The sequence below is a fragment of the Oribacterium sp. oral taxon 108 str. F0425 genome (assembly GCF_000214455.1).
GTDB lineage: Bacteria > Bacillota > Clostridia > Lachnospirales > Lachnospiraceae > Oribacterium > Oribacterium asaccharolyticum.
Genome location: NZ_AFIH01000001.1, coordinates 161846 through 219250 on the forward strand (window position 1 = coordinate 161846; position 57405 = coordinate 219250).

The 57405-nt window shown below is 43.0% G+C and carries 54 protein-coding genes and 3 pseudogenes (2 of these 57 only partly in view); 49 read left to right on the forward strand and 8 right to left on the reverse strand.

The genetic code is table 11. The annotated features are described in order from the left end of the window. The 11 genes and pseudogenes from HMPREF9124_RS00775 to HMPREF9124_RS00820 form a co-directional block, all read left to right on the forward strand. A protein-coding gene (locus HMPREF9124_RS00775) for a TIM-barrel domain-containing protein (protein WP_009428103.1) crosses the window boundary here: on the forward strand, positions 1–442 show its 3' end. It extends 2981 nt beyond the left edge of the window; 442 of the gene's 3423 nt are visible here — the last part of the coding sequence; the start codon falls outside the window, past its left edge; it ends in the stop codon at positions 440–442. Between the two features lie 187 nt (positions 443–629). Continuing rightward, positions 630–3218 carry an ATP-dependent chaperone ClpB gene (clpB, locus tag HMPREF9124_RS00780; protein WP_009429811.1) on the forward strand — a complete coding sequence of 863 codons (2589 nt, stop codon included), beginning with the start codon at positions 630–632 and terminating at the stop codon, positions 3216–3218. 123 nt (positions 3219–3341) lie between these two features. Beyond that, positions 3342–5834 (forward strand): Cna B-type domain-containing protein, encoded by a 2493-nt coding sequence (locus HMPREF9124_RS00785; RefSeq protein ID WP_009429183.1) that lies wholly within the window; start codon positions 3342–3344, stop codon positions 5832–5834. Between the two features lie 459 nt (positions 5835–6293). After that, a complete protein-coding gene (locus HMPREF9124_RS00790; RefSeq protein ID WP_009428496.1) occupies positions 6294–6851 on the forward strand; it encodes a C-GCAxxG-C-C family protein in 558 nt (185 codons plus the stop codon). Positions 6852–6866: 15 nt separating this feature from the next. Then, a complete protein-coding gene (locus HMPREF9124_RS00795; protein ID WP_009427810.1) occupies positions 6867–7778 on the forward strand; it encodes a TDT family transporter in 912 nt (303 codons plus the stop codon). 284 nt (positions 7779–8062) lie between these two features. Next, positions 8063–8929, forward strand: a complete 867-nt coding sequence (locus tag HMPREF9124_RS00800) for a carbohydrate ABC transporter permease (RefSeq protein ID WP_009428764.1) — start codon at positions 8063–8065, stop codon at positions 8927–8929. Beyond that, on the forward strand, positions 8929–9753 hold the full coding sequence (locus tag HMPREF9124_RS00805; protein ID WP_009428121.1) for a carbohydrate ABC transporter permease: 825 nt from the start codon (positions 8929–8931) through the stop codon (positions 9751–9753). The genes HMPREF9124_RS00800 and HMPREF9124_RS00805 overlap by 1 nt, the downstream gene beginning before the upstream one ends. A 134-nt stretch (positions 9754–9887) precedes the next feature. Continuing rightward, positions 9888–11201, forward strand: a complete 1314-nt coding sequence (locus HMPREF9124_RS00810) for an ABC transporter substrate-binding protein (RefSeq protein ID WP_009429126.1) — start codon at positions 9888–9890, stop codon at positions 11199–11201. 86 nt (positions 11202–11287) lie between these two features. Then, a pseudogene (locus HMPREF9124_RS12075) lies at positions 11288–12117 on the forward strand (glycoside hydrolase family 32 protein); the annotation flags it as partial. 129 nt (positions 12118–12246) lie between these two features. Then, positions 12247–12681, forward strand: coding sequence for a GH32 C-terminal domain-containing protein (locus HMPREF9124_RS12080; protein WP_242821596.1), 435 nt, complete (start codon positions 12247–12249; stop codon positions 12679–12681). 58 nt (positions 12682–12739) lie between these two features. After that, on the forward strand, positions 12740–13741 hold the full coding sequence (locus HMPREF9124_RS00820; RefSeq protein ID WP_009427887.1) for a LacI family DNA-binding transcriptional regulator: 1002 nt from the start codon (positions 12740–12742) through the stop codon (positions 13739–13741). A gap of 102 nt (positions 13742–13843) precedes the next feature. On the opposite strand, the gene HMPREF9124_RS00825 is transcribed toward HMPREF9124_RS00820, so the two are convergent. Continuing rightward, positions 13844–14737, reverse strand: a complete 894-nt coding sequence (locus HMPREF9124_RS00825; protein ID WP_036597505.1) for a CAP domain-containing protein — start codon at positions 14735–14737, stop codon at positions 13844–13846. 234 nt (positions 14738–14971) lie between these two features. Here HMPREF9124_RS00825 and HMPREF9124_RS00830 point away from each other — a divergent pair, with 234 nt between their 5' ends. The 3 genes from HMPREF9124_RS00830 to HMPREF9124_RS00840 all read left to right on the forward strand — a co-directional run bounded on the left by HMPREF9124_RS00830 (position 14972) and on the right by HMPREF9124_RS00840 (position 17681). Then, positions 14972–15358: a VOC family protein gene (locus tag HMPREF9124_RS00830; RefSeq protein WP_009429151.1), complete on the forward strand. Its 387-nt coding sequence runs from the start codon at positions 14972–14974 to the stop codon at positions 15356–15358. Positions 15359–15472: 114 nt separating this feature from the next. Next, entirely contained in the window at positions 15473–16744 is a 1272-nt protein-coding gene (locus HMPREF9124_RS00835) for a replication-associated recombination protein A (RefSeq protein ID WP_009428757.1), read from the forward strand. Positions 16745–16817: 73 nt separating this feature from the next. After that, the gene (locus tag HMPREF9124_RS00840; protein ID WP_009428142.1) at positions 16818–17681 is read left to right on the forward strand and encodes a hypothetical protein; all 864 of its coding nucleotides are present in this window, start codon (positions 16818–16820) and stop codon (positions 17679–17681) included. 142 nt (positions 17682–17823) lie between these two features. Here HMPREF9124_RS00840 and dtd read toward each other — a convergent pair whose 3' ends face one another. From dtd to HMPREF9124_RS00850, 3 genes are read right to left on the reverse strand one after another with little or no spacing between them, the layout of a single operon-like run. Then, positions 17824–18270: a D-aminoacyl-tRNA deacylase gene (gene dtd / locus HMPREF9124_RS00845; protein ID WP_009429532.1), complete on the reverse strand. Its 447-nt coding sequence runs from the start codon at positions 18268–18270 to the stop codon at positions 17824–17826. 10 nt (positions 18271–18280) lie between these two features. After that, a complete protein-coding gene (locus HMPREF9124_RS11545; protein ID WP_009428887.1) occupies positions 18281–18457 on the reverse strand; it encodes a DUF4250 domain-containing protein in 177 nt (58 codons plus the stop codon). Between the two features lie 55 nt (positions 18458–18512). Next, positions 18513–19079, reverse strand: coding sequence for a DUF1836 domain-containing protein (locus HMPREF9124_RS00850; RefSeq protein ID WP_009429486.1), 567 nt, complete (start codon positions 19077–19079; stop codon positions 18513–18515). Between the two features lie 321 nt (positions 19080–19400). Between HMPREF9124_RS00850 and HMPREF9124_RS00855 the strand changes: the two genes are divergently transcribed. Next, a complete protein-coding gene (locus HMPREF9124_RS00855; RefSeq protein ID WP_036597882.1) occupies positions 19401–21719 on the forward strand; it encodes an ATP-dependent helicase in 2319 nt (772 codons plus the stop codon). Positions 21720–21929: 210 nt separating this feature from the next. Here the strand turns inward: HMPREF9124_RS00855 and HMPREF9124_RS00860 are convergent, their stop codons facing one another. Further along, the gene (locus tag HMPREF9124_RS00860; RefSeq protein WP_009428485.1) at positions 21930–22436 is read right to left on the reverse strand and encodes a GNAT family N-acetyltransferase; all 507 of its coding nucleotides are present in this window, start codon (positions 22434–22436) and stop codon (positions 21930–21932) included. 297 nt (positions 22437–22733) lie between these two features. Between HMPREF9124_RS00860 and HMPREF9124_RS00865 the strand changes: the two genes are divergently transcribed. The 5 genes from HMPREF9124_RS00865 (at position 22734) to HMPREF9124_RS00885 (ending at position 28357) form a co-directional block, all read left to right on the forward strand. Continuing rightward, the gene (locus HMPREF9124_RS00865) at positions 22734–23228 is read left to right on the forward strand and encodes a QueT transporter family protein (protein ID WP_009428361.1); all 495 of its coding nucleotides are present in this window, start codon (positions 22734–22736) and stop codon (positions 23226–23228) included. A gap of 110 nt (positions 23229–23338) precedes the next feature. Then, positions 23339–24751 carry a UDP-N-acetylmuramate--L-alanine ligase gene (gene murC, locus HMPREF9124_RS00870; protein WP_009427774.1) on the forward strand — a complete coding sequence of 471 codons (1413 nt, stop codon included), beginning with the start codon at positions 23339–23341 and terminating at the stop codon, positions 24749–24751. Between the two features lie 22 nt (positions 24752–24773). Continuing rightward, on the forward strand, positions 24774–25661 hold the full coding sequence (locus tag HMPREF9124_RS00875) for a YitT family protein (protein ID WP_009429684.1): 888 nt from the start codon (positions 24774–24776) through the stop codon (positions 25659–25661). A 173-nt stretch (positions 25662–25834) separates the two neighbouring features. Further along, positions 25835–26839 carry a helix-turn-helix domain-containing protein gene (locus tag HMPREF9124_RS00880; RefSeq protein WP_242821531.1) on the forward strand — a complete coding sequence of 335 codons (1005 nt, stop codon included), beginning with the start codon at positions 25835–25837 and terminating at the stop codon, positions 26837–26839. Positions 26840–27058: 219 nt separating this feature from the next. Then, complete coding sequence (locus HMPREF9124_RS00885; protein WP_009427986.1) at positions 27059–28357, forward strand: UDP-N-acetylglucosamine 1-carboxyvinyltransferase; 1299 nt, start codon at positions 27059–27061, stop codon at positions 28355–28357. A 3-nt stretch (positions 28358–28360) separates the two neighbouring features. Here the strand turns inward: HMPREF9124_RS00885 and HMPREF9124_RS00890 are convergent, their stop codons facing one another. The 3 genes from HMPREF9124_RS00890 to xth are packed head-to-tail and all read right to left on the reverse strand — an operon-like array spanning position 28361 to position 31136. Then, positions 28361–29545 (reverse strand): M20 metallopeptidase family protein, encoded by a 1185-nt coding sequence (locus HMPREF9124_RS00890; RefSeq protein ID WP_009429999.1) that lies wholly within the window; start codon positions 29543–29545, stop codon positions 28361–28363. A gap of 24 nt (positions 29546–29569) precedes the next feature. After that, on the reverse strand, positions 29570–30364 hold the full coding sequence (locus tag HMPREF9124_RS00895; protein ID WP_009429540.1) for a phosphatase: 795 nt from the start codon (positions 30362–30364) through the stop codon (positions 29570–29572). A gap of 16 nt (positions 30365–30380) precedes the next feature. Beyond that, on the reverse strand, positions 30381–31136 hold the full coding sequence (gene xth / locus HMPREF9124_RS00900; RefSeq protein WP_009428675.1) for an exodeoxyribonuclease III: 756 nt from the start codon (positions 31134–31136) through the stop codon (positions 30381–30383). Between the two features lie 253 nt (positions 31137–31389). On the opposite strand from xth, the gene HMPREF9124_RS00905 reads away from it, so the two are divergent. The 29 genes and pseudogenes from HMPREF9124_RS00905 to mobQ all read left to right on the forward strand — a co-directional run. Continuing rightward, positions 31390–31644 (forward strand): hypothetical protein, encoded by a 255-nt coding sequence (locus HMPREF9124_RS00905; RefSeq protein WP_036597884.1) that lies wholly within the window; start codon positions 31390–31392, stop codon positions 31642–31644. Beyond that, a complete protein-coding gene (gene lepB, locus HMPREF9124_RS00910) occupies positions 31637–32203 on the forward strand; it encodes a signal peptidase I (RefSeq protein ID WP_009428512.1) in 567 nt (188 codons plus the stop codon). Before HMPREF9124_RS00905 ends, lepB begins: the two co-directional genes overlap by 8 nt. A 311-nt stretch (positions 32204–32514) precedes the next feature. After that, a complete protein-coding gene (locus tag HMPREF9124_RS00915; RefSeq protein WP_009428860.1) occupies positions 32515–32700 on the forward strand; it encodes a hypothetical protein in 186 nt (61 codons plus the stop codon). 119 nt (positions 32701–32819) lie between these two features. Further along, complete coding sequence (locus HMPREF9124_RS00920; RefSeq protein ID WP_009427966.1) at positions 32820–33953, forward strand: SH3 domain-containing protein; 1134 nt, start codon at positions 32820–32822, stop codon at positions 33951–33953. 202 nt (positions 33954–34155) lie between these two features. Beyond that, positions 34156–34842, forward strand: coding sequence for a F0F1 ATP synthase subunit A (locus HMPREF9124_RS00925; RefSeq protein WP_009427848.1), 687 nt, complete (start codon positions 34156–34158; stop codon positions 34840–34842). A 165-nt stretch (positions 34843–35007) separates the two neighbouring features. Next, positions 35008–35223: an ATP synthase F0 subunit C gene (gene atpE / locus HMPREF9124_RS00930; protein WP_009429336.1), complete on the forward strand. Its 216-nt coding sequence runs from the start codon at positions 35008–35010 to the stop codon at positions 35221–35223. Between the two features lie 36 nt (positions 35224–35259). After that, complete coding sequence (locus HMPREF9124_RS12085; protein ID WP_009429985.1) at positions 35260–35451, forward strand: ATP synthase F0 subunit B; 192 nt, start codon at positions 35260–35262, stop codon at positions 35449–35451. A 6-nt stretch (positions 35452–35457) separates the two neighbouring features. Next, positions 35458–35748: a hypothetical protein gene (locus HMPREF9124_RS12090; protein WP_009427708.1), complete on the forward strand. Its 291-nt coding sequence runs from the start codon at positions 35458–35460 to the stop codon at positions 35746–35748. A gap of 6 nt (positions 35749–35754) precedes the next feature. Next, the gene (gene atpA / locus HMPREF9124_RS00940) at positions 35755–37776 is read left to right on the forward strand and encodes a F0F1 ATP synthase subunit alpha (RefSeq protein WP_009427840.1); all 2022 of its coding nucleotides are present in this window, start codon (positions 35755–35757) and stop codon (positions 37774–37776) included. Positions 37777–37788: 12 nt separating this feature from the next. After that, positions 37789–38694 (forward strand): ATP synthase F1 subunit gamma, encoded by a 906-nt coding sequence (atpG, locus tag HMPREF9124_RS00945; protein WP_009429840.1) that lies wholly within the window; start codon positions 37789–37791, stop codon positions 38692–38694. 19 nt (positions 38695–38713) lie between these two features. Continuing rightward, entirely contained in the window at positions 38714–40105 is a 1392-nt protein-coding gene (gene atpD / locus HMPREF9124_RS00950) for a F0F1 ATP synthase subunit beta (RefSeq protein WP_009429180.1), read from the forward strand. An 11-nt stretch (positions 40106–40116) separates the two neighbouring features. Further along, positions 40117–40542: an ATP synthase F1 subunit epsilon gene (gene atpC, locus HMPREF9124_RS00955; RefSeq protein ID WP_009428699.1), complete on the forward strand. Its 426-nt coding sequence runs from the start codon at positions 40117–40119 to the stop codon at positions 40540–40542. 205 nt (positions 40543–40747) lie between these two features. After that, positions 40748–41458, forward strand: coding sequence for a hypothetical protein (locus HMPREF9124_RS00960; protein WP_009428903.1), 711 nt, complete (start codon positions 40748–40750; stop codon positions 41456–41458). 193 nt (positions 41459–41651) lie between these two features. After that, a complete protein-coding gene (locus HMPREF9124_RS00965; RefSeq protein ID WP_009537715.1) occupies positions 41652–42134 on the forward strand; it encodes an Lrp/AsnC family transcriptional regulator in 483 nt (160 codons plus the stop codon). After that, positions 42131–43300, forward strand: coding sequence for an aminotransferase class I/II-fold pyridoxal phosphate-dependent enzyme (locus HMPREF9124_RS00970; protein ID WP_009427891.1), 1170 nt, complete (start codon positions 42131–42133; stop codon positions 43298–43300). The genes HMPREF9124_RS00965 and HMPREF9124_RS00970 overlap by 4 nt, the downstream gene beginning before the upstream one ends. A gap of 16 nt (positions 43301–43316) precedes the next feature. Beyond that, positions 43317–44624 (forward strand): alpha-amylase family glycosyl hydrolase, encoded by a 1308-nt coding sequence (locus tag HMPREF9124_RS00975; protein WP_009429841.1) that lies wholly within the window; start codon positions 43317–43319, stop codon positions 44622–44624. A gap of 155 nt (positions 44625–44779) precedes the next feature. Beyond that, positions 44780–46908, forward strand: a pseudogene (glgB, locus tag HMPREF9124_RS00980) (1,4-alpha-glucan branching protein GlgB). Beyond that, entirely contained in the window at positions 46847–47890 is a 1044-nt protein-coding gene (locus tag HMPREF9124_RS00985) for a DUF1304 family protein (protein ID WP_036597510.1), read from the forward strand. Before glgB ends, HMPREF9124_RS00985 begins: the two are co-directional and overlap by 62 nt. A 111-nt stretch (positions 47891–48001) precedes the next feature. Beyond that, the gene (rlmD, locus tag HMPREF9124_RS00990; RefSeq protein ID WP_009428875.1) at positions 48002–49564 is read left to right on the forward strand and encodes a 23S rRNA (uracil(1939)-C(5))-methyltransferase RlmD; all 1563 of its coding nucleotides are present in this window, start codon (positions 48002–48004) and stop codon (positions 49562–49564) included. Positions 49565–49722: 158 nt separating this feature from the next. Beyond that, on the forward strand, positions 49723–50007 hold the full coding sequence (locus tag HMPREF9124_RS00995; RefSeq protein WP_036597513.1) for a CD1845 family protein: 285 nt from the start codon (positions 49723–49725) through the stop codon (positions 50005–50007). Positions 50008–50094: 87 nt separating this feature from the next. After that, the gene (locus HMPREF9124_RS01000; protein ID WP_036597886.1) at positions 50095–50871 is read left to right on the forward strand and encodes a replication initiator protein A; all 777 of its coding nucleotides are present in this window, start codon (positions 50095–50097) and stop codon (positions 50869–50871) included. Beyond that, positions 50871–51719: an ATP-binding protein gene (locus HMPREF9124_RS01005; protein WP_009429299.1), complete on the forward strand. Its 849-nt coding sequence runs from the start codon at positions 50871–50873 to the stop codon at positions 51717–51719. The genes HMPREF9124_RS01000 and HMPREF9124_RS01005 overlap by 1 nt, the downstream gene beginning before the upstream one ends. Beyond that, positions 51716–52201: a PcfB family protein gene (locus tag HMPREF9124_RS01010; RefSeq protein ID WP_009427731.1), complete on the forward strand. Its 486-nt coding sequence runs from the start codon at positions 51716–51718 to the stop codon at positions 52199–52201. Before HMPREF9124_RS01005 ends, HMPREF9124_RS01010 begins: the two co-directional genes overlap by 4 nt. Further along, positions 52198–52527 (forward strand): annotated as a pseudogene (locus HMPREF9124_RS01015) (VirD4-like conjugal transfer protein, CD1115 family); the annotation flags it as partial. The gene HMPREF9124_RS01010 and the pseudogene HMPREF9124_RS01015, both read left to right, overlap by 4 nt. A 59-nt stretch (positions 52528–52586) precedes the next feature. Continuing rightward, entirely contained in the window at positions 52587–54425 is a 1839-nt protein-coding gene (locus tag HMPREF9124_RS01020) for a recombinase family protein (protein WP_009427735.1), read from the forward strand. A gap of 80 nt (positions 54426–54505) precedes the next feature. After that, positions 54506–54688 (forward strand): transposase, encoded by a 183-nt coding sequence (locus tag HMPREF9124_RS01025; RefSeq protein WP_009428460.1) that lies wholly within the window; start codon positions 54506–54508, stop codon positions 54686–54688. A gap of 169 nt (positions 54689–54857) precedes the next feature. After that, positions 54858–55475, forward strand: a complete 618-nt coding sequence (locus HMPREF9124_RS01030; RefSeq protein ID WP_009429000.1) for a DNA alkylation repair protein — start codon at positions 54858–54860, stop codon at positions 55473–55475. 128 nt (positions 55476–55603) lie between these two features. After that, positions 55604–55924 (forward strand): DUF3847 domain-containing protein, encoded by a 321-nt coding sequence (locus HMPREF9124_RS01035; RefSeq protein WP_009429568.1) that lies wholly within the window; start codon positions 55604–55606, stop codon positions 55922–55924. A 243-nt stretch (positions 55925–56167) separates the two neighbouring features. Beyond that, on the forward strand, positions 56168–57405 hold the 5' portion of the coding sequence (gene mobQ, locus HMPREF9124_RS01040) for a MobQ family relaxase (RefSeq protein WP_009428357.1). It continues 223 nt past the right edge of the window; only the first 1238 of its 1461 coding nucleotides appear in the window; it begins with the start codon at positions 56168–56170; the stop codon falls past the right edge of the window.

Sequence of the window (57405 nt, forward strand, 5' to 3'; positions counted from 1 at the left end):
AGTGCCTATTGAGAAGATTCCGGTATATATTAAGGAAGGCTCTTTCATTCCCTTAGAGCTAAACGGAGACTTGAATCTTGGAGAAAGTATGAGTGCCGAAAGGAAAAAAGTACTCCTTGTAGCCCTTCCTGAAGCGGAGAGTCATACAAGCGAGGAGGATTCCGCTTTGCCTTATTTCTTCCGGAAAAAAGAGGGAGATTGGGAGATTGTTATGCATAAAATGAAAGAGTTTTCTTATCTCCTTCTTCCCGGTTTGGCCGATTTCTTGAAAGAGAAGGAGGCAAAAAAGAATTGTTGCGAAATTCGACTGAACGGAGAACCCTTAAAGAAGCTTCCTTCCGTAAATGCCCTCCGCTATGAGGCGGGATTCTTCCTTAGAGAAGACGGAGCTCTCGTAATTCGACTTATGCCGGAAGAGGATATTGTCATTACGGTTTCGTAAAACGATAAAGTAAAGCGATGGCGAAAGCTGTCGCTTTTTTTGAAGTGTACTTCTCTGCTCAAACAGTTTAGATTTCACAGACTTTAGTTTTCACAGACTTTTCACAATAAATTAGCACTCATCACTTGACAGTGCTAACAATACGTTTATAATAGACTTATCTTAGAGAAAAAGTGAGGTAGTGAGTATGAATATAAATCGTTTTACACAAAAGTCGGTAGAGAGTATCAATAACAGCCAGAAGATTGCGATGGATCACGGGAATCAGGCACTGGAGCAGGTGCATTTGCTCTTAAGCCTTCTTCAAGTGGAGGACAGCCTGATTGCGAAGCTTCTACAGAAAATGGGTATTCCGCTGGATAGCTTTACAAGAGCGGTGGAAGAGAAAATCAATGCACTTCCCAAGGTTTCCGGAGGCCAGCAGTACTTTTCCCAGGACGCGAATAAGGTCGTCATGAATGCGGAGGATCACGCGAAAGCCATGGGAGACGAGTATGTGTCCGTAGAGCATATTTTCCTTGCCCTTCTAAAGGACGGAGATAAGACGATTCGGGAGCTGTTTAAAGAGTTCGGCATCACCAAGGAGAAGTTCCTTTCTGCGCTCTCCTCCGTTCGGGGAAATCAGAAGGTTATGACGGATAACCCGGAAGGCACTTATGATGCCTTAAACAAATACGGATATGAAATGGTGGAGCGGGCAAGTCAGCAGAAGTTCGACCCGATTATCGGTCGGGATGAAGAAATCCGAAACATTATCCGAATCCTCTCCCGAAAGCAGAAGAATAACCCCTGTTTAATCGGAGAACCCGGTGTCGGAAAGACGGCAGCAGTAGAGGGGCTCGCACAGCGAATTGCAAAAGGCGATGTGCCCGAATCTTTGAAGAATAAGAAAATCTTTGCGCTCGATATGGGCTCTCTCATTGCCGGTGCAAAGTACAGAGGAGAATTTGAAGAAAGACTGAAGGCAGTTCTGGATGATGTCACAAAGTCCGAAGGCGAGATTATCCTCTTTATCGATGAAATTCACAATATCGTCGGCGCAGGAAAAACCGAGGGTTCCATGGACGCCGGAAATCTGTTGAAGCCGCTTCTTGCCAGAGGCGAGCTGCACTGTATCGGTGCGACAACCCTCGATGAATATAGAAAATACATTGAAAAGGATGCCGCTCTTGAACGTCGTTTCCAGCCGGTTATGGTGGACGAGCCGACGGTGGAAGATACCATTTCCATCTTAAGAGGTATAAAGGAGCGCTATGAAGTCTTCCACGGCGTAAAAATCACGGATACCGCACTCGTTGCGGCGGCGACGCTTTCCGACCGTTACATCTCCGACCGTTTCCTTCCGGATAAGGCAATAGACCTTGTGGATGAGGCCTGTGCCATGATTAAGACGGAAATGGATTCCATGCCGGAAGAAATGGACGAGCAGCAGAGAAAGATTATGCAGCTGCAGATTGAAGAGCTTGCGCTGAAAAAAGAGGACGACCAGCTTTCGAAGGAAAGACTCGTAGCTCTGCAAAAGGAGCTTTCCGAGCTTCGGGATAAGTTCAATGTCCAAAAGGCGCAGTGGGAAAATGAGAAAAATGCCGTTTCCAAACTGCAGACTTTAAGAGAAAAGAAGAACGATTTGCAGGCGGAAATCAATATTGCAATGCAAAAGGGAGAGTACGAGAAGGCTTCCAAGCTGCAGTATCAGGATTTGCCCCAAGTCGAAAAGGAACTGGAAGAGGCGGAAGCCTTAGCGCAAAAGGAAGAAAACAGTACGCTTGTGCATGATAAGGTAACAGAGGAAGAAATTGCGAGAATCATCAGCCGTTGGACGGGCATTCCCGTAACAAAGCTGAATGAATCCGAGCGTTCGAAGGTATTGCACCTTGACGCCGAAATCCACAAGAGACTCATCGGACAGGAAGAAGCGGTAGAGAAGGTTTGCGAAGCCATTCTTCGTTCGAAGGCGGGTATAAAGGATCCTACGAAGCCGATCGGCTCCTTCCTCTTCTTAGGGCCTACCGGTGTAGGAAAGACCGAGCTTGCGAAGTCCCTTGCGCAGAATCTTTTCGATGATGAAAATGCCATGGTCAGAATCGATATGTCGGAGTACATGGAGAAATATTCCGTATCCCGTCTTATCGGTGCGGCTCCCGGCTATGTAGGCTACGAAGAGGGCGGACAGCTTACGGAAGCGGTAAGAAGAAAGCCCTATGCCGTTGTGCTTTTCGATGAAATCGAGAAAGCCCACCCCGATGTCTTCAACATTCTATTACAGGTGTTGGATGACGGACGAATCACGGATTCCCAGGGCAGGACGGTAGACTTTAAGAATACCATTATTATCCTGACCTCGAATATCGGGGCACAGAGTCTTCTGGACGGCATCAAAGAAGACGGTACGATTCCGGAAGAGGTACGGAAAGAGGTTACAGATGCCTTGCATGCCCACTTCAGACCGGAGTTCCTGAACCGTCTGGATGAGATTATCCTCTTTAAGCCGCTTGTGCAGAAGGATATGGAGCGAATTGCTGATCTTGTTTTAAAGGACATCAATAAGCGTTTACAGGATAAGAGACTGCACATCGAGATTGCGAAAGATGCCTTGGAGTTCATTTTGGAAAATGCCTATGAGCCGGGCTTTGGAGCAAGACCCTTGAAGCGTTACATGCAAAAACACGTGGAAACCCTTGCCGCAAAGTGCATCTTGGAAGACAAGGTAAAAGAAGGCGATAAAATTGAAATTCTACTTAAAAATGGAGAACTGCACGCAGAGGTCAAGTCTTAAGACTTGACCTCTTTTTTAAAATTCTCCTATTTTCTCTTAATGTTTATATTTTTAAATAAAAATTTTTATGTTAGAATACCAAGCTGTAGCCGATAAACGTAAATTCACAAAAAGGAGAAGAAAATGAAAGCAAAACGAAATTTGCTGGCGTTACTGCTTTCCGTGGTGATGCTTTGGCAGGGATTTTCCGTGGTTAATGCGGAAGATGCCTCCACTGCTTCGGGAAGTACAGTTTCCTTATCTTCTTCCGCGGTAGGGGGAGAGAGTAGAGCTGCAGCAAAGGAAATTCCTGATGCTGTGCGGAGCGTGGAAATGACGCTGGATAACAAGCCTGTTGATGCGAATACGAAGATTTATTATTTTACCCAGTTTGCATTAAAGGTGAAGCTGGCGCTTTCCGGGAAGGCGGTAAGTGAGGGAGACTATACCGTCATTCAACTTCCGGATGCCTTGGAAGCGGCCGAGAACGAAGATGTTCCAATCAAAAACGATGACGGACTCGTTATGGCGAATGCACATTTTGACAGAGGCACCAAGCGGATTACCATCACGTACACCAAAAATGCCGAAAACTACAGCGGATCGGATGGAAGCTTCACCTTCCTGGTTCAGATTGACCGGTCTGTAGTGCAAACCAAGCAGCGCGTTCCCGTTAATATTACGATTAACGGTAAGGTTGTTGCTTCGGTAGATATGGATTACCAGGGGGTAACGAAGGATGCGGAGCCCAGCTTCTGGAAGAATCACGGTGGAAAGATTGAAACCTACGAGGATGCCGACGGGCTTACCCACTACTTACTTCACTTTTATATTCAAGTGAATGGAAGAAAGCTTACAACAGACGGAGTCGTTTCCGAAAAATACACGAATATTAAGCTTTATGACAAGCTGATCAGCGAAGTGTTCAACTATGTGGATCCGAGCGATCCTACCCGTTCCATGAACTGGAAAAATGCTTCGGATGCGGATCAATTTTATCCGAGGCTCGTAAGAGGCGTTTGGAGATCGGGCTATCGTGACAGCAATTATGTTTTCCACACGGCAACGGATGACACGGAAGCCAATCGGGGACCGAAGTGGGCTCTCATGAACCCGCAGAATAACAATCAACCTGCAGGAGGAGAAAGGGTTTCCTTACATTATGCTCCCGATAAGAGATCCTTTGACTATACCGTAGGAGATATGGGTCTGGGAGAAGGCATAGAGTTACAGTATTTCGTGGAAATCGGTGAGGTTCCGCAGGACGGCACTACCTATTACAATGATGCTTCCATTACCGGGGACAGCATCAGAATGGGAACGCACCATAGAGAGTTTGCCGTACAGAAAGCCGGTGGAACGTTGAACGGTAAGGGCTTCACCCTTCGAATTAAGAAGGAAAATGAAGATAGACAGCCTCTTTCCGGAGCGAAATTCACCATCGAAAATACCAGAACCAAAATCAAGAAAGAAGTCACTACCGATGTAAACGGAATTGCAGAATTAAAGAATGTCGTTCGGGAAGAGTATGTGATCAAAGAGGTCAAGGCACCGGACGGGTATGTTCTGGATGAGAACGAGCAGTACATTACCAAAGAGGACTTGAAGACCTCTATCACGGATGGTGCTACGGTAACCAAGGTATTTGTCAATAAAAAAGAGGGCGAGGATAAGCCCGCAAGCGGCAATATTGTTATTCAAAAGAAATGGATTCTCGGAGGATCATCCGTACAGAAGCCGAACAAGGTAAAGGTTTATCTTCTGGAAAACGGCGTAAAGAATGAAAACAAGGTACAGGAGCTTTCCGAAGAGAATCACTGGACGGCATCTTTCTCGAATCTTCCGAAGAAGGATTCTGCGGGTGCGGATATTCGCTATACTGTAGCGGAGGAAGATCTTTCCGACTTTACTCCGGCAATTTCCGGAACAGAAGATACAGGATTCACCATCACAAACTATACCGGAGACCGTGTGGCTATCCCTGTGACGAAAATCTGGAAGGGAAGCGGAGAACATCCGCAGGGCCTGACCGTACAGCTCTATGCGGACGATGTGCGTGTTTCTTCCGCCTACTTAACGGCGCAGAACGGATGGCAGTATACCTTTGATATGCCGAAGTATAATGATGCCGGAAAGGAAATCAAATATACGGTAACAGAGGAGAATTTATCCGGTTATACAGCAAGCAGAGCCGATAAAGAAAAAAACGGCTACAAGAACGTCTTTGTAAATACGAAGGAAAATCCGAATACACCGGGTGGTGGCGGCAATACACCGAACACACCGGGTGGTGGTGGAAATAGACCGAATACACCGGGCGGTGGCGGCAATACGCCCGGAACGCCCTCCGGCAATACGCCGAGAAATCCGTCCAATCCGCCTTCCAACACTCCGGAAGAACCGGGTAGTGTACTTGGTGCGGACCGTCCTTCAGTAGGAAATCAAACGGTGAACACGGAAAGAGAGGGGGCCGTTCTCGGAGAAAACAGGCCGGAAGTAAAGGGCAGTGGACGTGGCGCTACAAAGACTGCCGATCAGTCTGCAATGAAGCTCTACGGTATTCTGTTTGCACTGAGTGTACTCTCCTTAGGGAGCCTTTCTTTTAAGAATTTTATTTTTAAAAAGAGAGAATTTTAAGCTTTGGCATAAGTCGTATAGTTCAATAAACTGTAGTAGAGTATAGACAGTATAAAATGAATTTATGCAAAATATTCAAATTGTAAAAGATATTTGCAGATAAAAGTATGCAAAATGCCAAAAATAGTTTTAAAAATGCTTGACCTTTATATTTTAATAGAGTAGAATACAGTTGTCTGAACGAGAAGTTCAGCACTAAAATTAGCGAACAGGTTTAATCGACCCTTACTACTCTATACAGCAGGAAGCCCGACGGAAACGCCGGGTTTTTTGCTGTAAAAAAATAGAATTTTAAAATGGATAGTATCATGATTTTAAATAAATAATGAAAATTATTTAATATATCAATTAGCCAAAAAGTAAGTTGATTTTATATACTGGAGAAGTTGAGCTATTTTATGAATTGCTGAAAAAATTCCTATTCACGGTCAGAAATAGGAGAGGCAGGAAGGAGATTTTATGGAATCTATTATTACTTATCATGCAAAAGAGGTAAGCCCGCACGCGGTATTAAAGAATGCGGAGGAGCTTTATGCCGGCGGATTTTTCTGTTGTGAGGCAGTGATGAAAGCTATTCGCGATGCATTTCAGGCGGATGTACCCGAGTCTGTTATTGCGATGTCCTCCGGTATGTCTATCGGAGCAGGTCGTTCCGGCTGTATGTGCGGTGCATTAAACGGAGGAATTCTTGCCCTTGGTATGTTCTTCGGAAGAACGACACCGGACGGCCCGAAGGATCCGAAAGTGAATGCCCTTATGGCACTTTCCAAGGAACTTCACGACTGGTTTAGAGAGGCAAATGCAAAGCATGCCGCTTGCTGCCGTGTTCTTACCAGAGGCTTTGAAATGGCGGAAGGAGAGCACAAGAAGCAGTGTATCGCCTTTACCGGGCTTTGCGCAGGAAAGGTTGCCGAGATTCTTTGCCGAGAGCTGGGTGTTAAAAATGTGGATTCGGAGCCGATTCAAGGCTTGGAAGCACCCTTCCTTCCCCCTGTACACGAAGAAAAAGCAGTATAAGGAGCTGTCATAAAAATGGAAAAAATTAAAAAGATCCCGTTTGCCTTCTCGGGCGTGATGCTCGGTATGGCGGCACTCGGTAATTTGTTACAAAGTTATGGAGAAGGCATCCGTTTGGTTTTCGGCTGCGTTGCCTTTGTGATTCTAATCCTCCTTCTCTTGAAGCTCATTCTTTTCCCGAATGCGGTAAAGGAAGAACTTTCCACTCCCATCGGGGCGGGCGTTTTTGCGACCTTTCCCATGGCCTTGATGCTGTTTTCCGTATATGTGAAGTCCTTTATTCCGGGAATCTCTTTCCCGCTTTGGGTTTTTGCGAATGCAATCCACATTGTGTTGATTCTCTACTTTACGAAGACTTATATCCTTCATTTCGAAGAGAAAAACGTGCATACCGTATGGTATATCGTTTATGTCGGGATTGTTGTGGCATCCCTGACCACACCGGCATATAAGACCTTCGCTTACGGGCAGGCTGCTTTTTATTTCGGTTTCGTTGCTTTACTGATTTTACTTTGCGTAGTTACCAAGCGTTATGCGAAGCTTCCCGTGCCGGATCCTGCAAAGCCTCTGATGATGATTTATGCTGCGCCGATGGCACTCTGCACGGCAGGCTATATTCAGGCTTTTCCGGAGAAGAATAAGAGCTTTGTCCTGTTCTTACTGGTGGCAACTTCCGTGATTTACCTGTTTGCCCTCTTTAAGAGCGTACAGTTCCTGCGCTTCCCCTTCTATCCGAGCTATGCAGCTTTCACCTTCCCCTTCGTGATTTCCGCGATTGCGACGAAGCAGTGCTTTGTGGTACTGACAAAGATGGGGATGAATGTCGCCTTTTTACAGCCCGTGGTTTTAGTGGAGACGATTATTGCGGCAGTATTTACGATTTATGCCTGCTTACGGTATTTCCAGTTTATCCTTGCGGAGAAGTAGGAGAACGGCGCTTCGCCGTTGCCAGTGCTAAACTGCTTTAGGTTTATAAAAGAAATAGAATACGCCCCAAAGAAAAAGTGCCCAGACGGGCACTTTTTTGTTCATAATTACTTCCGTTTTTAAAACTACTTTGAATACTTTGCTTTTATTCGTAAGAAAAGGTTTTATATAAAATTTACACATATAGAAGCGAAATCCTTTGTTATAAATATAGGTTTTATATAAAACCTATTATCAAATCAAATGAAAATTGCTATAGTTGAGAAGTAGGGAGGTATGACATCATGAAGAAATCAAAGAAGGGATTCTTCCTATTTATGGCACCGGCTTTAGTTGCTTTTACTTTGGTCCAATTGATTCCTACGGTGATGGGAATTGGTTACTCTTTTACAGATTGGAATGGGATCAGCAAAGCTAAGCATTTTGTAGGGGTGCAGAATTATATAACAATACTGACAAGCGATTTGTCGTTTAGAAATGCATTTATTTTTACCTTTTTATTTTCTGTGTGTGCGGTTATTTCAGTAAATCTGATTGGCTTTGTCTTGGCTACACTGGTTACACAAAGAATAAAAGGTGTAAATTTTTTACGTGGAATCTTTTTTATGCCAAACTTGATTGGCGGAATTTTACTGGGATTTACTTGGCAGTTTATATTTGTGCAGGTTTTTGAAGCAATAGGGAAAAAACTGGGTATTTTGTGGCTTAGGGGATGGCTTACAGATCAGCGAACCGGATTTTTGGGATTACTGATTGTTGTGACCTGGCAATTATCGGGATACATGATGATGATTTATATTGCGCAGTTGCAGAACATTCCTGAAGATGTATTGGAAGCTGCAGAACTGGATAATGCAGTAGGTTGGAATAGAATGCGCTATATTATCCTACCTCTTATGATGCCTGCCTTTACGATTGGATTATTTTTATCCATTTCAAACGCCTTTAAACTTTTTGACCAGAATCTTTCTTTGACAGGTGGAGGTCCGGTTAACAGCACGCAGATGCTTGCGCTGAATATTTATACTACGGCTTTTGGAGAGAATAGATTCGGCCTCGCCCAAGCAAAGGCTGTAATTTTCATGATTGTGGTAATGGCCATTTCGGTTATTCAACTTTCCATTACGAAGAGAAGGGAGGTTGAAGCATAATGAAAAGTAAGCGGGTAATAAAGCGACTTTCTATCATGGCAGTAGGTTTTGTCTTGGCACTACTGTTTGTATCTCCCGTATTTATTCTTGTTAATAGCTCCTTTAAGTCGTTGCAGGATATCTATATAAATGTTCTTGCTTTACCGAAACAACTCTCTTTTCAGAATTATACTAAGGCTTTTAAAGAGATGGATTATGTAAAAGCATTTATGAATTCTTTTGCAATAACGTGTATTTCTACGGCTTTGATTATTTTAATTTCTTCCATGGCGGCATGGGTGCTTGTACGGTATAAGACAAGAACCAGCAAAATTCTGTTCCTTATGTTTGCAGCAGTCCAGTTGATTCCGTTTCAATGTGTCATGCTTCCGCTTGTGGATATTATGAGTAAATTGCATCTGATGAACAGGCCCGGTCTGGTTTTTATGTATATGGGTTTTGGATGTGCCATGTCCATCATTTTATTTCACGGGTTTATTAAAAACATTCCGATAGAGTTGGAGGAAGCGGCAATTATAGATGGATGCAATATGGTACAGACTTTTATCAATATTGTCTTACCACTGTTGAAAGGAATAATTGCCACTGTGGCGGTAATCAACGTGATGTGGATTTGGAATGATTTTCTTCTTCCTTCCCTTGTTATTAATAAGAATGGCATGCAGACACTGCCGCTTCGTACTTATCTCTTCTTTGGACAATTTACAAAGAAATGGGATCTTGCCACTGCGTCATTAATGCTATGCATGATTCCGATTGTGCTGTTCTACCTTAGCTGCCAAAAGTATATTGTGAAGGGAATTACGGCCGGAGTAGGAAAGTAAATCTACTATTTTGAAGGAAAGAGAAGGATTAGAATTTCAAGAAAAATCATAAATTTAACACAAGTCATTATAGAAGACTTTTGTCTTGTAAAGAACTTGTGTCAAGATAGTTTTTCAATTATAAGGAGGAAAAGATGGTGAAGAAAAAAGAGATGGCTGTACTTCTCGTTGCGGCAATTACACTTGGCATGATGAGCGGGTGTGGAAGTAAAACCGGTGCAGGAAGTGCTGAAGGGGACACAGTAACGATTAATTTGTATCAGAATAAGTCGGAAATTGCGGATCCTTTACAGAAGGTAGCTGACGCATACACGAAAGAGCATCCTAATGTAAAAATAAATGTAGAGAGCATTCAGGGGAATGACTATAATACAAACTTAAAAGCAAAGCTCATGGGAAATAATGCCGTTGATATTTTTGCATTGGGTGACAATATTACAAACATGATGGATTATGTAGAAGATCTAAGCGCAGAACCGTGGGTGAAAAATGCAGTAGATGGAAGTATTGATGATGTGACTGTTGACGGAAAGGTATATGGGCTTCCTGTCAGTGTGGAAGGTTATGGATTGGTATACAATAAGGAAATATTTAAAGATGCCGGAATTGATGCATCAACCCTTACCAGTTACGATGCAATCGACAAGGCTTTTGCCGACTTACAGGAGCAGATTGATAGTGGAAAACTGAAGGATAAGTATCCACAACTTGAAGCGGTAGAAGATTATGCAGCAAAAGAGACCTGGATTCCCGGGCTTCATACTTTGAATGTTCCTTTGTCTTGCGAATATAAAAGTGCAACAGAACTAAGAAATTCCGATGAACTGGGATTAAAATATGCAGATTCTTTAAAGGCATTGCTGGATCTTGAGACAAAATATACTCCGTCAAGAAATGATTTGTCGAAGCTGAATGCAGTGGATTATTCTACAGAAATCGGTGGAGGCCTTGCTATTGAGCGAATTGCGGTTGTACAGCAGGGAAACTGGATTGGACCGGAATTAAAAGGGATTGATGAGAAAACTGCGAATAAGATGGGGATGCTTCCTATTCCGACAAAGGGTGTAAAAGAAGACTGTATTTCCGTCGGAATTTCCATTCACTGGTGTGTAAATAAGCAGTCTGACGAAAAAGTAAAAGTAGCAGCAAAGGATTTCTTGAATTGGCTGTTTCAGTCAGATGAAGGGAAGCAACTGGTTGTGAATGAATTGGGATTTGTTCCGGCATTTAAGAATTATGAGGGAATAGAGATTTCCGATCCCCTTTCGCAAGAGGTAAAGAGATATATTGATGCCGGAAAAACAACTTCATGGGTAATGGGCGGCTTTCCTTCCGGGTTTGAGCCTAAAGCAGCAGCAGATTTTCAAGGCTATTTTAGCGGAGAATATAGTTTTGACGATATGATTTCTCACTTAAAGGCCGATTTTAAGGAATTAAAGAAATCATAGTAAAACAAAAAGAGACAAGAAAAAGCGGAATGTAAATGAAATGAGAAAGACAGGCACTCATAACTTGAGTGCCTGATGGTATACATATGGAAAAATATAGGCCTAAATTTCACTTTTCGGCAGAAAAATATATTATTAATGATCCGAATGGGTTGGTGTATTATGAAGGAGAATATCACCTGTTTCATCAATATAACATACAGGAGGAAATCTACTGGGGACATGCGGTGAGTAGAGATCTCATTCATTGGAAGAGACTTGCCAATGCCATTGCACCGGATGAACATGGACAAATATGGTCGGGAAGTGCTGTTGTAGATGAAGAAAATCACAGGCTGGCTGCTTTTTTTACTTACTGTGAGCGGGGAACAGAAAAGCAAAGCCAGGGCTTGGCTTTTAGCTATGATAAAGGACGAAGCTGGGAAAAATATGAGAAGAATCCGGTTCTTACAGAGGAGAGAAAAGATTTTCGAGATCCTAAAGTTTTTCGCTATAAAGATAAATGGGTGATGGTTGTTACCGGAGGGGATTGTGTCCTTCTTTATGAGTCTAAAGACCTGATTCATTGGAAACAGATATCTTCTTTTAGCGGGACTGAGTCAGACCATGTCGGTACGTGGGAATGCCCGGATCTTTTTCCGTTAAAAGTACAGGACTCCGAAGAAAAAAATGGATTCTTATCATCAGTGTAAATAACGGCTCTCCTGCAGGTGGTACCGGAATGAAGTATTTTATCGGAGAGTTTGATGGAATCAGTTTTAGACCGGATGAGGAAAAGCAGGAAGGGCATTGGCTGGACTACGGGAAGGACTTTTATGCGGGTGTAAGTTGGAATAATCTTCCGGATGACAGAAGGTTGATGATTGCCTGGGCTGATAATTGGCAGTATCGAGATTTCTTACCGACCAGTCCCTTTAAAGGACAGATGTCCTCTATAAGGGAATTAAAATTGAAAAAAAGAGGAAGCAAATTTTATCTGACGCAGATTCCGATAGAAGAGATGTGTGCACTTCGGAAAAATAAGCAAGAAATGCATAAAATGAAAATGGGAGCGGGAGAAGAATGGACACTTAAGGATTGCTCGGAGGCATTGGATTTGGAGCTTTATTATCCTACAAACAAAATGGGCGCTTCCTCGTTTGGAATCAGAGCAGTAACAGGACAGGGCAAACAATTGGAGATTCTTTTTTCAAAGGAGGAACGTTCCTGCACTGTAGATAGAATGAATACAGGACTAAATCCCCATGAAAATTTTCCTGGGAAATATAAAGCGAAAGTTGACTTTGAAAAAGAATATCTAAATCTAAGATTGATTCTGGATGTTTCGCAGTCAGAACTCTTTATAAATGATGGAGAACTGGTTTTTTCCAATCTTATTTTTCCGGAAGAACCTTATCAACTTAAGCTTTTTGCTGAAGGTGGAGACTTGGAAATTGAGAGAAGTGCAATTTATGAATTGACCGGAGATGTAATTAACTAGACTGATTTCGTCACATAATGACTTCAATTAAGCGAAGAAAAAGCGTGAAGGATACAGAATGATGATTATAAGAGAGATTGCCGAGCAGGCAGATGTAAGTATGACCACTGTCTATAATGTTTTACATGGCAATGTAAAGAAAGTATCAAAAGAGAATACAAAAAAGATTCAAAAACTTTTGGATGAATACCATTATGTTCCCAAATTAGGGCTTCGTGCTTTGAAGAATAACAGCTCCAAAATCATCGGAGTTGTTATTCATTCTTCGCGTTATTATGAGAATTCTGCTATTTCAGACACATTTTACAGCCATATCATTGGCGCAATGGAAGAAATGCTTCGTAAAGCCGGATATTATATGATGCTATATGCAGCGCAAAACTTAGAAGAGATTTTTCATATGGCATTGGCGTGGAATGTAGACGGACTCATAGCCATTACTTTCACCTACAGGGACTATATAAAGCTGAAAACGCTGGTAAATAAACCGATTGTTGCTATTGATCTGATTAATAAAGAAAATTCGGATTATGTCAATGTGGGACTGCAGGATAAAAAAGGTGGCTATATTATGACGAAATATCTTCTGGAAAAAGGATACGAGTCAATTTATGTATGTGCTCGGAAGAATATAGGCGTTGATCACGAGCGTTGGTTGGGCTATAGAGAGGCGTGGAAAGAAGCGGGAAAAGAATTTCTTTCAAATGATTTTCTTTGTCTTTATGAAACAGAACAAAGGAGAAATGAAAATTATAAAATGATGAGTAGGTTTGCAGGAAAAAAAACCGCATTCTTCTTTCTGGCGGATGCATTTGCAGTAGAAGCGATGCATTATTTTCATGATTTGGGAATCAAAATACCGGAAGACATCGGCATTGCAGGTTTTGACGGCAATATTTTAGGAAAATATTGTTATCCGAGATTAACGACTGTCTATCAGGATGTATCAGAGAAAGGAAGAATGGCAGTAAAATTAATGATCGATCTTTTGGAGAAGCGATTGTTAGACGGACTGGATGTAAGCCGCCCGGTAACACTGATTCCGGGTCATTCAACATGAGAAAGCCATCAACACGTTTTGTCCTATAACTCTAAGATTACGATGTAGACCATATTGAGATGTAAAAAGAAAAGAGAGGAGATTCCTCTCTTTTTTTGTGGACTATTGTTGTCTTAAATTTTCTGGTTCTGGGTGTGTACTAAACAAAATAACCCAATAAGACTTACCATTCCCATCAACATAATATCCGGAACCAAAAGTTAGAAACTCTCTATCCAACATTAATTCATTATGCTGCTTACTTACATAAAAAGCATGAAAGGCATCTTTTGGAGTCTTCGGTCCTTTTGTAATAATTTCACCATTAACACCATATCTACTAGCTAGTTCACCATTCGGTCTAATATGAGACATCCGTACACTTAATTCTTCAGCCCTAATCTGTGCCATTTCGTTTAGATAGTCATTTTCTTCCAAAGAGTTCAAACCTTTTTTTTCTCTGTATTTGTTCACTCTTCTTAAAAGATCTGCACGATATTCGTCTTGTCTTTCATTAAAATCTTCAATACTTTGATTTTTCTCATTGTTTCTTGTTTCGCTAAGATTATTATTTTTTGTTTCTGTGAAAGTATTGCTTACAGCGTCAGTGTTGTTATTCGTATTATTCTGAGAAATCAAATTCGCACTTTTAGTTTGGACAATGTTATCAACCGTCCAAGCCCCGTTTTCATTTACAGTAAACCTATCCGGCGTAATGGCATTTTCAAACATCCATCCATTTTCATCAAAACAGTAACACTCTGCAATGCCGTCATGATTGCCGTCAATCCATTGCCAAGAGGACTTGTAGTAATTTCCGTTTCCAAGATCATACCACCATGCATTTTTAGAATTCCCCTTTACCCAGTCTGCTTTAGCGGTTCCGGAAAGAAGAAAGACGAAACTCATGAAGGCGCAGAGTAAGCCCGGTAAGATACAGAGCGAGTTTCCCGGGCTATGCATAAGATTCTTCGGCGCACGGAAAAGCCTTGCTTTTTCCCTTGTTTTCTTTTTCATTGCATTCCTCCTTGTTTCCGCATCGAAAAAGGAAGGATAAGAGAAGCGCCTTCCCATGCCTTTCCTATCGGCAGAAAAGAAAAAAATATAAAAGGGGAGGGGAAAATGGCGGAAAGCCGAAGGAAACGCTCAGCGGTCTTTTCAGCGGGCATTGCTGAAAGCGGGAAAAAGCATTATCATAGAGAAAGAAAAGCGGGTATCCCGTAGGGACGCCGGAAAAGGAAAGGAGAAACAATGAGCCCATTCTCATTTAACCACTTTAACTTTAATGTACTGGATTTGGAAAGAAGTATGAAATTCTACGAAGAGGCACTGGACCTTCACGAACTGAGCAGAAATGAAAGGGATGATTTTATCATTGTCTTTTTAGGGGACGATTCTACGGACTTCCGTCTGGAGCTAACGTATATGAAGGATAGAACAGAGCCCTATGATCTCGGGGAGCAGGAGTACCACCTCGCACTTCGCACGGAGGATATGGGAGCTGCCCATGCGCTCCATGAGAAGATGGGCTGTATCTGCTTTGAAAATCATGGTATGGGCATTTATTTCATTGAAGATCCGGACGGCTACTGGATTGAAATCATTCCGGACAGAACGAAGCCCATTACATGGCAGTAGAAGAAGGAAAGAGAGAAGACGGATAGAGAGTAGAAGCATAAAGAGTAGAAGGGCAGAGAGCATAAGGGAAGAGCGTGGTTTTACGGCTTCCGAATAGGAATGCGAAGGGGAGAGATGGATTTATTTAGCTATCAGGCAGAGAAAAATCAAGAGAAAATGGCGCCACTTTCCGTGCGGATGCGTCCCGGAAATTTGGAAGAGTTTGTCGGTCAGGAGCACATTATCGGGGAAAATAAATTGCTTTCCCGCTTAATTCGGGCAGACCAGCTGCAATCTCTCCTTTTTTTCGGTCCGCCCGGAACAGGGAAAACTTCTCTTGCGAAGCTCATTGCAAACCATACGAAGGCGGAATTTATCCAAATCAATGCCACTACCGCCGGAAAAAAGGATATGGAGGAAGCGGTGAGTCGCGCAAAGGAGAATTTGGGAGGCTACGGCAGAAAGACCATACTCTTTGTGGACGAGATTCATCGCTTTAATAAGGCACAGCAGGATTATTTGCTCCCCTTTGTGGAAGAGGGAACAGTGATTCTCATTGGAGCGACAACCGAGAATCCTTATTTTGAGGTGAATTCCGCCTTGCTTTCCCGCTCCCGTCTTTTTGAACTAAAACCTTTATCCAAGGAAGCTTTGTCACACCTTACAGACGAGGCCTTGTCGGATAAGAAGAGAGGGCTCGGGAATTTCCGGACTAGCCTTTCGGAGGAAGGGAAGGAATTTTTACTGGAAAATGCTTTGGGTGATGCCAGAGTGCTTTTAAACACGCTGGAGCTTGCCGTTCTCAGTACGAATCCCGATTCCGACGGCGTTATCCGCCTTAGTAAAGAAAATATCGGCGAATGTATGCAAAAGAAGCTTCTTCGCTATGATGACAGTTCGGAGCACTACGATACGATTTCCGCCTTTATTAAATCCATGCGGGGAAGTGATCCCGATGCTACGGTGTATTATCTTGCAAAAATGCTCGAATCCGGAGAGGACATCCGCTTTATAGCAAGAAGAATTATGATTTGCGCTTCGGAGGATGTGGGGAATGCGGACCCGCAGGCACTTGTTCTTGCCGTGAACGCTTCTCTTGCGGTGGAGCGGGTGGGAATGCCGGAGGCACAGATTATTCTTACCCAGGCAGCCTGCTATGTTGCGACGGCCAAGAAGTCCAATGCCGCGGTGAAGGCGATTTTTGCGGCCAATGATGTAGTTAGAAAGAAGGGAAATTTGGAAATTCCTTCTTACCTTAGAGATGCGCATTACAGCGGGCATGAAAAGCTCGGAAGGGGAATAGGCTATAAATATCCTCATGACTATCCGGGACATTTCGTTGAGCAGCAATATTTGCCGGAGGAAATTAAAGATTACCGTTTTTATGAGGAAGACTTTAAGAAATAATACAGAAAAAGGCAAATTTATTTTATAGAGTTCATGTTAGGATAGGGTATACAGCAATAGAGGAGGAATGGATATGAAGAAGACGATATGGTTTTGCTTGGCAGGGCTGATGCTTTTTGCTACAGCATGCGGAAAGAAAGCGGAAGATACAAAGAATACAACGCAAGCGGTTCAGGAAGAACCCAGCTCCGAGGCTTTGACGGAGAACAGTTTAAGTGCTACCGTGCAGAAGCTTGAAAACGGAAAACTGACTGTAGAAACCGGCGACGGAAAGGTGATGAACTTCGATGTGACCGGTGCCACTCTGGATAAGAACTGGGAGTTGATGCCCGGAGACGAGATAGAAATCGGCTATGAGGGCACAGAGCCGCAGGACGGAATGAAGGTGAAAAAAGTCACGGTTTCCGTTCCCTACGAGTTCACAGTGGAAGATTTTAATGATGAACAGAATTTCTACGGAGAGATTACCGCGGTAACGGATACCAGCCTTTCCGTAAAGGAAATTCCCGACTTCCGTGCAGCAGCTTTGGAGGGAGAGAATACGGAAGGAAAGAAGTATGGGGATACCGTCACCTTCCAAAGGGCAAGCTTTGAGACCGATTTGACGAAGGAGGGATTAAAAGTAGGATCGGAAATCAGTGTTTACTATCTTGGGGACTTAAACAACAATCCTCTTGCCTTCTATACGATTACGGAAGACAGTCTGGATGACGAAGCAGCGGATACCTTAAAGGTTAAGGGAACAATCGAGACCATAGATGGGGATATCTTTACCTTAAAGGGAGACGATACACATTCCTTCCGCTTTACAACGAATGGAGATGACGAACTTTTAAAAGAAGCGGAAGCCAATAAGGGGAAAACGGTAGAGGTAAGCTACAGCACCTCTCTGAAGGCCAGAGCTTCTCTTGCGGAAGCTATTAAAGTGGTAGAGTAAGGTTTTTGTCCTATAATCGGGACTTTAAAAAGGAGGCAGCGAACAATCTCGCTGTCTCCTTTTTTGTTCAGAAGCAATCTTGCTTGCAAATTGCAGGGCTTTCCATCTTGGACAAGAAAAGAACCCTCGCTTTTACAATGCACTATGTCGCATCACTGTCATACATGATGGTAAAGGGCCCGTCATTCACAAGACTTACCTTCATATCGGCCCCGAACTGTCCGTGCGCTGTCGGAATGCCTGCTTCTTCCGCTTTCTGTAGAAAATATTCGTAGAGAGCATTTGCATGTGCGGGGTCTCCGGCTTGAATAAAGCTCGGACGATTTCCTTTTCTGGTATCCGCATAGAGCGTGAACTGGCTCACGATAAGGAGTGAGCCGGAGATGTCTCTTATGGAAAGATTGGTCTTTCCGTTTTCATCCTCGAAGAGGCGGGCATCCAGAATTTTTTTCAGCATCTTATCGGCTACGGCTTCCGTATCTTGATTGTTGACACCCAAAAGAATGAGATATCCTCTCTCAATACTTCCCAAACTTTCGCCTGAAACGGAAACCGAGGCGGAAAGAACTCTTTGTACTAAACAACGCATAATCTACTCCTTACTTAAACTGACGGATTGTTTCATTATATTGAAAACCGATGCTTTCCAGCTGTTCTTTTAGGGACTCTATAGAGATGTTCTCTTCCTTGCAGAACTCTTCCAAGTCGGTAAATTCATCTCGGAGCTTCGTGTTCACAAAGCTGAGGAGAATCATGGGGTCTTTGGGCAGGCTCATTTTATTTCTTCTTCCTTTCCTGTTTTTTAGCCATGTCATCTACGATTTTTTCAATCTACTGTTTCTTCAAATAGACATCAAAGGCCAGTAAGCTCAGGGTACAAAATTTTTGCAAGTCTTGTCGTTCCTCTTCGGGTAGGTTTTCAAAAAGGGGATCCTTTTCCGAGAAGGAGTTTTTGGCCTTTTCAAAGCTTTCCTCCACATCCGCCATGACATTTTGCATCTCTATATTGGCAAAGGAAAAGATTTCCTCATAAATGTCCTTCAGCTGCGGGCTTTTTGTGCTGTAAAAGTAATTTTCATTTAAAGGACGAAGGATGGTTTCGATATCGGAAAGACTCAGCATACTTTTGTAGTAATAGATAAAAAGTAAAATCAGCATGTGATTCTTGTTGTAGCGTTTCCGTACAGGCGGAGGAAGAATTTTGTTTTTGGCATAATTATTAATCATGGTTTTGGTGAGCGCTTTATCTTCTTTGTGGCGCCGCATGGAGGAGAGGTGTTCATCCATGAAACCGGTGACCTGATCCATGTAGAGTTCTAAAGAAGGAAGGGCATTTCCGTGCACATGATGTAAATTACGTAAGTATTCTATTAACTCCTTTAATAATTTTTCGTCCATGCAAAAAGTATAGCATAGAAAAATACCTTAACAAGGGAAAAACAGCTGAACAAGGAGAAAAACAGCTGAACAAGAGAAAAATGGCCGAACAAAGAGAAAAACAGCTGAACAAGGAGAAGAACAGCATCATAAGACATAAGAGAAAAACGGGGAGCGGGAGAAGAGAAGACTAGAGAAAAAAGAAAGTTTTAGGAGAGATGAACTTTGAACGGTTTTGTAAAAGAACTAAAAATGGTACAATACCGAGGCGGTACTATTCCAAACAAATGCGGAGCGAAATCGGTAACACTTGATTGCGTTTCCGCGAGGAAAGGGGATTTCATGGATTTAGAGGCCATTTTAAATAAAGAACAGGCAGAGGCGGTACGCCATACGGAAGGACCTCTTTTGGTTTTAGCAGGTGCAGGGTCCGGAAAAACCAGGGTTTTAACGCATAGGATTGCGTACCTGATTGAGGAGAAAGGGGTATTTCCCTCTCATATTTTAGCCATTACTTTTACCAATAAAGCCGCCAAGGAAATGCAGGAGCGTGTAGCAAAGCTCCTTCCTTTAGAGAGCGGCGGAGTTTGGGTGTCTACCTTTCACAGCATGTGTCTAAGGATTTTAAGAAGAGACATTTCCCTTCTCGGTTACGGAACGGATTTTTCCATCTATGATACGGATGACCAGCGTACCCTTATGCGCCAGATTCTGAAAGAGAGAAAGATTGATTCGAAAACGCTTCGGGAAAGAGCGGTACTGTCTCAGATTTCTCAGACGAAAAACAGAGGGGGCAATGCTGAGGACTATCTGAAGGAAAGCGAAGGAGATTATATCAGCAAGCTGATTTATGATTGTTTCACTCTTTATGAGGAGAAGATGAAAAAGAACAATGCCTTGGATTTCGACGATCTTCTCTTAAAGACCCTGGATTTGTTTCAGGATTTTCCGGAGGTACTTTCCCGGTATCAGGAGCGCTTCCGCTACATCTTGGTAGATGAGTATCAGGACACCAATGATGTACAGTTCCGCCTGATTTATGCACTTGCGAAAAAGTATCAGAACATCTGCGTTGTGGGGGATGATGATCAGAGCATTTACCGTTTCCGCGGAGCAAATTTGGAAAATATCCTTTCCTTTGAGTCCCAATTCCCCTCCTGCCATACTGTAAAGTTGGAGCAGAATTATCGTTCCACCGCGCCGATTCTCGATTTGGCCAATGCGGTCATTGCGGAAAATCCCCGTCGTAAAGAAAAGAAACTCTGGACAGAGAAAAAAGAAGGAAAAAAGGTTGTATTCAGGGAGTATGAGAGCGGAGAAGAAGAGGCCAGAGAGGTCATTAAAACCATACGGGGGAAAGGACTCTTGTACAAGAATTTTGCGATTCTTTACAGAACCAATGCGCAGTCTCGTCTTTTTGAGGAACAATGTATCAATTGGAACATTCCCTATCAGATTGTGGGAGGGGTCAATTTCTATCAGCGTAAAGAGATAAAAGACATTCTTGCCTTTATGAAACTGATGGTTAATACCAAAGATGATGTGGCATTTCGGCGTGTCATCAATGTTCCGAAAAGGGGGATTGGAGATGCAAGTCTTGCCAAACTGGAGGATTACGGAGTAAATTTGGGCGGTTTTTCCCTGATGGAATCTCTTCCTTTTGCAAAGGCTGCGGGACTTTCCGGAAAGGCCTTATCCGAAATCCATAAATTTGAGGAAATGGTGGAAGGCTGGAAAGAAGAAGCGCTGGATACACTTATTGAACGAATTTTGAAGGATACGGCCTATGAAGCGGATTTACAGTCCGAGGGAGCCATTGAGGCGGAAAGCCGGATGGAAAATATTCATGAGTTGGAGGGCAAGCTTTTTTCTTATATTCGGGAAAATGGAGAAGAGGCAAGTCTTTCCGCCTTCCTGGAAGAAGTTTCTCTTCTTTCGGACTTGGACAGAAGCGATTTAACGGAAGATAAAATCACAATGATGACGCTGCACGGTGCCAAAGGGCTGGAATTTCCCGTTGTATTTCTGGTCGGTTTAAGCGACGGACTCTTCCCGAGTTCCATGAGTTTTGGAAATGAAGAGGAAATGGAAGAGGAAAGACGTCTTTGCTATGTGGGAATTACTCGTGCCGAGGAAGAGCTTTATCTCAGTTCAGCCAGAAAAAGAATGGTAAACGGACAGAGTCAGTACTTCAAAATCAGTCGTTTTTTTGAGGAGCTTTCGGATGAATTGATGGAGAAGAATTTGCTTTTTACCCCGAAGCGTTCGGAAGAGGAGCTCTTTATGGAGGAAAGCGGACGTTCTTACTATAACAGCTACTTAAACAACGCCCGGTCTTCCATTCTCACCTACCAGGGAAGGAGCGGCGGAGGTTTTTCCGGAGGAAACAGCTACGGAGAAAAAAGAGCGGGAGAGAAGAAAAATGCTTTCGGCAGCCTGGACAGCTTAAAGCAGTCGGGACTTTTACAGAAAGGCTTTGCATCCGCCGGAAAAGAAAAGCCGGATTATAAAGAGGGAGACCGTGTGTCACACATGAAGTTTGGAGAGGGCACGGTACTTAGTCTGGAGGAAGATAAGAAGGATTATCTTGTCACGGTTCTTTTCGATAAGGCAGGACAAAAGAAAATGATGGCAGGCTTTGCCAAACTACAGAAGCTGTAAAAAATCAAAATAGTTTTCTTGGCAATATAGGTCTAAATGTGGGGCACGCTTTCGCTAGCTTCGCCACGTAGCGGATACTAAGCGAAAAACTTCGATTCTCTTGTTTTTCGCAAGTACCGACGGGCTCAGACTACCCCTCATTTAGACCTATATTGCCGAAAATCTATTTATTATTTTGATTTTTTACAGCCCCTTTAGAAAAATAGGAAATTAGATCCTATAAATCATATCTTCCCAGATTTCACCGCCCCATACGGACGGCGAAGTGCCGATATGCTCGAAGCCCATATCTTCATAAAAAGGAATGTAATGAGCATGGCAGGTGAGAAAAACTTTTTCCGTGCCGCGTTCTTCTTCTTTTTTCAGATAACGCTCCATAATTTTGGAAGCAATCCCTTTTCCGCGATATTCGGGAAGGACTTCCAAGCTAAGGAGATAACAATGCTTAGCGTCTTTTTCGTGTAGAGAAGCGTCAGTAAAGAATTTATCCAGGAAACAATCGGAAGAAGAGTGAATCCCGCTTAAGTAACCGGCAATTTTTCCGTTCACTTGGTCAAAAGCAATTAAATAATCCTCCGGGGCCTTTTCTACCCGATTTTTAACATCCTCGTAACTGTTCGCTTCATTTTCAGGGAAACAAATTTTTTCCATTTCCCAGAGTACCTTTACGTCATCTGTTTCCGCTGCACGAAACAGATAACGACCATCCGTATACATAGAACCCTCCTTATTTGCTTTTTCTATAGCATAACAAAGAAGCAAGAGAAAAGGCAAGCCCGGGAGAAAACGGAGAGAAGAATAAGCGGGACTTTCCGCTGTTTTCGGCGCTTCCTAAGGACTTGCCATGTTGTTTCTTCCTATATTTTGTGCTAAACTCTGTTTCGTTATCTTAATGGGAAAGAAAGGCGTTTTGCAGCGGTACTTTTGCATCGCAACAGACGTTTTGCGGTTTCCCATTTTTCATCCAGTGTGTTCGAGACCTTCCACACTTAAAACAAAACTAAAGGAGAAAAAATGCATTTTCAAGACAAGAGAACTAAGATGATGACGGAGGCTGCCATTATCGCAGCGGTATATGTGGCGTTGGTGCTGCTCTTTAAGCCAATCAGTTTCGGAGCGATACAATTTCGTATTGCGGAGGCGCTTTGTATTCTGCCTTTTTTCAGTTTTTCCGCAGTACCCGGCTTGGCTCTAGGCTGCCTTCTCGGAAACTTCTTTTCGGGAGCGGCTATGCCGGATGTGATTTTCGGAACTTTGGCAACTCTTTTGGCGGCGATTTTCAGCTATAAGCTTAGAAATGTGAGCAAATGGCTGGTTTGCATTCCGCCTATTTTGGCAAATGCCATCATTGTTCCCTTTGTATTACAGTATGCATACGGTGTACCGGATGCGTATTATTTCTTATTTGCCACGGTGGGAGCGGGAGAGGTTCTGGCTGTGGGGATTTTAGGAAATATTTTACTTTTGGCGTTGGAGAGCAGAAGAGAAGTTATTTTCAGGACACAGTAAAGGATTCCGCTTCGAGTTCGGTCCGGAGATTTCCGATCGATGGAATTTGCAGAAGGAAATTTACTATTTTTACTATTCCTAGAGGGATTTCCTTTTTAACAGGAGGGCATATGTACGATATTCATTTTGATCGACCCATATGGGTGCATTTTATCGGGATTGGAGGTATCTCCATGAGCGGTCTTGCGGAAATATTGCATGACCGCGGTTTTACCGTAAGCGGATCGGATATGAAGGCTTCTCCTTTAACGGATCATCTAAAGTCCTTGGGAATACAAGTTTCCGTGCCGCAGAGCCCGGATAATGTAAAAAGCGGAATAGAGCTGTGCATTTATACTGCCGCAATTGCAGAAAGTAATCCCGAATTCCAAGAGGTAAAACGGCAGGGTATTCCCACAATGAGTCGTGCAGAGCTTCTGGGCAGAATCATGAAAAACTACAAGGAAGCCATTAATGTTTCCGGGACACATGGAAAGACGACGACGACCTCGATGATTGGCGAGATTCTGCTGGAAGCCCAAATGGATCCGACTATTACGGTGGGAGGAATGATGAAGGATATCGGAGGAAACCTGAGGGTGGGAAAATCCGATGTGTTTTTGGCGGAAGCCTGCGAATACACCAATTCTTTCCTTTCTTTTTTTCCGACGATAGAGGTTGTTTTAAATGTTGAGGCGGACCACCTGGATTTCTTCAAGGATATCAATGAAATTCGGCAGTCTTTCCGAAAGTTTATTGAAAAGCTGCCGGAGAACGGAATCCTGGTTTTCAATAAGGATATTCCGCATTCCGAGTATTTTCTGGAAAATCTTCCCGGAAGAAAAATTATCACTTTCGGACATAATAATGCGGATTATACCGCAAACTTCATTTCTTATGATCACTTTGCCCATCCCACGTATACCCTTTTTGAAAGAGGAGAGGATAGAGGACAAGTTACTCTTGGAGTGACGGGAGAACATAATATCTATAATTCTCTCTCTGCCATTGCGGTTGCCAGAGCCATCGGCATTCCATTAGAAACGATAAAAGATGCATTGGCTTCTTTTGGAGGGACGGATCGTCGATTCCAGAGAAAGGGAACTTTGAACGGCTTTACGATTATCGATGATTATGCACATCATCCGCAGGAAATAGCCGCCACCATAGCTACCGCAAAGAAATATGTGCATAAGAGACTCTGGGTGGTTTTTCAGCCTCATACCTATTCCCGAACCTTGGCATTGATGGATGATTTTGCGGGGGCTCTCTCCCAAGCGGATGAAATCATTTTGGCAGACATTTATGCAGCACGAGAAAAAAATACGGTGGGAGTCAGTTCCGATGATCTTAGAAAGTTGATGCTGTCACAAAATACCAATGTTTACTATATTCCGGACTTTCCGTCCATCGAGAAATTCATTCTTTCCCATGTCAAGGAGGGGGATCTCTTGATTACGATGGGAGCGGGAGACATTGTGAATGTGGGAGACCACCTGCTGAGCCTTCCGGGAGCGGAAAAGGCGGAAGACTGGAGAAGCTGAGCGAGATAAAGGGAGCAAAAAAATGGGAGCTTTGCAAAAGTATAAGGGGAAAATTTTAAATTATCTGCAGATTATTGTGGGCTGTTTTATTACAGCTTTTGCGGTGAACAGCATTTTGATACCGAATAAGCTTTCCACCAGCGGGGTAACCGGAATTTCCCAGATGGTTCAAAGTTTTACCGGCATTAACTACAGTTATATTTACTACTTCTTCAGCATTACCATCCTGATTCTGGCATTTTTCTGCCTGAAGCGGGAAGAGTTTATGAAGATTATCTTTGTATCTTTCCTTTACCCGACACTTCTGGTTTTAACAAGAATGTTTCACTTTGTATTCGTACAGGGAGAAATGTTTCTCGTTTGTATTTATTTTTCTCTGTTTTACGGTTTTGGATCCGGACTGGTCCTTCGTGCGGGAGTAACCTTCGGCGGAACGGATACTGTTGCGCGGATTCTGAACCGGAAAATTTTTAAGAATGTTGCATTGAGCCGTATTATGTTGATTTTAGACGGCAGCATCCTGATTTCTTTGGGCTTTGTATTCGGTAAGAATGTGGCACTCTATGCTTTGGTTAACCATGTGATTTGCATTTATATTATGGATTACATGCTTTTCGGTTTCCGTCAAAAGTTATACAAGGCACAGATTATTCCTTTCGACAATGCAGACAGCGAAGAAATTGCAAAGTATATTCTTGGAATCGGAAGAGGGGTGACCATTCATAAGGTTGTGGGGGCGTATACACACTCTGATAAGACGATGCTTTCCTCCATTGTGTCTCCGAGACAGTCTGCCTTGATTCGTTCTTTCCTTGCTGAACATTATCCCAAAAGCTTTATGGAAGTATCTCCTATCGTGACTGTTTACGGAATTGGAGAACGTTTTATCCGGATTCAGGGGGAGGATTAAAGATAAATCTTCTTTTTCCGCAAGAAAAATCGTTCTCACTTCGATATAAATCTACATACAAAGAAATAATACAACGATTTTCGCTATTCTTTCCGATGAGACAAGCAAGCTACTATAGCTGATAAGAGAAACAAAAGCCGGAGAAATTTCCGGAGTTTAGGCTATAGGAGAAAATGGAAATGGGACGGGCTGAGTTACAGGGAAAGGAACGGGAACAGTACAGCTGGAAGAGTAAAAAGCTGGATTATACTCTTGTTGGAAAACAGATCAAAAAATACAGGATATTAAAAAATTTGCGGCAGAAGGATTTGGCGGAACTGGTCTTTGCTACAACCAATACCATTTCTCGTATAGAGATAGGCAATACAGGCTGCAGTTTGGAACTTCTTCTGGCCATTTCCGATGTCTTGGAAGTGAGTCCGGATGCGCTCTTATTCGGAAACTTTAATCCTCTTTACAGCCGTTTTTATCCTTACTTTTGGCAAATGAAGGAAGCCATATTTCGAAAGGTGGAAGAGTCTTTGCAGGAGGGCTTCCGGGAGATGGAGCAGAAAGAAGCTCTTTTTTCCGTAGAGAAAGATTTTCATGATTGGATAGCGCGAATCGGTCAAACGGAAAAAGTGGCGGAAAGGCCGGATTCGGAAGAACATTTCGGAGGAAATACTCCTTCGGAAGAGGAAGACCCGGGGAAAGAGGGGGAATACGACGATACGGGGAATTCTTATTTTTATTCTTCTTTAGAGGCTATCCCTAAGAGCAGTGAGCCGGAAGTTGAAAATGGAGAAGAAGGAAACGAAGCGGATAAGACGCAGGAATGGAAGGCTGCTATTGGCGGAAGAAAGAAGAAAAGCAGCTGGCTTCTCGATGAGTGGACAAAGGAAACAAGGAAGAAAAGAGAAGAGGAAGAGCGTGCCAGAAGAAGCGGCATCCGGGAGGAAATAAGAAAGGAAAAGGAGAGAATCCGCCGGCTGGAAGAGGAAACGGCGGAAGCCAAGGCGAAACTTGCAGAAAAAGAGAGGCGAGAAGAGTCCTTTTCCTATGCTGCGGACAGCTTTCTCTTTCCTAAAAAAGAACTGGCAGAATCCGGAAAGATGGAGCAGGAAGAGGGAAAGAAGCTTAAAAAAGAAAAGGCGGAAAAAGTGCAGCAAAGAATACGCCTGAAAAAAACGGAAGAGTAGGAATCGGCAATTTCTTGCGCTTTTTAAGAAAAAGCACTATAATTACAGGACACTCTACTAGGGAGTGTCCTTTTTGTTGTTTAAAAAGAGTGAGAAACGGAGCGATAGAGTAGGATTATATTTTGCCATTTCGGACGGTATATTTTTCAAAACAATAAAAGTAAAAGAGCAAAATCAAAAGAACAAAAGAAGAAAAGAAAAAAACAGTTGAGGTCTAATATGGATGAAGTATTCATCATGCGGGGAGGAAAAGCTCTTCGCGGAGAAGTGGTTATAGGAGGAGCAAAGAATGCGGCGCTCGGGATAGTGGCCGGTGCTTTGCTTACGGAAGACAGGGTTACCATTGAGAACCTACCCGATGTGCGGGACGTAAATGTTATGCTGGAAGCGCTAAAGGAGATTGGTGCAGATGTGCAAAGAATCGATGCACACACTGTTGCCATTGAAGCTAAAAACCTGCATATCCATAGCATTGATGACGAATATATCCGAAAGATACGCGCTTCTTATTATTTTATCGGCGCGCTACTCGGGAAATACCATGAGGCTACCGTCCCTCTTCCGGGGGGATGCGCTATCGGACAGCGCCCCATAGACCAACATTTAAAGGGATTCAGAGCACTTGGCACTAAGGCTGAGATTGAAAACGGCTATTTGGTGGCAAAGGCGGAGGACGGACTTATCGGAAGTCATATTTATCTGGATGTGGTTTCTGTAGGGGCAACGATTAATATCATGCTTGCCGCTGCGTTGGCGGAGGGCTTAACCATTGTGGAAAATGTGGCGAAAGAACCGCATATTGTAGACGTGGCAAACTTTTTAAACAGCATGGGGGCCAATATCCGCGGTGCCGGAACGGATACAATTCGAATCAAAGGGGTTCGAAGACTGCACGGTACGACTTATGCCGTTATTCCGGATCAGATAGAAGCCGGAACCTTTATGTGCGCGGCGGCCATTACCAGGGGAGATGTGCTGGTTAAGAATGTCATTCCGAAGCATATGGAATCCATTTCCGCGAAGCTTCTGGAAATGGGAAATACGATTATTGAATATGATGAAAGCATTCGGGTTATCGGGAAGCTGGAGCAGCAGTCTACCGATGTAAAGACCCTGCCCTATCCGGGGTTTCCGACCGATATGCAGCCGCAGATTTCCGCTACATTGGCTTTGGCGAAGGGAAATGCGGTTGTTACAGAGTCTATCTTTGAAAATCGCTTTAAATATGTAGACGAATTAACCCGTATGGGAGCAACCATCAAGGTAGAAGGAAATGTCTCCGTTATCGAAGGGCAAAAGAGCCTGTCCGGCGCTTCGGTAAATGCTTTGGATCTTCGTGCCGGAGCGGCTCTTGTTCTTGCGGGACTTGCTGCGCAGGGGATCACGGTCGTGCATGATATCGGTTATATTCAAAGAGGCTATGAGCATTTTGAAGAAAAACTGCAGGGTCTGGGCGCGGACATTTGCCTTGCTGAAAATGAAAAAGACCAGAAGAAGTTCAGATTGCAGGTTGTTTAAGGCTCATTCCGCCTGATAGCAGTTTGCGTACTCCAGGAAATAAGCCACACCGTATTTTAATACGGACTCTTCAATCTGGAAGTAGGGACTATGCTGAGGAGAGCGTAAGGCCTCCTCTTCTTTTCCTACCCCCAAAACCAAGAAGGCTTTCGGATTCTCATACTTTGCGAAATCTTCTCCGCCGGTAATAAAGGGAAGAGTTTGGATTTTATCCTTGGGAAATACATGCTTAAGAGCCTTTTGCCCGGTGAGAACCGCTTCTTCATCATTTATGGTGACGGGCGGTCCCGGAAAATAGCTCACCTTAATTTCCGCTCTGGTTTCCAAAGCAATGCCTTCCGCAAGTCTTTCCAAGATGTGAGGATATTCTTCGCGTTGCGCGGGATCGGAAGCGCGACAGGTGCCCTTTAAGAGGGCGGACTCGGGAATGATATTAAAATTGCTGGGCGCTTCAAAGGCGGTCACGCTGATTACGGACGGTCGCACGGAGGAAAGCTCCCTTGCCTTTACTCTTTCCAAGGCCTGACAGAAGGAGACGCCGACGCTGATAGGATCGATACCGTGCTCGGGATGTGCCGCATGAGTGCCCTTTCCCCTGATTTCTACGGAAAAGGTATCGGCAGAAGCCATTACGGGACCTACGGGAAGAGAAGCAATACCCGGCGCGAAAGCCGTAAAAACATGCAGTCCAATCATGCGATCACATTCTTTTACGGCGGGAAGATCCTTTAAATAGCCTGCACCGCTATCAGCGATAAACTCTTCCGCAGGTTGGAAAACAAAGTGGAAGTCCAAAGAAAATTCTTCCTTATGTCGATTTGCCAAAATGGCGGTGGCCAGGAGAATAGCAGTATGCGCATCGTGCCCGCAGGCATGCATCACACCGTCATTTTTGGAAATATAGGAACAGGAATTTTTTTCCTGAAGGGGGAGCGCATCAATATCCGCCCGAATTCCGAGAATCTTCTTCTTTTTATCTCCATTGTCCGTTGCCTTCGTTCCGGAAACAAAGGCAATGACCGCCGTTTTATAGGGAGTAAGGGTACGAATTCCCTCCTGCTCTAAAATCTCAATAATTTTCTTTTGCGTATTCCATTCTTCCCAGGAAACTTCAGGATGTGCATGGAAATACCTGCGCATACGAATTAATTCTTCTTCAAATTCTGTGGCTAAAGCCAAACTGTTCATCCTTACACTCCTTTTTTATGAAAATTATAGACCGGCGTCCTTCATGGCCGAGAGGAAACTGTCCTTTGACCTTGTGGCAATCAGTTCTTCCGGAAAATGAATTTCACTGAGGAGCTTTTTCACCTTGTCCAGCTGGCCGATACGAAGAGCAAAATGGGCATCACTGGAAACGGAAATAGGAATGGATAACTCTGCACAACGTACGGCAATGGCACGACAACGGTCAATGCAGTGATTGCCGCTATCCATGGAATGCTCATTAATCTCAATGAGTTTATGGGCCTCCTTTGCGGCGAGCAGTACCGGATCAATTTCAAAGGGCAGACCGGAGCGCCCAATGTGTCCGAGAATCAATACTTTTTTATTTCGTAGAGCTTCCAGATAAAGCTTAGTGCACTCCAAGGGAGTTGCGGAATCGGCGAAGCTGTGCTTATGGACCGAAGCAATCACGTAATCCATTTTCCTTGTCACTCTCTCATAGAGAGAAAGTGTTTTTTTGTCGTTATAAAAATCGCCGTCGATATTTTTGGCGATAGGAATGTCGTATCCGAAAAGATGACCGTCCAAATCCACAATATCAACTTCGCAACCTTGCAGAAGACGTACACCGTCGATTTCTTTGGGCCAGGTGTGGCTGACACAGAGATACTGGTAGTGGCGGATATTTTCATATTCCGGATAGAGCATGGAAGAAAAGTGATCCGTGGATCCGAGCAACTCCAGGCCGGCTTCCTTAGCTGCATGAACATTTTCCAAAATTGTGGAATAAGCATGCCTGGAGTATAAAGTATGTGTATGAACATCGCATCGTAATTGCATAAAAAACCTCTCTTTATTATAAGTCTAGGATGAGTTCTACAGGACAGTGGTCGGAGCCCATAATTTCCGTATGGATGGAGGCGGAGTGCAGTTTTTTCTCAAGCTTTTTGGATACGACGAAGTAGTCAATTCTCCAACCTACATTTCGCTCCCTTGCCTTTGTGCGGTAGCTCCACCAGCTGTATTCTTCTTTTTCCGGATAAAAATAGCGGAAGGAATCGAGGTAGCCGCTATCCAGTACGCGGGAGAATTTTGCTCTCTCTTCGTCGGAGAAACCGGCACTTAAGTGGTTCGTATCCGGATTCTTCAAGTCAATTTCTTCATGCGCAACATTTAAGTCTCCGCAGTACACGACGGGCTTTTTCTTTTCTAAATTTAAAATATAGCTTAAAAAAGCATCTTCAAACTCCATTCTGTACGGGAGTCGCTTTAATTCCCCCTGAGAGTTTGGAACATAGACCGTGATCAGATAAAAATCCTTAAATTCCGCGGTAATAACGCGTCCCTCCTGGTCATGCTCTTCTACGCCTATACCGTAGCTTACGGAAATAGGCTCTTCTTTTGTAAATATAGCAGTTCCGGAATATCCCTTTTTCACCGCATAGTTCCAATATTGAAAATAGCCCGGCAAATCCAGCTCGATTTGTCCTGCCTGTAACTTGGTTTCCTGCAGGCAGAAAATGTCGGCATCGAGCTTCCGGAAGTCTTCCATAAAATTTTTACCCATTACCGCACGCAAGCCGTTTACATTCCATGAAATCAGTTTTTTCATTATAATCCTTTCTATAAACACAGTCGTTTAAGGAAATCCTATTTTATGTCGAAAGGAATACTATAGTTCATATACTATTCCTTATCAGTAACTTCGGCTTATCTTATATCGAAACAACAGATTAGGCAAGACGGAGACAGGGCAGGATTGAATCAAGAGTCGCATCTGTTCAAATGAAAGCGATACAGCTATACTGAAGAATGAAAGGGAATGAGATGCTGTATTGGAAAAAGAATTGGGAAAGGATGGAGAAATGGCATCAAAAACACTGGAAGAAGTAGCGGAGTATATTAAGAAAATACGCTTTAAAAAGGGATTTTTCGGATTGAAACCGACCTCGGTATGGAAAAAATTGGAGGACTTGGACGCAGAGTACCGCTCCGTTTTTTATGTGCAGGAAGTATCCTATGAAGCAAGGATAAAGGAAAAAGAAGAGAAGATTGCCGAGCTGGAGAAGAGACTCTCTGAACTGAAATCCCCTACTTCGGAGGGAGCGGAAAATGGCTAAGAAAGAAAAAGGGAAAAAGGCCGTTCTTCCTCTGGATGTCATTCGGAAGAGAAGAGGATATTACAGACAAGTCTCGGATATTACCTCATTCCTGACACATCTGGCACTGATGGCCGCCTTGGTGTATGTTATGTTCTTCGTGATTTTCGGAATTGCTCCGATGAAAAATGATGACATGAAGCCGAAGCTCAGTGCAGGAGACCTTATGCTGTATTACCGACTGGAAAATAAAATATTTCCTTCCGATGTTCTGGTCTATCAGGTAGAGGGGAAACAGTATGTAGGGCGAGTAATCGGACAACCCGGAGATGTCATAGAGATTCCTGAAGAAGGCGGACTGAAGATTAACGGAAATACCCAAGTAGAAGACAGCATATTTTTTGAAACCAAACCCTATGAAACTGAAACGGTAAAATACCCGATTACTTTGGGGACGGATGAATATTTCCTAATGGCGGATATGCGTTCCGGAGCTAAGGATAGCCGCGCTTTCGGCGCAATCCATAAAAAGCAGATTAAGGGAAAGGTCATTACGATTTTAAGGAGATCCTCTCTATAAGGAAGTTATGGAAAATTTTAACTTTCCAAGACCCGAATAAACAGAATAAGGAATATGCAGGCTCTGTATTAGTAGGGCTACTTAAACCGTGAAAAAGAGAGAAGACATTTACGTCTAATAAACTCTCTTTTTTTCGTTTTTTTTGTGCAAAATAAATACTTATTTTTTGAAAAATTTTGCGATAATATATTTGTAATTAATAATTCTCATAAAATCAAGAACCAAATCAAGTTGTAAGAGGGGGCCGGAGGGACCCGCCCCCTCGGAAAAAGAAAGCTCCGGGAAGTATAGGGAGAGTAAGGGAGTAGTTTATGAAATTGCAGTATGTTGGAGATAGTTTTCGGGATGGTCTTACAGACGGAAAGTTCTATGAAGGAAAGGCCATCAATATGTTTTGTATTGCTTTAATCGATGATTCGGGAATAGAAAAGATTTATTCCAGACTGAATCCGGGCCCTTTTGCAGGCAAAGTTTCAGGTCGCTGGGAAATTGCATAGAAGAAAATAACAGAAGATTTAAAAATTGTGTATAGAAGCAGATATTTTATATTTCTTCCTTGAAGAACGTTCGCATTCTGGGTATACTACTGATGAATGTGAAAGCAAAAGGAGGAAGTATGGCAGAGAGAGAGAATACTGTTTGGGGGGAGATCCGAGTACAGCTCTCGGATGTGCAGAATTTTTTGCTTAATGGACAATATAAAGAAGCTGTTATTTTAGATAAAGAAATTTTAACTCTGTTGGTCAGAATGCAGATTGATCAAGCCCTTATGGTATCCAGTAGTTTGGAAGGGGACATCAATCAGCTTTTTGAGGGCGGAGTTATTTCTGCACAGGCGCGAGATACCTATCATGGAATTCGTGCTTTCGGTGAGCTTGCCGAACTCGGGAATGAAACCTCCGCACAGGATGCCAACGACTCTTTCTCCATGCTTCGAGATGCGCTTTCCTCTTATGTAGATGAGAACCAGGAGGGGAGAAGAGAAGAGAGCACCGCTCCGAGAGTCAATCCGAACTCTTACGGAGAAGAGGCTCCTCGTCTTCGTACAGACGGATATAGTGAAAGAAGGGTAAGCAGCACTATCGCACAAGAAGAGGACGACGGCGGCCTGGGAATTCCTATTCGAAGAAACAACGGAAGAACCGCGAAGGCGTCTTCCGCTTCCGGAAGAACTGTGGCAGGGCAGAGAAGCGGCAACGTAAAGCGAAGAATGAGCGGGCGGAGCGGAAGTGTACAAAGAAAGGGAAGAAAGACTGCCGGTCAGGAAATTGATTTATACAACATTTTAAAGATTGCTTTACCGGTTGCCATTTTACTGGTTGTCGTTCTCATTATCCGCATGATTGCCTTTCCGAAGAGAAAGACTCCGGTAATGACAACAGCTGCTGTGAGCACTACGGCGGAAACTGCGGAAAGCATCGAAACGGAGAGCAGCACGGAGGAAAGTACGGAAGCGGCAAAGCGCTACTTTGTTACTACGGGAGTCAGAGTGAGAACGAAGCCGAGTACTACGGATTCGGAGGTACTTACGGTTTTGGAAGCCGGAACGGAAGTGGATTTCAAATCGGATTACAATGATGAGTGGATTAGCATTAACTATAATGGGCAGGAAGCCTATGTTGCGAAACAGTATGTGCGCAGTGAAACAGTAGAGACAACAGCGGCGTCCACAACGAAGTCGAATACGGAACAGAGTTCAAGCAGCGCAAGTAACAGAGATGGATCTACGACTTTGACGGTTGCACCGTAAGGACTTAAATAAAGAATAAAGAATGCCATGCTTTCTTAAATTGAAGAGGGAGTTGTGAAAGAGAGATTTACTTGAATGCCGTGAATTTCCTTTTTCATAACTCCTTTTATTAAATTTTTATACTTTAATAAAAATGCTTTGCATTACGAAAGAATGAGCCTATAATGTCAAAAGTAATTTTAGAGCAGGAAGGGGGAAGAAAATGGAAAAGCTTGCACGGTCTCTTTTGGAGGAGTTAAATGTGGAGACCGCCTTTACGATACCGCTTTTCGGGGGGATTCCCGTATCAGAGTCGGTTTTCGTGACTTGGATTGTGATGGCAATCCTGATTTTGGCTGCCTTTCTTTTAGGGAGAAATCTGCGCGTTCGAAATCCGGGAAGAAGACAACAGATTGCGGAATTGATTGTGACAAAGCTGGATGCGTTTACAAAAGGGACTCTCGGAGAGGAAGCGACAGAGTACAGCACGTATATGGCATCCGTTTTACTCTTTATCGGTTTTGTGAATTTGACCGGTATTTTCGGCATGAAACCGCCCACAAAAGACTTAAATATTCCGGCAGCTCTTGCCGTGATGAGTATCGTTTTAGTGGAAGCGGCCGGAATCAGGGCTTTTGGGCTTGGGGGATGGATGAAACGTTTTGCAAAGCCTATGGCAATCCTTACGCCTATCAATATTTTGGAAATTTTTATCCGACCGCTTTCCCTATGCATGCGTTTATTCGGAAATGTCTTGGGCGCATTTGTTATTATGGAACTGGTAACCTTGGTGGTTCCCGTGGGAGTTCCCGCTATTTTGTCTTTGTATTTTGATGTTTTTGACGGATTGATACAGGCCTATGTCTTTGTGTTCTTGACTTCGCTTTATATTGCGGAAGCTGTGGAGTAAGGGGAAAAAAGGATATACCGGGGCAATCCGGGTTAAGAGCAAATTGTAGAGAAAAAGCAATAAAGTAAGAAGATAGAATAAAAAGAATTTTAAGAGTTAAGTAGTGTGTTTCAAAGAGAAAGAAACAGAGTAGGTCGCAAAGGCGACAGAAGAGGAGTGTGAATTATGACAGCAATCGGAGCAGCAATTGCAGCATTGGCATGTATCGGAGCAGGTTTATCCATCGGTATTGCAACCGGAAAGGCTACAGAGGCGGTAGCAAGGCAGCCGGAGGCCAGTTCCAAGATTATGACGATTTTACTTTTGGGATGTGCCCTCGCGGAGGCAACGGCAATCTACGGATTCGTTATCGGTTTAATGATTATTCTCTTCTTAAAGTAAGCTTCGGGGGAAATTGTTAAGCTAAGGAGGAAGAGGATGCTAAGCCTTGATTTAAGAACTTTTATTTTTACCGTGATTAACGTTCTTGTGCTGGTGTTTTTTCTGTACCGCTTTTTGTTTAAGCCGGTTCGGGAAATTCTTGCAGCTAGACAGAATGAGTTGGATAACTCCTATAGAGAAGCGGAAGAAGCAAATCAGAAGGCCAACGCCTTAAAGAAGCAGTATTAAGATACCATGGCGCAGGTTGACGCGGAACGCCAGGAAAAGCTCGAGAAGACCAGATTGCAGGCAACGAGCGAGTATGATGAAATTATAGGAAATGCCAGAGAAAAGGCGACGAAGATTATTGCCGATGCAAAGATAGAGGCACAGAGGCAGGCAGAGCAAAAGCAGCACGAGATGGAAGAGGAAGTGGCTATGCTTGTGGCTAAGGCTGCCTATAAGATTGCGGCGAGCAAGGATTCCGTGGAGAATAACCAGAAGCTTTACGACACTTTCCTAGAGGATGCAGAGAAGAAAGGGTAAAGGATTATGCTGCAAAAAGTCAGTGATTATGCACAACAGCTTTATAAAATGCATGTTCCCAACAGTGAAATCGAGGAAACCAGTCGCATTTTTGAAGTTTTACCGGAAACAGCGTCTCAGTTGTCTGACCCCACTGTTCCTTTGGAAAATAGACTAGCTATAATCGACAGTATTTTTCCTACTGAAGTAAGAGATATTTTAAAAGTTTTATGCCAGAACGGCTTGTTAAGCTCCTGGATGGATATTGCCGATGAGTATCAAAGAGTTTCCGAAGAGGAAGCCACGAAGTTAAGAGTTCGTCTGCGTTATGTAACTAAACCGGAGGAAGAGCAGTTAAAGCGAATCCGGACTTTTGTCTATAATAAATACCATACACGCAATATTGAAATGAGACTCGAAGAGGATGCTTCCTTAGGTGGAGGCTTTATTCTTGAGGTGGGCAATGACCAGTATGACTGGAGTACCAAGGGCAGAAGACAACAGTTCCTTGATGAAGTAATGAGTAAGCGTCTCGGGGGAAGCAGTCAGGATATCTTGAGTATCCTGCAAAGCTCGGTAGACGATTTCGACCTGAAGGCGGAAAAGAAGGAAATCGGTTTTGTCAGTTCCGTAGGAGACGGCATTGTGGTCATCAACGGACTGGACCACGCCATGTATGGAGAGGTTGTTGTATTTGACAACGGTGTCCGCGGTATGGTGCAAAATATAGAAAGAAACCGTATCGGTGTCATCCTCTTTGGAGATGAAGAGGGAATCGTGGAAGGCAGTCGTGCCGTTCGTACTAATAAAATGGCGGGGATTCCTGTGGGGGATGCCTTCCTTGGCAGAGTAGTGGATGCTTTAGGAAATCCGATTGACGGTGAGGGAGAAATTGTTACCAGAGACTACCGTCCGATTGAGCAGCCTGCTCCGGGAATCATTGACAGAAAAACGGTCAATGTTCCTTTGCAGACCGGTATTTTGGCGATTGACTCCATGTTCCCAATTGGTAGAGGACAGAGAGAGTTAATTATCGGGGACAGACAGACCGGAAAAACATCCATTGCAATGGATACCATTTTGAATCAAAAGGGGAAGAACTGCCTTTGTATTTATGTGGCTATCGGACAGAAGGAATCCACCATTGCGGCGCTTGTTGAAAACTTAAAGAAGCATGATGCCATGAGCTATACCTGCGTCCTTGCGGCGACAGCGGCCGATCCGGCACCGATTCAGTATATCGCGCCCTATGCGGCAACCTCCCTTGCGGAGTACTTTATGTACGAGGGGAAGGATGTGCTCATTGTTTATGATGACTTAAGTAAGCATGCGGTAGCTTACCGTGCGCTTTCCCTTCTTTTGGGAAGAGCCCCCGGTCGTGAAGCCTATCCCGGCGATGTATTTTATCTGCACTCTCGTCTGTTAGAGCGCTCCTGCCGCCTTTCCGACGAGCTTGGCGGAGGAAGTATCACCGCTTTACCGATTATTGAGACCCAGGACGGCGATGTATCCGCTTATATCCCGACCAATGTCATCTCCATTACGGACGGACAGATTTTCCTGGAGAGTAACCTCTTTTTTGAGGGACAGCGTCCTGCGGTCAATGTAGGACTTTCCGTTTCCCGTGTAGGCGGTGCGGCACAGACGAAGGCCATGAAGAAGGCGGCCGGATCGCTTCGTATCGATTTGGCGCAGTACAGGGAGATGGCGGTATTTACCCAGTTCTCCTCCGACCTCGATGAGAGTACAAAGACACAGCTTACGCAGGGAGCAATTCTCATGGAGCTCTTAAAGCAACCCCTTGGAAGACCGCTTTCTTTAGGTGAGCAGGTGGTAACTCTTGTTCTGGCTCTTCATAAAGAGTTTTTGGATGTAGATAAGAAAGAGGTAAAGAGTTTACAGAATCGGATTCTTCAATATTTTGAAGAGAAAGAGCCGGAGATTTTACGAAATATTGAGATTTCCGGAATGCTTGCAGACGACCTTGTAGAGCAGATTATTTCCGTTTACCATGACTTCCGGAAGAAAGAGGCGGAAGAACAATCATAAAGGAGGCATATTTTGCCTACAACAAGAGAACTAAGAGACCGAATCGGCAGCATTGATAATACGATGAAGATTACCAATGCGATGTATCTGATATCCAGTACGAAGATGCGTAAGGCGAAGGCGGAGCTGGCCCAGACGGAGCCGTATTTTTATACTCTGCAGTCGATGATTGCGCGTGTTATGCGACATTTGCCCGAAGACTATACCCACCCCTTTCTGGATTCCAGAGAAGGGACAGCTGAGGGAGAAGGCAAGGTTGCCATCATCTGTGTTACGGCGGATAAGGGTCTTGCCGGTGCCTATAATCACAATGTCATTAAAGAGACGGAGGAGCTTTTAAAGCAATATAAAAATACCCGACTTTTCGTTGTCGGCGAGATGGGGCGAAGTTATTTTCATACAAGACGGATACCGATTGATGAGACCTTTCGCTACACGGCACAGAATCCGACTTTGCATAGAGCGAGAGTCATTACCAGAAGGATGCTGGAGCTTTTTCAGAATAGAGAAATTGATGAGCTTCATATTGCTTATACCAGGATGAAGAGTTCTTTAGAGATGGAAAGTCTTGAGGAGCAGCTTCTGCCCTTGGACAAGTTGCACCCGGTTTTCGTAAAGGTGCCGATTACGGCAAATTATGAGGCCTTTCGCATTTTCCCCAATCCGGATGCGCTGATGGAAAATATCATTCCGGACTACTTAAACGGCTATATCTACAGTGCTCTCGTGGAGTCTTTCTGCGCAGAGCAACATGCAAGAATGACTGCCATGGATTCAGCGAATCGAAACGGAAATGAACTAAAGCAGAAGCTTCGTATTCAGTACAACCGTGTGCGTCAGGCACAGATTACGCAGGAAATCACGGAAATTGCTGCAGGAGCCAAGGCACAAAGGGCTGCAAAGGCGAGGAAAAAATAGGAAGAGAGGAGAAGGGTAGATGCAAACAGGGAAAATCGTACAGGTTATGGGTCCTGTTGTGGATGTGGAATTTATGGAAAATCCGCTTCCTACCATTAAGACGGCTCTCACGGTGGATAACCACGGAGTAAAGTCGACCATGGAAGTGGCAGACCATTTAGGAGACAATACGGTTCGCTGTATCATGTTATCCCCCAGTGAGGGCTTGGAAAGAGATATGGAAGTGCAGTCCACGGGAAGAGGAATTGCCGTTCCGGTAGGAGAGGAAACTCTCGGAAGACTCTTTAATGTATTGGGAGAGACCATTGACAGAAAAGACCCGATTACTACCGAGGAAAGATGGGAAATTCACAGAAAACCGCCTGCCTTTACCGAGCAAAGCCCGGTTCAGGAGGTCTTGGAGACCGGAATCAAGGTCATTGACTTAATAGCCCCCTATGCGAAGGGCGGAAAGGTCGGCTTATTCGGCGGTGCCGGTGTAGGAAAGACGGTCCTGATTCAGGAACTGATTCGAAATGTCGCAACAGAGCATGGCGGATATTCCATTTTTACCGGTGTGGGAGAACGTTCTCGTGAGGGAAACGACCTCTATAACGAGATGACGGAGTCCGGCGTTATCAAGAACACGGCGCTTGTATTCGGGCAGATGAACGAGTCGCCCGGTGCCAGAATGAGAGTGGCGGAGACGGGGCTTACCATGGCGGAGTATTTCCGGGATGTGCAGCATAAGGATGTGCTGCTCTTCATTGACAATATCTTCCGTTTTGTACAGGCGGGTTCAGAAGTTTCCTCCCTCCTCGGAAGAATGCCTTCTGCAGTAGGCTATCAGCCGACCCTTGCCTCCGAAATGGGACAGCTGCAGGAGCGTATTGCATCCACGAAGGCCGGTTCCGTAACCTCTGTACAGGCGGTTTATGTGCCTGCGGATGATCTTACTGACCCGGCACCGGCGACGACCTTCGCACACCTTGATGCCACAACCGTGCTTTCCCGTAAGATTGTGGAGCAGGGTATTTATCCGGCGGTGGATCCGCTGGAGTCTTCTTCCCGTATTTTGGAAGAAGATATCGTGGGAAAAGAGCATTACGAGACGGCGCAAAGCGTGCTGCAGATTTTACAGAAATACAAGGAATTACAAGATATTATCGCAATTCTCGGTATGGAAGAGCTTTCCGAGGAAGATAAGCTTCTCGTGTATCGCGCTCGAAAGATTCGTAACTTCCTTTCTCAGCCCTTCTTCGTGGGAGAGCAGTTTACCGGTGTTGCCGGTCGCTATGTTCCCCTGAAAGAAACGATTGAAGGTTTTAAGGCCATTATTGACGGAGAAATGGATCAGGTTCCGGAGCTTGCTTTCTTCAATGTCGGGAATCTTGATGATGTAAAGAAGAAGGCGGAAAGCTTAAAGAACTAAAGGAGTTCCGTATGATGCGAGGAAATGAAGGCTTGTTCAGTGCAAAGGTTATTGCAACGAACAAGGTCTACTATGACGATAAACTTCGGTATCTGAATGTCCGCACACTGGACGGACAGATTGGCTTTATGGCGCACCATGCCCCCATCGTCGTTGCGGTGGAAATCGGGGTTTTGGATGCGCAGAAGCCGGATGGCTCCTGGGTGCATGTTGAGGTCGGGAAAGGTATTTTGCAATTCGCCAATAACCGTTTAACGCTTCTTGTGGATACTCTGGAGACCAAGGAGGAGATGGATATTCGAAGAGCCGAGGAGGCGAAGGAAAGAGCCGAAGAAGAGCTTCGACAGAAGCAAAGCTATATGGAATATAAGAAATCACAGGCCGCACTTGCAAGAGCCTTGGGAAGACTGGAATTTTATAAGAAGACCTATTTATAAAGGAGAAAATATGCTTAGTCCGAAACAAAAAAAGTCGATTACCGCAGTGATTGTTCTTGTTTTAGCCGCTCTTATGGTGCTGGGGATGGTTTTGACACCGCTTCTCGGCAGGATGTAGTCATTTAGCCAGAAAGACTGTTTATAGATTGCGGAATCCAAGCGAGAAGAAAGCCAATCGTAGGAAAAGTAAAAAGCGAAATAAAGGATGAATAAAGAAGAATCTCAGAAAAAGATAGAGGATCTTGTTTTACTGGGCTACCCGGGGCTCTCGGGTAGCCGCTTTCTATGGGAAAAAGGGAATGCACTTCCCTTTTCCGAGCGCTTTCAAAAAGAAGAGAGAAAGCGAATCGAGGACTTGCCCCGCCTTTTTTGGGAGGAGGAAAGTCTTTCTTTTTCTGCAGAAAATATTTACCTTTTTACAGATAAGGAAAGAAACGGAGAACCTGTCCCTCTTTATGAGGACGACGTCCGGGCCAAGGAAAATGCGGGAGAAATAAAGAGGGGGAAGGTAGAAGATTTGTTTCCGGGGTTTGTTGAAGAATTTTCCGTTACGGAAGTTTTGCCTCTTGGAAAGGGAGGGATTCTTTCCGGCCTGGGGGAAATCGGAGGAGGCGGTTTTTCCTTTTCCTACAGGAAGATTTCCTTCTTGCAAAGTACCATTGAGCTTTGTGAGCATTTTCAGATTTCCCCGTATGCCCTTCACTCGAAAGGTGCCTTCCTCCTTCGCCTGGAAAAGGGAGAAGACTTTGCCTGTCTTGCAAGAGAAAAGGGAATAGAGGCGAGCTGTATCGGCCGTTTTCATGCAGAAAAGAAGCGGATTCGAAAGGATGAATACGGAGAGTCCTATCTTTACAAGCAGGAGACCGACAGTCTGGAGGAGATTTTCACAAAAGAAGAAATAGAGATACCTACATAAAGAAGAGAGATACTTACATAAAAGAGGATCGGTTATACTTGCGTAAAGAAGAAACAGAGATGCTTGGATAGGGAGTCGTTCGACTTCCTATCTTTTTACCCTGCGGGCTTGATAGCTATTGGTATATTGGGTAAAATAGGAGAGACATAACTCTGCTTGATTTGTTTGATAAAACGGAAGAATGGAAAAGACTATGAGAGAAAGAATTTTAAATATCATTGAAAAAAATGCGAAACTCAGTACAGAGGACATAGCAGCTCTTTTAGGAGAAGACCGGGAGAGAGTGGCTGCAGAAGTTGCGGCAATGGAGAAAGACGGTACTATTTGCGGCTATCATGCTCTGATTAACTGGGATAATACAAAGGATGAGCGTGTGGATGCCTTGATTGAAGTGAAGGTGACTCCGCAAAGAGGAATGGGCTTTGACAGTATTGCAGAGCGCATTTACCAATATGAAGAAGTGGATGCGCTCTATCTTATGAGCGGAGGATATGACTTTACGGTGATGATTAAGGGCAGAACCATGAAGGAAGTGGCCAATTTCGTTTCCATGAAGCTTGGACCGATGGAGTCTGTGCTGTCCACTGCAACGCACTTCGTTTTGAAGCGTTATAAGGATCACGGAACAAGACTCAGTGTAGCAAAGTCGGATGAAAGAATGCAGGTATCCCCATGATGAGAGAACTGAATCCTGAAGTCCTTGCGATAAAACCCAGCGGAATCCGTAAGTTTTTTGATTTGGTATCGGAAATGAAGGATGCCATCTCCCTGGGAGTCGGGGAACCGGACTTTGATACGCCCTGGCATATTCGGGAAGAGGGAATCCATTCCTTGGAGAAAGGACGAACCTTCTATTCCTCCAATGCCGGACTTATGGAGCTTCGTGAAGAGGTCAGTCGTAAGGTGGAAAGTCAGCACGGCATAAGCTATAACGCAAAAAATGAAGTGATGATTACGGTAGGCGGATCGGAAGCCATTGACCTGGCTATGCGGGTCATACTGCTTCCGGGAGATGAGGTTTTGATTCCGGAGCCCTGCTATGTTTCGTACTTGCCTTGTGCCAGAATGGCGTATGGCGTACCGGTACCGATTCCACTGGAAGAAAAGGATGAGTTCCGCCTGACAGCGGAGAAGCTGGAAGCGGCTATCACGGAGAAATCGAAGCTTTTAATCCTTCCTTTTCCGAACAACCCTACGGGAAGCATTATGGAAAAAGAGGATTTGGAGGCAATCGTTCCTCTTATTTTGAAGCATAACCTCTATGTTCTGACGGATGAGATTTATGCTTCTTTAAGCTACAAAGGAAAGCATCATTCTATTATTGAATTCCCGGGAATGCGAGAAAGAACGGTTTATATCAACGGTTTTTCCAAGGCCTATGCTATGACCGGCTGGAGGCTTGGCTATGCTTGTGCGGAGGAGCGGATTTTAAAGCAGATGTTAAAGCTCCATCAGTTTGCCATCATGTGTGCGCCGACCACCTCCCAGTATTCCGCAATAGAGGCGTTGCGAAACGGAGATGCCGATGTAGAAAGGATGCGCGAAGCCTATGATGAGAGACGACGCTTCCTCTTATATAATTTTAGAAAAATAGGCTTGGATTGCTTTGAACCTTACGGCGCATTCTATGTTTTTCCGTCTATCAAGAAATTTGGACTTTCCAGTACGGAGTTTGCGGAGAGACTCTTGAAGGAAGAAAAGGTTGCGGTAGTGCCCGGAACCGCATTCGGAGATTCGGGAGAGGGCTTTATCCGTATTTCCTATGCGTATTCCCTGGAAAATTTGAAGATTGCCATGGAACGAATTGAGCGTTTTATTCAAAAATTAGAAGTGAAAGCATAGATAGAGGAGCAAGGATATGGCTTGGTACGATGGTGCGATATTTTACCACATTCTCCCCGGAGGAATGTTTCCGGAGACGAAGACGGAGAAATCTTCCTTTCTCCGTCTGGAAGAACATTTGCCCTATCTGAAGGTTTTAGGTGTGGACGCGGTGATATTGGGGCCCCTCTTTTCGGAAGATCCTCTTTGCTATGGAGCAAAAGATTTTACAAAGATTAATCCTGCCCTAGGCACGGAAGAAGAGCTTTGTCATTATATTAATTTGGCGCACAATATGGGATTAAGAGTACTTTTCGATGAGGCAGTACTCTTTAGTAGTAGAGCATTTTTTGCCTTTCGGGACCTTCTTGAAAAAGGAGAAAAATCTCCTTACAAGAGTTGGTACAAAGATGTGGACTTTACCGCATCTTCTGAAGGCGGAGATGCTTTTTCCTATTCTTCCTGGAAAGAGCTCGAAAATTATCCGCTTTTTAATTTCGATGATGAAGACCTTAGGATGTATATTGTAGAGCGAATCAAGGAGTGGATCAGTCGTTATGACATTGATGGGATTCGGCTTGCCCATTGTACGTCTATGGACATCCATTTTCAGAAATCCCTTCGCTATTTTACAGGCCAGATGAAGCCGGAGTTTTTCCTTTTAGGAGATATCAAAAAAGGAGAACTGGCTCGCTATATCAATGCGGAAACTTTGCAGTCCGTATGCAATTATGATGTGTATCGCGCTATTGTGAAAGCCTTTAATGAGAAAAATTTTTATGAACTTGTTTCAGGACTTGGAAAGAATCCTGAGCTTCTCCTGCAAAGTAACACGTTTTTAGAAAATCCCAGAACCGATAGAATTGCGACAGTTTTGGAAGACCGCAATAATTTATATGGTGTATATACCGCTCTTTTTGCTCTTCCCGGAAGGGTGGCTTTGTACTACGGGGCAGAGTACGGCTTATCGGGTACGAAGGAGGAGGACGAAGAGGCGCTTCTTTCCCCGAGCTTTACAAAGGCGGAATATACGCCGGACGCTTTTACCAGTTATATTGCCAAGCTTGCGGAGATTCACGGGAAGAATTCGGAACTGCAAAACGGGGGATACAAGGAAATCTATTTGGATCATCGCCTTTATGCCTTCCTCCGAACGGACGAAAACAGTGGCGTTCTTACGGTACTGAACAATGATTCCATGGATCAATTTATCCGTCTTCGCATCCCGCTTCGGGCAAGACTCGCCTTTGACCTTGTGAATCAGGATGAGGTGGAAATCGGCGATGACGGAAAACTTAGAGTCTTCTGTCCTGCTCATAGCGGAAGGCTGATTAAAGTAAAATAAAAGACCGGATGTTATTCTGGACGAGTATCGTTTGCGAAGCGCACGGGATTTCGTTTGGAAAGGAATATGGCGGGGACAGGCTAAATGACTTTCCGTGCCCGCAGGGATGCGATATACTGGAGAGAACACGGAAGCCTTGGGCAAAGGAGGCAATTATGGATAGATTTTTTTCGGAATTGGATCGTTATCTTTTCGGAGTGGGAAGACATTATCAGATTTATGAGAAAATGGGTGCACATCCCTGTACTTTTGAGGGAAAAGAAGGTGTGCATTTTGCTGTATGGGCACCTCATGCCAAGGCTGTTTCCTTAGTATCCGACAGAAATGGCTGGAATCCGGAGGCAAATCCCATGATTCGTGTGGAAGATTCCGGTATTTTTGAATGTTTTGTTCCCGATATGGGGGAAAATGAATTATATAAGTATGCGATTCTGACACAGAAGGATGAGTGGATTTATAAGGCGGACCCCTACGGATTCTTTAGTGAATTCCGTCCGGGTACAGCCTCCGTTACGACGGATCTGACGAATTTTTCCTGGAATGACAAGGCTTGGATGGAAGCGCGTAAAAAGAAAACATGGATGAAAGCCCCATGATGATCTATGAAGTGCATCTCGGTTCTTGGAAGAGAGAGGGAAATCCTGAGAGAAACGGCTTTATCAGTTATCAGAAAGCCGGGAGAGATCTTGCAGAATACTGTAACTATATGGGGTACACGCATGTGGAGTTAATGGGTATCGCAGAGCATCCCTTTGACGGCTCTTGGGGCTATCAGGTGACGGGCTATTATGCGCCGACCTCCCGCCACGGCAGTCCGAAGGACTTTATGGAAATGGTGGACATTCTGCATGAGGCCGGCATCGGAGTCATTCTCGATTGGGTACCGGCTCATTTTCCAAAGGATGCGCATGGCCTTGCTGATTTCGATGGAGAAGCCTGTTATGAACATCCGGATTCCCGGCTGGGAGAGCATCCCGACTGGGGAACGAAGATTTTTAACTATGGGAAAACCGAGGTGGAGAACTTCCTGATTGCCAATGCTCTTTACTGGTATGAACTCTATCATATTGACGGCCTTCGAGTGGATGCGGTGGCGTCCATGCTTTACCTCGATTACGGAAGACGTGACGGAGAGTGGCTTCCCAATCGTTTTGGCGGAAACGGAAACCTGGAAGCAATTGAGTTTTTCAAGCATTTGAATTCTATTATTCGTAAAAGGGAAGATGGCAGCATGATCATTGCGGAAGAATCCACGGCTTGGCCAAATATTACGAAATCTCCGGAGGAAGGAGGTCTCGGCTTCCATTTTAAGTGGAATATGGGATGGATGCATGACTTCTTGGCGTATATGAAGGAGAATCCGCTTTATCGTTCGTACCACCACAATCAAATGACCTTCGGTATGAGCTATGCGTATTCGGAGAAGTTTATCCTTGTCCTTTCCCATGATGAGGTAGTACATCTGAAGCGATCCATGATTGAAAAGATGCCCGGGATAGAGGAAGAGCGCTTCCAAAATCTGAAGGCAGGCTATTTCTTTATGCTGGGGCACGCCGGAAAGAAACTTCTTTTCATGGGACAGGATTTCGGACAGTACAGCGAATGGAGCGAGGCACGTTCCATTGACTGGTACCTGTTGGAAGAGAAGGAAAACCGTTCTCTTCACAATTTTATGCGAGATTTACTTCACCTATATCGGGAATATCCCGCTTTTTATGAGGCCGATTATGAGTATGAGGGATTTTCCTGGGTCAATGCGGATGACAGTTCCCGCTCGATATACAGCTTTATTCGAAACAGAAAGAATCACTTTGTCATCGGAAAGTCCGGAGAAAAGGCAGCAGGGAAGAATAATGGTAAAGAAACGGAGACAGGAGAAATCATAGAAAGTAAGGGAACAGATGGTAAAGGACTCAATAGAAAAGGACATGAAGAAAGTCTTCTTTTCGTTGTGAATATGACTCCTGTTGAAAGAGCGGACTACTGGGTTGGTATGCCGAAGTCGAAAGAGGTGAAGCTGCTTTTTACAGAAGAAGGAAAGGTCAAGGAAGAAAAATATTTTCCCGTAGTAAAGGGGGAGTGTGACGGACGGAACTATCATCTTGCTTATCCTTTAAAGGGCTATGGCATAGCGCTATTTTCCTTTGTGGAAGAAGAGGAAGACAGAGAGGCCAATACAAAACCGTGCCCGGAGGAAGATTCGATAGAGAAGAAGGGAAGGGATGAAAGGAAAGAGAAGACACGGCAGGGGGAATTGGTGGCTAAAAATTCTCGGACAGCATAAGAAAAGCACGGAAAAGGAAAAATTCTTTCGTTCTGCGCTTGCGGTTTTAGCCGTTTTCTTTACCTTTGCGCTTTTAATTTTTCTTTATCGAAAGCAGAATGTATACCGCTGGCATTTCCCGAAAACGGTTCTCCAGCATAGGGAAATGCTGGAAAGGGTAGCGAAGGAAAAAGGTTTAAGTTCCGACCTCGAGGTTCTGTATGCGATTATGAATGTAGAGTCCGGAGGCAGGCTTAGGGACGTTATGCAGTCCAGTGAGTCCATGGGACTTCCTGTAAACACTTTGGATACGGAAGACTCTATCGAGCAGGGGCTAAGCTATTATAAGGAGCTAAAAGAGAAGACGAGGGAGCTTTCTTTGGATGATAAGTCGCTTTGGCAGGCCTATAACTACGGAATCGGCTTTCTCTACTATGTGAAGAAACATGGCGGACAGTATCAGGACAGCCTTGCGGAGGACTTTGCCATGGAGCAGTCCGGCGGTAAACTTGTAGCCTATAAAAATAAGCTTGCCATAGCGGAAAACGGCGGTTACCGCTACCAATACGGCAATATGTTCTATGCCAGACTGATAGAAGAAAACATTCTGCGAAACAGGGAGAAAAATAAAATGGAATTCAGTATCGTAAACAAGATTCTTATGACGGTGAGCGGAGTTCTCTTTTTATACATTATGTTGCTTGAGACCTTTATGACGGACAGCGAGAGTACGGCTCGCGTGTTCAAAATGACGGTCAGAGATTTAAGGGGAAAGAACCTGAATACCCTCTTTAAGAATCAGGGAATCTATAACGGCCTATTGGGAATTGCCCTTCTTTACGGGACGTACAGACCGGGCGGGAACATCGAACTTTCCGTGGTGATTTTAAGTATGATGTTCCTTGTTGCGGTCTACGGAGGGCTCAGTTCGGATAAAAGCATTCTCTTAAAACAGGGAGGGCTCCCCTTTTTAAGCCTTGTGAGTCTGTTTTTACGGTGGTAAAGCCAAGGTTGTAGGAGGAGAAAGAGTGCAAAAAACGAACTGCTATAAAAAGAATGACCTCGTTGTTTTAGAAATTACAGACTTAACGGAAGAAGGCCAGGGCGTCGGAAAGTGCGACGGCTTGGTTTTTTCGTGAAGGGCAGTGTGATGGGAGACGTGGTAGAGGCTAAGATTTTAAAGGTGAAAAAGAACTATGCCTATGCCAAGGTAGAGAAACTTCTGGAAGCATCCCCTTATCGCGTTACACCCTTCTGCCCTGTTGCGGGAAAATGCGGCGGTTGCCAGTTGCAACATTTGTCCTATGAAAAAGAGCTGGAATGGAAGGAAGATAGAATCGCCCAAAGCCTGATTCGTATTGCCGGCATTCCGGAAGAAGAAGTGCACGCGAAAGGAGAGGGAATCCTCGGGGGAAAGACCGAGCGATATCGGAATAAAGCCCAGTATCCGGTGCAGAACGGGAGAGGAATTCGAGAGGAAAAAACAGTAGGTGAAAGAGTTTTCGAAGAAGGCAAGAAGGGTTCGGAGAAGGAACAGGACAGTTATAATTCTTTGCACATAGGATTTTACGGCTTTCATAGTCATCGCATTATCGAAACCGAGGACTGCCTGATTAACAGTGCAGAGAATTCTTTGATTTTAAGGTGTATTAAAAACTGGGCAAGAGAATATCAAATTTCCGGCTATGAGGAAGAAACGGGAAAAGGCCTGCTTCGGCACATTTTCCTGAGAAAGGGCTTTTCTACCGGAGAAATCCTGCTCTGCCTTGTGTTAAACGGAAAGAGCCTGCCCCATGGAAAAGAGCTGTGGGAGAAGCTACGGGGGCTTTCGTTCCGTGCTGAGGCAGGTGGTTTACAAAGTGAAGTAGATATTTCTAGGGAGATGGATGCAGAAAGTAGAGCAGAGCTGCACTGTGGAGTGGACACACAAAGTGAAGCAGAGGTGCATTGTGGGGAAAATAAAAAGATTCCGTCGAAAATTGTCGGTCTTTGTGTGAATATCAACGAAGGACATGGCAATGCCATCTTGGGAAGAGAAACCCTTTGCCTTTACGGAAAAGATAATATAGAGGATAAAATCGGGGAGCTTAGCTTCTCTATTTCCGTGCCTTCATTTTATCAAGTGAATCCCGTGCAAACTGAAAAAATCTATGGGAAAGCTCTTGAATATGCAGCCCTTACAGGAGAAGAAACCGTTTGGGACTGCTACTGCGGAATCGGCACCATTTCCTTATTTCTCGCGCAAAAGGCAAAGCAGGTTTACGGACTGGAAATCGTTCCGGAAGCCATTGAGAATGCCAAGAAAAATGCAGAAAAGAACGGTCTCTATAATACGGAGTTCTATGTAGGAGCCGCTGAAGAAGTTCTTCCCAAGTGGGTGGAGGAACAGAAGAGGGAGCTGAGTGCGAAAGGAGCAGACTGTGGAATCGGAGACCTAGTAGATGTGGTTTCCTTGGACCCTCCCAGAAAGGGTTGCGATGAAGCCTGTCTTTCCGCTGTATTAGAGTTAAGCCCAAAGAGAATTGTCTATGTAAGCTGTGATCCGGGAAGCCTGGCGAGAGATATTAAGTATCTAGGAGAAGGTGGATATAAGCTGGAGAAATGGGTGGGAATAGATAATTTCCCCAGGACAGGACATGTGGAGACTATAGCGTTGCTACAAAAAGAGGAATCGTGAAAATCCTCCATTTTAGGCAGTTTTACAAGCATTTTGTCTTTGTAGAAAATCCTGATGGAGGAAGAAAAAAGCTCCTCAAAAATTATGCCGATGTGAATGTTTGTATTGATATGGTGTGTGGAGATACAAAGACTGATTTTGAAAGAGAGGACTAAGTAATGTTAAGATGGATCATCAAGATACTTTTGTTTCCAATCAGCCTGCTATTAAGTATCCTAATAGCTTTTCTAACATTTTTGCTCAGTATAGGAACTGTATTGCTATACTTTCTCATGATATTATGCGTTGTAGGAGCGATAGCTTCATTTATCCAAAATAAAACTATATTGGGCATAGAAGCATTGTTTTTAGGATTTTTGTTTAGTCCCTATGGGATTCCGATGCTTGGTGCAAGTATTATTGCATTTCTTCATGTGGTCAACAAAGGGATAAAATCAATCTAAAATATTTCATCAATGGTGGCAAAAGACGATGGTAACAACTATCGTCTTTTTTCTTTGCAAATTTTAGGAAGAAGGGAGGGAGGAGGAATGGACTTTGACTATTTCTATAACAGGGAAGCAGAAGGCTTTAATTTTTTGAAAGTGCCGGAAATATTAGTGGAAGGAGAAGAGTTTCAAGGACTATCCGCAGAAGCCATTTTACTCTATGCAATGCTTCTAAAAAGGGCAGGTATGTCTTATAAGAACAATTGGCTGGATAAGCAAAATAGAGTTTTTATTTACTTTACCGTGGAAGAAATCATGAAGAAAAGGCATTTATCGAAACCGACTGCGATTAAGCTATTAGATGAATTAGATAAAAAGAATGGAATAGGACTGATAGAAAGAGTCAGGGTCGGTCTTGGAAAACCCAACATTATTTATGTAAAGGACTTTTTAAGTATGGTACAAGAAAAATCGGTAGTACAGAAGTTCAAACCTTTAACTTCTGAGGTAAAAAATATTGACTTGAGAAGTAAAGGAAATGAACTTCAAGATGTAAAAAGTCTTAACCCTAACTATATAGATAGGAGTAATAGTAATAATAGAAAGAGAGAATATAGTTTTCTGGAAAATGGACTTGGAAGTTTTCAAAATGTCTTTTTACAAGAGAAGGACAGAGCTGAATTGGAGCTTCTGCTTAATGGCCAGCTAAACAACTATATTGAGCGGTTGTCGGCATATCTTAAGAGCAGTGGAAAGACTTATAAAGACCATAAGTCAACTATCCTTTCCTGGTTTTATAAAGACCAGGGAAATAGGAGGTGTATTAAAGCTTCGAACATTCCCAGTTTGGAAGAATACGATAAAGGAGAGCATTTATAATGAGTGAAATGAAAAGGACCTGGATTGAGGGCGTGGAGTATTCCTACGATGCAAATGAAGAATATGAAAAGGACGGACATATTTACTGTAAGACTTGCCATGAAAGAAAAGACGGGAAGATTTTGGAGTTCTTTGGTGGAAAGATGATCTGCCGTATAGCCTGTCATTGCGACAAACAGAGAGAGGAAAAAGAAGTAGAGAGACAGAAGCAATTGGAAATAGAACGTCTCAAGAGTAGTTGTTTTAGTTCCAGAGCTGAATGGGAGTACAGCTTTGAGAATTATCAAGGAGAAGAAAATCAAAGTCTTCTTATTGCCAAGAACTTCGTGAAGGATTATGAGCAAATGAAGAAAGAAAATGTAGGACTTCTTTTTTATGGTTCTGTTGGAAGCGGAAAGACTTATCTTGCCTGTTCTATCGCCAATGCTCTAATAGAGCAGTATCAAATTACGGTGAAGATTCGGAATTTTTCGCAGATTATGAATGAAATGCAAAAATGTGGTTTTGACTTTGATAAGAATGCCTATATTGAATCTTTGGTTAATACTTCCGTACTGATTTTAGATGACCTGGGAATTGAAAGGGACACAAGCTATGCTAAGGAACAGGTGTACAACATTGTGAACAGCCGGTACTTAAGAAGGAAGCCGACCATATTTACCACGAATCTATCTTATGACACTATTCAAAACTGTATTGAAAGTGTGGAGTATCAAAGAATTTACTCAAGAATTATAGAGATGTGTATTCCGATTATGGTTGTGGGGCAGGACTACAGGAAACAAATTCAAAAAGAGAAGCTTTCTCGAAACAAAGAGCGATTATTGAGCGGAGGTGAAAGAACATGATCAATGAAGAAGTATCCGATAAAACCCTTAACTTAGAAATAAAGGCAGCTAAAATCACTGCAAAACTGATTATTCAGCAGATAAAGAAATTACTAAAAGAAGCTAAAAAATTTGGGGGAATGGAGAAATTTGTCGGCGAAAAGGGTAATGAAGTGAAGCTTAAGGACTTGGTTCAGAAAGGACAGCTAGAAGAAATTGCCATTGGAGAAACAGAGCTTAAAAGTCTGAAAAAAGAATTGAACAAATATGGTGTTAAGTTTTCTGTTATGAAAGATAAGAAGACAAAGCAGTATTCCCTATTTTTTCAAGCAAAAGATGTAAAAATTATGGACAAGGCATTTAAAAAGGTCCTGGCAGACTTGGAGAAAAAAACGGAAAGAAAGGAGTCCATCCATAAGAACCTTGAGAAGTTCAAAGAAATGGTGAAGAACATTATTTTCAAAGATAAAATCAAGAATAAGCAGAAGGAGCAGAGCCTATGATAGATAAGATATTAAAGGACATCAAAGGCTTATTTAAGGTGCAGGATAAGGTAAAGTTTCTAAAGCAGAATATTCCCTATCTTGCATTTTTCTATTTAGGAAACATCTTTTCAAATCATGTAAGAAGCTATGTTGGAGGAGATGTGATAGATAAAATATTTCAGGGGATATTGGAGCTTAACACAATGAGCTTTCTTCCGAGTATTCATCCGGCGGATATTTTAATAGGTATAGGAGTGGCTGCTTTAATCAAATTCATTGTCTATACAAAAGGGAAAAACGCTAAAAAGTTTAGGCAGGGAAAAGAGTATGGATCGGCAAGATGGGTTGCATAATATTAACTGAACAGGAGTGATATATAGACACAAAAAAGGAGGATAACGCCATGATGGAATATGCAACCAAAATCACAGCGCTATACTCCCGCCTTTCAGTTGGTGATGAGGACAGGGACGGTGGTGAAAGCAACAGTATTGTAAATCAAAAGGCATTTTTAGAGAGATATGCAAGACAGAACAAATTGATGAACATTCGCCACTATATCGACGATGATGAAAGCGGTAGGTTCTTTGACCGCTCCGCCTATACACAGATGATAAGCGATGTAGAAAGCGGAAAAATCGGCATTGTCATTATGAAAGATATGACAAGGTGGGGACGAGATTATCTCCAAGTGGGAAACGCTATGGAGATATTTAGAAGAAACAATGTACGCTTTATTGCCATCAACAATGGTATAGACAGCCAAGACCAAAATACATTAGAATTTGCACCCTTTATCAATATCATGTCAGAGTGGTACGCAAGGGACATCAGCAAGAAAGTCAAAACAGGCATTAAGACCAAAGGAGCAAGCGGAAAGCCTGTTGCAACAGAAGCCCCCTACGGCTATATAAAAGACCCTAACAACAAAGATTTTTGGATAGTCGATAAAGAAGCTGCCGAAGTCGTAAAACTCATTTTTAGACTGTTTATGGATGGGAAAAACAGAAATCAGATAGCCGTTTACTTGAAAGAGAAAGAAATACTAACCCCAACCTTTTATATGAAACAGCAAGACAGAGGAACGGCGAAAAACAGAAAGCTGAATGAAGAAAACCGTTATAACTGGAACAAAGCAACCCTAACACACATACTGAAAAGGCAGGAGTATTGTGGCGATGTAGTCAACTTCAAAACCGAAAAGCATTACAAAGACAAACGAAACCACTATGTAGATAAAGATAAGTGGCAGGTAATCAAAAATGTGCATGAGCCAATCATAGATCGAGCTACTTATGAAAATGTACAACGGAGATTAAAAAACGCACCTGTAAAAAGACCAAACGGAGATGGAGAAATCCACGCTTTATCCGGACTGATGTACTGTAAAGATTGTGGTACAAAAATGCACATCCGTACCATACACAAAAGCGGAAAAGTGCAACATGTAACCTATTGCAGTGAATATGCCAAAGGAAAATCCAAACACCCGAAATGCCATTCTCCCCACCGCATTGATGTCGATGATGTGATGGAAACCATTACAGAGGTTTTGCGAAAGATAGCACAGTATTCATTGGCAAATAAAGAAGAATTTGAAGCATTGGTAAAAAGCAGTCTTGCCAAAGAACAGACAGAAGAAATCAAAAAACAGAAAAAGCGTATCCCACAAATCAAAGACAGAATGGAACAGATAGAAAGAGTTATGAATAAGCTGTATGAGGATAATGCACTGGGAAATATCGAGCCGAAGCGTTATGAGCAATTATCGGGGAAATATGCAGAAGAATATTACAGCTTAAAAGCAGAACAGGAGCAAATAGAGGAACGCTTATCCGAATTTGAAAACGCCAACCAAAGAGCAAAGAACTTTATCAAACTGGCAGAAAGCTACTCAGATTTTGAAGAACTTACCCCCACCGCCATCAATGAATTTATCAGTAAAATTGTAGTGCATGAAAGAGATGTCAAAAGAGCAAAATATGCCGTTCAGCGTATCGAAGTGTATTTCAACTATATCGGAAAATTTGAAAATGAACTTACAAAAGAGATAGAGCCGACAGAACAAGAAATGATACAGATGAGGGAAGAAATCGAAGAAGCCAAGAAAGAAAAAACAAGAGCATATCACAGGGCATATTCCAAAGAATACCGATCTAAAAATATTGACAAATTCAGAGAGTATGAACGGATAAAAGCACGAGAATATAGAGCAAGAAAGAAGCTACAAGCGGTAACCTAAAATTAAATATCAATCAAAATGAAAAGAGGTTTCCTAATTACAGGAAATCTTTTTTTGTGCAAGTAAAAAGGAGGAATTGAATGACAGAAAAACAAGAAGCACAGACTAAAGATGAACGAGCCATGTCCCGAAAACCTGATGGCATTTTAATAAAAAAGATTAGAGGAAAGACCTTTGTAAGCGAGATATATTTTGATAAAGAGAGCAAGGATACCTTTCAAGATAGGCTGTTAAAGATAGTGCAAGCGGAACGGAAAGAATAAAGGAAAAAGATAATTTTTGTATCTATCTTTTCTATTATTTTTCTGTATGTCCTGATAAATTCCTGAGGGCAAGTAGGAAATCTGACAGTGGAAAAAAACCATTGAAAATGGCATAATACTTTCAAATGATTTATAGAAAAATTAGAATTTGAAAGCGAGGTGAGTTCCTTTGAAAGAGTATATTGGGAGTTTAGAAAAAGAATTTTCTTTGATAGAAAATGGTTTCAAAGAGGAAGAAAAAAGAGCCTTAAACGATTATAAATCTAATGATAAAGAATATGTCAAGAAGTTGGCATTTTTAGCTTATAAATCTCACACATATCAAGTAAGAATGTACGGCGTATTTCTTTTTGGATACTTGTCAGAACAAAATGATATTCTGGCATTTATGAGAGATGAAGTTTCTAAAGATGATAATTGGAGAGTTCAAGAAGTATTAGCAAAGGCATTTGATGAATTTTGTAAAAAGACAGGGTATGAAAAAGCACTTCCAATCATTGATGAATGGTTAGAAAATAATAATTCGAATACGAGAAGAGCAGTTACAGAGGGGTTGAGAATATGGACGAGTAGACCATATTTCAAAGATAATCCGAATGAAGCTATTAGACGAATTGCCAACTTAAAAGAAGATGCGAGTGAATATGTTAGGAAATCAGTAGGAAATGCTTTAAGGGATATTAGCAAAAAATTTCCAGAGTTAATTAAAGTTGAACTTAATAACTGGAAGTTGGAAAGCAAAGAAATAAATCAAGTGTACAAGTTGGCAAGTAAACTTATTAGCTGACAACTCCCAGTTTTTATCTAACTTAAACAACTAAATACAAGCTGTAACATAGCAGTTCACAAAACAGTAAATCAAATCGGTTTACTGTTTTTTCTTTGCTCAAAATTAGAAAGAAAGGAAAACAGAAAATGAAAAACATAGATGAAAAAATTTTAATGGCAGAAGAAGAAATCAAGCAGTTACAAAACAAAAGAAAAAAGCTCATCAGTCAACAGAAACAGGAAGAACGAAAAAAGAGAGATAGACGCATTTATGAAAAAGGAGGAGTCTTTGAAAGTATCTTTACCGAAAGCAAGGATTTTACTAAAGATGAATTTTATCAGCTAATCACATTTCCGAATATAAAAGAAGAAGTCAATCAAAAAATCTTAAAAATCATAGAGAAGCGAGGACAAGGCGAAAATCAAAATACAGAAATGCAAGAGGAAGTAACGGGAACAGAGGAATAGTCCCTTGTTTACAAGGGCGCACATATACACCTTAACAGGTGCGTGCGTTCTCCGAAGGCTCTTAGCAGAGGGCATATCAGCTAACGCTGATACAGGGGGAGCTACACTCCCCTACGGAAATAAATTTCCTACCCCTTGTGTACTTCCCAAAAGAAATCGGATAAAAAGCTATCCGATTTTTTTAGGAAGTTCTATCTATCTCCACCATAACCATATCAGAAAATGGAAAGGAGGTTTTTTACTATGGCGATATATCATCTTTGCATAAAGATTATTTCAAGAGGTAAAGGCAAAAGTGCAGTAGCAGCTTCCGCCTATCGAAGTGGCGAGAAGATAAAAAACGAATATGACGGTATAGTCCATGACTTTACAAGAAAAGGTGGAATAGCCCATACAGAAATTCTTTTACCACAAAATGCACCACAGGAATTTTCAGATAGAGGGACATTATGGAATAGTGTTGAAAAAATAGAAAAGAGTAAAAACTCACAACTTGCAAGAGAAATTGAAGTAGCCTTACCCAAAGAATTAGACCGAGAGAAACAAATAAATCTTGTACGAGAATATGTAAAAGAAAATTTTGTAAAAGTAGGTATGTGTGCCGATATTGCAATACATGATAAAAATGATGGAAACCCACATTGTCATATATTACTTACCATGCGACCACTAAACGAGGATACAACATGGGGAGCAAAATCAAAAAAGGAATATATCCTTGATGAAAACGGAGAAAAAGTAAAACTCAAAAATGGAAATTACAAAACACGAAAAATCAATACAACAGATTGGAATGAGCAAGACAAAGCAGAAGAGTGGCGAAAAGCATGGGCAGATATCACAAACAAATATCTTGAAGAAAACAGCATACAGGAGAAAGTGGATCATCGCTCTTATCTAAGGCAAGGAATAGAACAAATACCGACCATTCATTTAGGAGTATCAGCAACACAAATGGAAAAGAAAGGCATATCCACAGACAGAGGATACATCAACAGAGAAATCATACATCAAAACAAGATATTAAAAGAAATCTCAAGAAGAATAAAGGCATTGCTAAATTGGATAAGGGGAATTGGAAAAGAAGAAAATACAGAAAATGAAAATACAAAGTTCACCCTCCCACTCAAAGAAAATTTGCAGTCAATCTTTGAAAATCTTATCCGTGAAAATGCAGATAAGAATAATGCTGATTTAGAAAAATATATTGAGAGTTATCAGCTACTCAAAGATAAAAATATCACTTCATTATCCCAGCTAAAAGAAAGTATAGTTACCTTACGAGATAAGAATTACAAGACCACAAGAGCCTTAAAAGATACCGAAAAGAAAGTTGATGATAAAACAAAACTCATAGACCAGTCAGAAAAATATTTGAAGCATAAGGACACCTACAAAGCCTATACCAAGACAAAGAAAAGCAAACAGGGGAATTTTTATAACGAGCATACGGCAGAAATTATTTTATTTGAAAGTGCTAA

What these genes read in the sequence shown, in the direction of transcription:
- clpB (WP_009429811.1), top strand. Translation starts at nt 630, where the DNA reads ATGAATATAAATCGTTTTACACAAAAGTCGGTAGAGAGTATCAATAAC.
- HMPREF9124_RS00785 (WP_009429183.1), top strand. Translation starts at nt 3,342, where the DNA reads ATGAAAGCAAAACGAAATTTGCTGGCGTTACTGCTTTCCGTGGTGATG.
- HMPREF9124_RS00790 (WP_009428496.1), top strand. Translation starts at nt 6,294, where the DNA reads ATGGAATCTATTATTACTTATCATGCAAAAGAGGTAAGCCCGCACGCG.
- HMPREF9124_RS00795 (WP_009427810.1), top strand. Translation starts at nt 6,867, where the DNA reads ATGGAAAAAATTAAAAAGATCCCGTTTGCCTTCTCGGGCGTGATGCTC.
- HMPREF9124_RS00800 (WP_009428764.1), top strand. Translation starts at nt 8,063, where the DNA reads ATGAAGAAATCAAAGAAGGGATTCTTCCTATTTATGGCACCGGCTTTA.
- HMPREF9124_RS00805 (WP_009428121.1), top strand. Translation starts at nt 8,929, where the DNA reads ATGAAAAGTAAGCGGGTAATAAAGCGACTTTCTATCATGGCAGTAGGT.
- HMPREF9124_RS00810 (WP_009429126.1), top strand. Translation starts at nt 9,888, where the DNA reads ATGGTGAAGAAAAAAGAGATGGCTGTACTTCTCGTTGCGGCAATTACA.
- HMPREF9124_RS12080 (WP_242821596.1), top strand. Translation starts at nt 12,247, where the DNA reads ATGGGAGCGGGAGAAGAATGGACACTTAAGGATTGCTCGGAGGCATTG.
- HMPREF9124_RS00820 (WP_009427887.1), top strand. Translation starts at nt 12,740, where the DNA reads ATGATGATTATAAGAGAGATTGCCGAGCAGGCAGATGTAAGTATGACC.
- HMPREF9124_RS00825 (WP_036597505.1), bottom strand. Translation starts at nt 14,737, where the DNA reads ATGAAAAAGAAAACAAGGGAAAAAGCAAGGCTTTTCCGTGCGCCGAAG.
- HMPREF9124_RS00830 (WP_009429151.1), top strand. Translation starts at nt 14,972, where the DNA reads ATGAGCCCATTCTCATTTAACCACTTTAACTTTAATGTACTGGATTTG.
- HMPREF9124_RS00835 (WP_009428757.1), top strand. Translation starts at nt 15,473, where the DNA reads ATGGATTTATTTAGCTATCAGGCAGAGAAAAATCAAGAGAAAATGGCG.
- HMPREF9124_RS00840 (WP_009428142.1), top strand. Translation starts at nt 16,818, where the DNA reads ATGAAGAAGACGATATGGTTTTGCTTGGCAGGGCTGATGCTTTTTGCT.
- dtd (WP_009429532.1), bottom strand. Translation starts at nt 18,270, where the DNA reads ATGCGTTGTTTAGTACAAAGAGTTCTTTCCGCCTCGGTTTCCGTTTCA.
- HMPREF9124_RS11545 (WP_009428887.1), bottom strand. Translation starts at nt 18,457, where the DNA reads ATGAGCCTGCCCAAAGACCCCATGATTCTCCTCAGCTTTGTGAACACG.
- HMPREF9124_RS00850 (WP_009429486.1), bottom strand. Translation starts at nt 19,079, where the DNA reads ATGGACGAAAAATTATTAAAGGAGTTAATAGAATACTTACGTAATTTA.
- HMPREF9124_RS00855 (WP_036597882.1), top strand. Translation starts at nt 19,401, where the DNA reads ATGGATTTAGAGGCCATTTTAAATAAAGAACAGGCAGAGGCGGTACGC.
- HMPREF9124_RS00860 (WP_009428485.1), bottom strand. Translation starts at nt 22,436, where the DNA reads ATGTATACGGATGGTCGTTATCTGTTTCGTGCAGCGGAAACAGATGAC.
- HMPREF9124_RS00865 (WP_009428361.1), top strand. Translation starts at nt 22,734, where the DNA reads ATGCATTTTCAAGACAAGAGAACTAAGATGATGACGGAGGCTGCCATT.
- murC (WP_009427774.1), top strand. Translation starts at nt 23,339, where the DNA reads ATGTACGATATTCATTTTGATCGACCCATATGGGTGCATTTTATCGGG.
- HMPREF9124_RS00875 (WP_009429684.1), top strand. Translation starts at nt 24,774, where the DNA reads ATGGGAGCTTTGCAAAAGTATAAGGGGAAAATTTTAAATTATCTGCAG.
- HMPREF9124_RS00880 (WP_242821531.1), top strand. Translation starts at nt 25,835, where the DNA reads ATGGAAATGGGACGGGCTGAGTTACAGGGAAAGGAACGGGAACAGTAC.
- HMPREF9124_RS00885 (WP_009427986.1), top strand. Translation starts at nt 27,059, where the DNA reads ATGGATGAAGTATTCATCATGCGGGGAGGAAAAGCTCTTCGCGGAGAA.
- HMPREF9124_RS00890 (WP_009429999.1), bottom strand. Translation starts at nt 29,545, where the DNA reads ATGAACAGTTTGGCTTTAGCCACAGAATTTGAAGAAGAATTAATTCGT.
- HMPREF9124_RS00895 (WP_009429540.1), bottom strand. Translation starts at nt 30,364, where the DNA reads ATGCAATTACGATGCGATGTTCATACACATACTTTATACTCCAGGCAT.
- xth (WP_009428675.1), bottom strand. Translation starts at nt 31,136, where the DNA reads ATGAAAAAACTGATTTCATGGAATGTAAACGGCTTGCGTGCGGTAATG.
- HMPREF9124_RS00905 (WP_036597884.1), top strand. Translation starts at nt 31,390, where the DNA reads ATGGCATCAAAAACACTGGAAGAAGTAGCGGAGTATATTAAGAAAATA.
- lepB (WP_009428512.1), top strand. Translation starts at nt 31,637, where the DNA reads ATGGCTAAGAAAGAAAAAGGGAAAAAGGCCGTTCTTCCTCTGGATGTC.
- HMPREF9124_RS00915 (WP_009428860.1), top strand. Translation starts at nt 32,515, where the DNA reads ATGAAATTGCAGTATGTTGGAGATAGTTTTCGGGATGGTCTTACAGAC.
- HMPREF9124_RS00920 (WP_009427966.1), top strand. Translation starts at nt 32,820, where the DNA reads ATGGCAGAGAGAGAGAATACTGTTTGGGGGGAGATCCGAGTACAGCTC.
- HMPREF9124_RS00925 (WP_009427848.1), top strand. Translation starts at nt 34,156, where the DNA reads ATGGAAAAGCTTGCACGGTCTCTTTTGGAGGAGTTAAATGTGGAGACC.
- atpE (WP_009429336.1), top strand. Translation starts at nt 35,008, where the DNA reads ATGACAGCAATCGGAGCAGCAATTGCAGCATTGGCATGTATCGGAGCA.
- HMPREF9124_RS12085 (WP_009429985.1), top strand. Translation starts at nt 35,260, where the DNA reads ATGCTAAGCCTTGATTTAAGAACTTTTATTTTTACCGTGATTAACGTT.
- HMPREF9124_RS12090 (WP_009427708.1), top strand. Translation starts at nt 35,458, where the DNA reads ATGGCGCAGGTTGACGCGGAACGCCAGGAAAAGCTCGAGAAGACCAGA.
- atpA (WP_009427840.1), top strand. Translation starts at nt 35,755, where the DNA reads ATGCTGCAAAAAGTCAGTGATTATGCACAACAGCTTTATAAAATGCAT.
- atpD (WP_009429180.1), top strand. Translation starts at nt 38,714, where the DNA reads ATGCAAACAGGGAAAATCGTACAGGTTATGGGTCCTGTTGTGGATGTG.
- atpC (WP_009428699.1), top strand. Translation starts at nt 40,117, where the DNA reads ATGATGCGAGGAAATGAAGGCTTGTTCAGTGCAAAGGTTATTGCAACG.
- HMPREF9124_RS00960 (WP_009428903.1), top strand. Translation starts at nt 40,748, where the DNA reads ATGAATAAAGAAGAATCTCAGAAAAAGATAGAGGATCTTGTTTTACTG.
- HMPREF9124_RS00965 (WP_009537715.1), top strand. Translation starts at nt 41,652, where the DNA reads ATGAGAGAAAGAATTTTAAATATCATTGAAAAAAATGCGAAACTCAGT.
- HMPREF9124_RS00970 (WP_009427891.1), top strand. Translation starts at nt 42,131, where the DNA reads ATGATGAGAGAACTGAATCCTGAAGTCCTTGCGATAAAACCCAGCGGA.
- HMPREF9124_RS00975 (WP_009429841.1), top strand. Translation starts at nt 43,317, where the DNA reads ATGGCTTGGTACGATGGTGCGATATTTTACCACATTCTCCCCGGAGGA.
- HMPREF9124_RS00985 (WP_036597510.1), top strand. Translation starts at nt 46,847, where the DNA reads ATGAAAGGAAAGAGAAGACACGGCAGGGGGAATTGGTGGCTAAAAATT.
- HMPREF9124_RS00995 (WP_036597513.1), top strand. Translation starts at nt 49,723, where the DNA reads ATGTTAAGATGGATCATCAAGATACTTTTGTTTCCAATCAGCCTGCTA.
- HMPREF9124_RS01000 (WP_036597886.1), top strand. Translation starts at nt 50,095, where the DNA reads ATGGACTTTGACTATTTCTATAACAGGGAAGCAGAAGGCTTTAATTTT.
- HMPREF9124_RS01005 (WP_009429299.1), top strand. Translation starts at nt 50,871, where the DNA reads ATGAGTGAAATGAAAAGGACCTGGATTGAGGGCGTGGAGTATTCCTAC.
- HMPREF9124_RS01010 (WP_009427731.1), top strand. Translation starts at nt 51,716, where the DNA reads ATGATCAATGAAGAAGTATCCGATAAAACCCTTAACTTAGAAATAAAG.
- HMPREF9124_RS01020 (WP_009427735.1), top strand. Translation starts at nt 52,587, where the DNA reads ATGATGGAATATGCAACCAAAATCACAGCGCTATACTCCCGCCTTTCA.
- HMPREF9124_RS01025 (WP_009428460.1), top strand. Translation starts at nt 54,506, where the DNA reads ATGACAGAAAAACAAGAAGCACAGACTAAAGATGAACGAGCCATGTCC.
- HMPREF9124_RS01035 (WP_009429568.1), top strand. Translation starts at nt 55,604, where the DNA reads ATGAAAAACATAGATGAAAAAATTTTAATGGCAGAAGAAGAAATCAAG.